This is a genomic window from Sphingobacterium sp. UBA6317 (assembly GCF_002440385.1).
In the GTDB taxonomy this organism is placed as follows: Bacteria; Bacteroidota; Bacteroidia; order Sphingobacteriales; family Sphingobacteriaceae; genus Sphingobacterium; species Sphingobacterium multivorum.
In genome coordinates this window covers 1-46,403 of the sequence record NZ_DJTD01000066.1, presented here as the reverse complement: position 1 = coordinate 46,403, position 46,403 = coordinate 1, and the positions used below count along the sequence as shown (strand labels likewise).

Below are 46,403 nucleotides of genomic sequence, written 5' to 3'. Positions count from 1 at the left end.
GTCAAGGGCTTCTTTCGTTTAGCTACTCCCCGTACTTCCCCGTACAATGCTATTGCATATCCTCCGTCCCCCCCCCCCGGACCGGCGCTGTTCCGCAGCAGTGTGACGCATCGTTATAGCCAGCATTTATTGTAAATCAAATATTCGGCGGTCACTACACAAGCTACTTGTAATCACTAGGAGCATGTCCTGTCTCAGCTATTACCCCCATGGTTTACGGAGGTGAGAAAGTCTCGGTTTTTGGATATATCATTCGTATTTCTATTAGATAGGATTGAAAACTTTTTAACACCATAATTTTCGCTGTTGCCGATTTTATGTTGTAAGATTGCTACACCTTTGCCTGTAAAGGATGAATATATCGGCAGGAGCTTTGAGTTTGGTGTTTGAAACTATTGTGGGATATTTTATATGTATGAAGATTGGGATTAAAGGAGCATGTAGAAATTATAATCCGTTCTATTTGAGATATTGAAACGACTCACATGTTGTATAATAGTGAAATATCAATTATTATATATTGGAAAGTGGAAAGTCGGGCACAGTAAAGGAGGTATCTGTATTGCCAACGGTCTATATGGAATACAAATACCTGATGTTCTTGGCTATTACACTATACCCTGGAAGAATAGCTGCATTGCTTTAATCTTCTTCTGTATAAAAGTCGATCAACGAGGAGATATAAGGGTCTTCCCATCCATCCGAGATATTTTCAAAGTCTTCATCCGGTATATTTGTCTGCCTAATTTCCAGGGATGTCCCTTTTTTATGTTCATGCAGCTTTAATGTAACGATCGAAGGGTTGTCTGTTTCACCGAAGTACCATTCTTGCACAATTTTTGTCGAAGGTTCCAGTTCCAAGAATCGGCCAGTTATAGCACCATCCCATAAGGAGAATTCTCCGTTGATAGTAGCGTCTATGTACACTAGGTCTCCTGTCCAAAGACGAGCGGTAATTTCGGTCGTTAATGCAAGATACAGCTCCTCTGGAGTTGCAGGAATAATAGCATATTTCTTGAATTCTTTCATGGTGCAAAGTTACTCTTTCTTGTAATTTACCACTTATTTTGACTTCATTTTTATTTATCTTAATTTTATCGCAAACTATCGGGACAATATGAGTAATTTTCTGCCAAATTCTTTAGTAAAAAAGTTAGGAGTGAATCCATTATTTGATACTGATGCATTTATTAAGATACATGAGGAAGGTATTCGGGCGACAGCAATACGCCTAAACCCTAATAAATTAGAAGATTGTCCGTTTCCTAATGCAGGACAAGTTTCTTGGTGTCATGGGGCTTATTATCTTCAGGATCGTCCAGTATTTACATTAGATCCTTTATTTCATGCTGGAGCATACTATCCACAAGATGCTTCTTCTATGTTCATAGACCATATTATTCGAAGTTTGAAGTTAAATGAAAGGAGTGTTCGGGCATTGGACTTATGCGCCGCTCCAGGAGGAAAGTCTACTTTATTAAATAGTAGTTTGCATCCGGAATCGCTCTTGGTTGCAAATGAAATTATTAAAACTAGGGTTACCATCCTGCAAGATAACTTAATGAAATGGGGAAATGCCAACACAGTAACGACAAATAATGATCCTGCAGCGTTTAATCGCCTTCCAGGATACTTCGATTTGATGCTTGTTGATGCCCCATGTTCTGGATCTGGAATGTTTAGAAAAGATACCGATGCCATCGATGAATGGTCCGAAGCTAATGTTAAGCTTTGTAGCGAAAGACAACAGCGAATTTTGGCTGAAAGCTTGGCGACTTTAAATAAGGGCGGATATTTGTTCTATTCAACATGTTCTTATTCTCCGGAAGAAAATGAAGATATTGTCGATTGGTTACTGGATAGCGGTGATTTCGAATCTATTGAAATAGCTATTGAAGAGCATTGGGGAATTGATCATACAAGTTCTAATAAGCATCGTGCACACGGTTATCGATTTTACCCGCATAAATTAGGTGGAGAGGGCTTTTTTATTGCTGTCCTTAAGAAGATTGGCGAACAGGAAACGTTCAATAGAAAGCGAATTAAACCCGAAAAATCAGAGGTACCTAGAGGAATTCTAGATAATTGGATTTCGGATAGTGCCAGTTTTCATACTTTTCTTCATCATGAGGATGTATATGTTTTTCCAAAAATGTATGAACATGATCTAAAGTATCTCCAAAATGTACTTTATCTTAAGAATGCGGGAACTAATGTTGGGAAACTTAACAGAAAGGAGCTAATACCAAGCCATGCGCTGGCTTTGAGCATTCATTTGACCAAAGACTTCCAATTGGTGGAATTGTCGCTTGAGGATGCCCGCAATTATCTTAGAAAGGAAAATATAGCTGTGGATACGATTGGCGAAAATATTCAAGGATGGGCCATAGCAAGTTTTCAAGGTAAACCTTTGGGCTGGATGAAGGTATTGACCAACCGAATAAACAACTATTATCCAAAGGAATTGAGGATTGCAAATTTATAAGAGCTGGAGACATTATACTCCAAGGGGAGTATATATAAAATTTGCTTAGGATAGGCTCACGATAATTGAGCAGATATCTTTAGCAACTTCTTCTTTCGATTTTAGGCTAAACTCACGGGTATTTCCAGACCGATCGATTATAGTGACTTTATTGGTATCCGTGGCAAAGCCGGCACCTTTATCTTGCATGGAATTGAGCACAATAAAATCCAGGTTTTTTCGAACCAATTTGTCTTTTGCATTTTCGAGTTCATTATTGGTTTCCAATGCAAACCCAACGAGTAACTGGTTTTCTTTCTTTTTGGCACCTAAAGTAGCTAGAATATCGGCGGTTTTCGTCAGCGCGATAGCGAATTCGTTTTCTTTCTTTTTTATTTTTTGGGTAGCGACTTCAACTGGAGTGTAGTCTGCCACAGCAGCGCTCATCACAACAATATCTGCTGCTTCAAAATATTCTTCGCAGGCGCTCAGCATCTCAGCTGCCGAGGTAACTGAAATCGTATAGACGCGCTCGGGTAATTTCAGGGCAGTCGGTCCCGATACTAGCGTGACGTCTGCGCCAAGTTCTTCAAGTTCTTTGGCGATGGCATAGCCCATTTTTCCACTTGAATGATTGCCAATGAAGCGGACTGGGTCTATAGCTTCATAAGTAGGGCCAGCTGATACTAATGCTTTCTTTCCTGCTAAGGGCAGTCCTCGCTCCGAAAATTTAACTAAGAAATCCATTATTTCTTCCGGCTCCGCCAAACGCCCCTCACCCACTAGACCACTTGCCAGTTCCCCTTTTCCCGGAGGAATGAGGATATTGCCATAAGAACTAAGCTTATTAATATTGGACTGTGTTGAAGGGTGTTTCCACATATCTAAATCCATTGCTGGAGCGAATAGTACTGGACATTTTGCTGATAGATACACGGCTGTTAAGAGGTTATCGCAAAACCCATTGGCCATTTTGGCCAAGGTATTTGCCGTTGCTGGTGCGACTAAAATATAATCTGCATTTAAAGCAATTTCGACATGATTGTTCCATTCCCCGGTATTCGGCTGATAATAATCTATTAAAACGGGGGTTTTGGAGAGTGTGGAAAGCGTAAGCGGGGTAATAAAGGCTGTCGCTTCTTTTGACATGACTACGTTAACTTTGGCTTCCGCTTTTACCAAAAGGCGGATAAGGGATGCAATCTTGTATGCGGCAATACTGCCGCATACAGCAATTACAATATTTTTCCCAGCTAAAGCCATTGTTTAAGTATTAGTCCTGCTCTTTTGAAGGATTTCTGTAGTATACTTTATCGTGTAAAAATTCATCAATAGCAACCAAAGTAGGCTTTGGCATACGCTCGTAATGTTTTGAAATCTCTATTTGTTCACGGTTTTCGAATACCTCTTCCAAGTTATCGTTGTTGCTCGCGAATTCAGCAAGTTTTCCATTCAATTCTTCTTTAATATCTACTGCAATTTGGTTCGCGCGTTTAGAAATAACTACAATAGATTCATAGAGATTGTCAGTGCCTTTGTCCAATTGTCTCAAGTCACGTGTGACTGTAGAGTTTGGAACTGAATTGTTATTTTTTTGACTCATCTTTTTGGGTATTTTCTTTTTCTTTTTTCGCCTTTTGTTCTTTAATATACACTTCCTGCTCCGCAACGGCCTTATTATAATCCTTCACTTGAGAGAGGGCGGTTTTAATCCCTTTTTCAGAATTCTCACGAAGAGATTCTGCCTCTTTCATATGTTTGCTATTCGGAAAATTACTTGCGAAGCTACGGTAATAATCCAAGGCATCATCAAATCTGCTTTCTTGTTTCAGGAAGAAACTTTTTGACGCATAGATGTATTGTGCTTTTAAGGTTAAAAACTCAATCTCTTCTGCGTATTTTGTATCAGGGTATTCTTTTAATACATTCTGTAATGCGATGACAGCTGCCCTATAATCATCCGTAAGACCCATATCATAATACAGTCTTGCATTAGCAAATGCTTTAAGCTCAAGTTTATCTCTTAATTTCTGAATAAGATCTGCGGCTTCTTTGGACCGTTCCGATTCGGGATAGAGATTGACGAAGAGCTGTAAAGCATCAATTGCCTTTCTTGTATTTGCTTGATCTAACGTCGATCTCGGAGAATCTAAATAATAACAATAGGCATGCATAAAACGACATTCCTCTGCTCTTGCACTATTTGGATAAACATCCGCAAAATCTTTAAAGTGAAATGCTGCAGATGTATAATCTTTCAGACGGTAGTTGGCAAATGCCAAATAATAGTAAATATTTTCTGCTTCAGCTTGTCCACGGAATTTGGTCCGCAAGTCATCAAACAAAACTAACGCCTTTGTATATTTCTTTTTCTCATAAAGTTTTACGGCCTCTTCGTACTTTTGAGCGATGTTATTGCTTGCGCGCAATTTCTCAAATTTACTTTTACAGCCAGTAAATACCAATAGAAACATCATGCCGGCACAGATAGCCGCTATACGCCTATTTAAAAACATTTTACAAAGATAAGTGAATTTGTTATACTAATCAATTAAATTTTACTGCGCAATATAGTTTAATAATTATTTGATCGCAAAAACAACATTTCTTATTAACATTCTTTAACTCGATTGTAGCTTGGAAGAGGGTATATTGTCATATACTTGTTGTTTTTCCAATGGTAGCGAAGCCTAAAAATACACATTTTAAAATATTTGATTATCTTTACATATTACAATCATTGAATAGCATTAAGAGTATGACTTTAAAAGAAAAAGTTGAGCAAGCATTAGATACCTTGAGACCATATTTGGAGACTGATGGCGGAAATGTGAGTGTTGAAGAGATTACAGCGGATAATGTCGTGCGTTTAAAATTATTGGGAGCATGTGCTTCATGTTCAATGAGCATTATGACCTTTAAAGCTGGTTTAGAGCAGGCAATTAAGAAAGCTGTTCCTGAAATTACAGCAGTAGAGGCTATTAATTTAACAGATCCAGATTCCCCAGAAGCAACTTTACCCTCTGTTAATTAGTTTTTCTATTAACACAATTTAACGGCTAGTTCGGCTACTTTTGTTTAAATTTGTTCTATGAAGTTGCTGGTTTCTATATTATTTGCTGTATTTATACTTTTTTGTTCCGCTGCATTACAAGCGCAGGAAAGGAAAATTATTCAATATTCCGGTATCGTAACAACGGTTGGGTCTGGACTTCCTGTAGGTTATGCGACTGTCACTAATTTATCTTTCCGAAATGAAGCATTTGCTGCAAATAACGAGGGCTATTTCTCTTTTGTGGCACATGTAGGCGATACAATTCGTTTTACCTCTGTCGGTTTTGATCCTTTAGTTGTCACTATTCCTGAGGTTTCTGGAGATAAATATACCGCAAATATCATTATGCAAAATCTAGTGACGGAACTTCCGATGGTAACGCCCTATCCTTGGGCAAGTATAGAAGAGTTTAACATTGCATTTATGAATCTAGACGTTTCCGAAGATAACATCGTTAGAGTAAGAAGATCCTTGTCGTATGAGTCCTTGTCTGCAATGGCAGCTGTAATACCACGTGACGGAAATGAAATGCGTTCAATTAATAATGCGCAGAGCTTTAATACCATGAATAATAAAGTCATCAACCAACGTTATGCTAATCCATTGTTAAATCCTTTTGCATGGGGCAGTTTAATCCAACAGATTACAAAAGGAAGTCAAAGCCGAAAAAGTTCAAGTTATTAATCAGTCGATTTCAGTTTATTGAGTTCTCTCACACTTAATTTAGCGGAGAAATAGGAAACTAGACCAGAGATGCCAATGACTGTTATGAATACTAAAATGTAATCACTCCACTTACTTACCATAGGGTAGCTGTCAATAATGGTATTCGCTCCATCTTCTACACGAATGATTCCATAGACTGACTGAATATAGTTGAATATGCCGCCTATCAATAGACCTAATACACAACCGATAATAGCGATCATAAGACCTTCATAAAAGAAGATACGTTGAATTAGATTATCAGCCCCACCCAAACCTTTCAGGATCGTCATATCCTTTTGTTTGTCCAGTACAAGCATGGTTAAGGAACCTACAATATTAAAGATTGCAATCACACTGATTAAGGTCAGGATAAAGAAGACGACCCAGCGTTCAACACGTACATTTTTATATAAGGTGGGGTTTTGTTTTTCCCTATTCTTTACAATATAATCTGGTCCTATTTTCTTTTGTAATGTCTGCCCAAATAAGTTGACATCTATACCATCTTTTAGGTAAAATTCGATCGATGAAACGCGGTCATATTCTCCGAGAACCTCTTTAGCAAATGAAATCGGTGTAATTATCAAATTGTCAAAATCTTGTTGATAGCGCATTACCCCTACAGGAGTTATGGATCGGATGTTGAACTCTTCAGCAGGATTGGAGGAATTTTTTACCCCTTTTCTCGGTGAATACACTTGAATTTGTCCCGAAGAGTTCTGCATAGGAATCGCCAGATTTGCCTGTACGCTAGCCCCTAGAATTGCGAGGTTAGTCGAGTCATGAGTAAGTTTGTATTGGCCATCTACGAGGATACTGTCTCCGGTCTTCTTACTTAGCGATTGAGGTTCGACACCTTTTATATTTGCAATAAATTGTCTATTTGAATATTGTAACAATACCTTCTCTTGTAGAACCTCCGTATAATGAACCACATTAGAATCTTTTCGTAATTCGCTGAAGATAGCCTGTTTGCTATCAAAAAGTTTGCCTTTCTTGGGTTCAATCTTCAGCTCAGGAGCAAACTTACTGTACATGGATAGTATCAGCTGTTCCATTCCATTGAATGATGATAACAAAATGATTAATGCGGCACTACTTACCATTACGCCAATCACACTAATTGAAGAGATGATATTAATGGCATTAACTGATTTCTTAGAAAACAGATATCTTTTTGCAAATAGAAATGGCAGGTTCATGACTTTTATCCTTGGATAAATGGATTAGAATTTTTTTCGAAGCCAATCGTAGTCGATGGGCCATGCCCCGGATAGACGATCGTGTCGTCGGGCAAGGTATAAAGTTTTGTTTTTATGCTATCCAAAAGCTGCTGGTGATTTCCCCCAGGAAGATCAGTACGGCCAATGCTATTGCGAAATAGAACATCTCCTCCGATCAAGAATTTTTGATCAGCTGAATATAAGCAAATATGTGCAGGGGAATGTCCAGGCGCAAGAATGACCGTTAGCTCATCATCATCTAAATGAATGGTATCATCCTCATTTAGAAATGTTTCCCCAATTGGGGAAATGTCATATCGGATGCCCATTTGAGGAGCATAATTCTGAACCGCTACTAAAATTGGTACCTCACCTTCGTGAAACTGCGGAAGCAAGCCAAATTTTTCATGGACAAAACTATTCCCCAATACATGGTCAATATGACAGTGTGTATTTAATAGGAGTGTCGGCTTGAGTTTATTGTTTGCGATGAAAGCTAGGAGTTCTTGCTGATCTTGCTCGCCGTACATCCCAGGATCAATGATAATGGCATTTCCTGACTCGTTATAAAGTAGATAAGTATTCTCCTGATAGGGATTGAAAGTGAATGTTTTGATCGTAAGCATAGTGGTAAAATTACAGTTTTTATTGATTTCTTACTATTGAAAGGTCAACTATTCCAGATTTCCCAGTTTTTTTCTGCTTGTAGAACCAACATTTCATACCCGTTTTTGATTCTGGCACCTTTTTCTTTGCTTTTTCGAAGAAACGTTGTTTCCTCTGGGTTGTATATGAGATCATAACAGAGGTGATTCTCAGTTAAGAATTCGTAAGGAATTTTCGGATATTCTGCTGTATTGGGAAATGTACCAACCGGTGAACAGTTGATAATCAAAGTATGGTCAGCTAGGATAGCACGATCAATTTCATCATAAGTGAGCTGGCCTGCCTGTTTGGTTCTGCTTACTAAAGTATGTGTTATTCCAAGTTGATTCAGGGCATAAATGACAGCTTTTGCAGCGCCCCCATTACCTAAAATCAAAGCCTTCTTATCCGCTTGGGGATTTAATAGCGGCTTTAGCGATGCCTCAAAACCATAGGCATCTGTATTGTAGCCTTTAAGATGTGTTATGCCATCTGATGTATAGCTGATTCGAATACAGTTTACAGCTTGTATTGCATGAGCTTCTTCCGAGAGCTCATCCAAATAATCCATAACCTCTATCTTATAGGGAATGGTCACATTGACACCGTAAAAGTCTTTATTGGAAGCAATTATTGTAAAATCGGCTATTTGAGCAAGTGGATATAAATCATAATCCACATCGGTAATACCCTCTTGATGAAATTTTTCTAGATAATATTTTTTTGAAAAAGAATGCCCTAACGGGTATCCTATTAAGCCTAATTTTTTCATTTGAATTGCGAAAAGTACGTTGTGGGAACAGGAATATATTTTCAATTTTAATATCCGGTCATTGCTATGCAATGACCGGATATGAGCCTCTTACATGTTAATCTTTCGGCTTTGTATATTTTTTTACAATTTCAGTAATAATCTGATTCCCTTGTAGCTGTGGAAGGTAATCAAAAAGAATATGATGCTTATCGGGATCCGTCGCCAGACCAAGCTCTAAAAAGTTCAGCGCTTCATTGTATTGTCCATTGGCAAATAGATAAGCAACCACACGATAGTACAGCTCTGCAGCATTTGGATTTTGTGTGATGGCATCGGATATTACATCAATGGCTTCTTCAATTTTACTTTGTTCAAATAGAATGGAGGAATAATCGAGCCACGCATCTATATCTGTTGGGTTCAAAGCGACTACCTTTTTATAGGCTTCTTCTGCAAGATCTATTTGTTGTAGTTTGTATCGGGCATCGGCAATCGCAAACCAGTAATCGGGGTTTGTATCTTCCAGCTCCAATGCTTTTTTATAGAAATGAAGAGATTCAAAATAACGCTCTTCGAAATCTAAGGTGACCCCAATACCGAACCAGGCATCAGCAAGCTCCGCATCTAATTTGACTGCTTTTTTATAATAATTGCGGGCTTCCTCCATCTGCTCAAGTTTCTCATAACATTCGCCAATCGCACAATAGGTATCAGCACTTGGTTGCTCATATTCAAATGTTTGTTTGTATACGTCCAATGCTTCCTGATAGCGATCTAGATTAACAAGAGCGTTCCCCTTATTGAAATAAGCTGAAGAAAAGTCTTCTTTAATTAATATAGCATAGTCATAAGCATCCAGAGCTTCCTCAAACCGGCTTATTTTATGGTAAGAATTTCCTAGATTATACCAAGCATAATAGGAGTATGGGTCTGAATCAATGTACTTCTTATAAAAGGAGATACTTTCTTCCTGTCTATCCAATATATCATAACAATAGGCCAATTCATAGAGTGCTTCTTGGTAATCCATATTGAGCTCAAGTGCTTTCTTTAGATAAATTATTGCTTTGTCATAATTCATTTGCGCTTGAAAGATCATCGCAATATGGAAGTAGACTTCATCTTTATTATCTAATAGCGGAAGTGCCTTGAAGAGTTGTCCCAAAGCATTATCAAACTGGCCGATACTGCCTAATATGCCACCGCGGATCAAGAAGATGTCTCCTTCTGAAGCTTCCAATAATTCCGCTTTATCAAGCGCTGCAAGTGCATTCTGATATTGTTGAATCGTTGAAAACAGTTGTGCCTGTTTCAATAGGAAGGTAATATCAAAAGGGTGTTGGCTGATCGCATATTCGGTAACCTGTAGGGCCTTAACAGGGTCATTTTTTTCAGCGTAGTAATCAATAATTCCTTCAAAAGCCTTGGAGTCAAAAAAATACTGATCCTCGTTTCGAAGCATTTCCTCATATCTGTCCACCGAGATTTTTCTTTCTTCGGGGTTTTCAAATTCAAAATCCTCTTCCATTCTCAAAAGTTTAAAACCAGTATTCTGTTCTTTAATTCAAAATACTAATTTCTTATCTAATTTGTTCGAACTAATTTTCCACAAATCGGATATCCTCCACAAAGTTAAGGATAAATACGGGTAAAATAAAAAAGCCGGCTTTAAAGCCGGCTTCTAATATAATGGTATAAGTTATATACGATTATTTTTTGATCTCAACACGACGGTTTTGAACACGACCTTCTTCAGTAGCATTAGATGCAACTGGGTTTTTCTCTCCGTAACCGTTAGCAGTGATGCTTGATGAAGAAACACCAGCGTTTACTAAATATTGTTTTACAGAGTTCGCACGGTCTTTAGATAAAGTCACGTTATAAGCTTCAGAACCTTCAGCAGAAGCATAACCATCTAATTGTACAGATGAATTGTTATCACGTAACTCTTTAGCCAATTTGTCTAATGTAGAGTAAGATGAAGTTTTCAATACTGAGCTATCAAATTCGAATTGAATTGGAGCGTAGTAACCGTTAGAAGTAACGTTGTTAGCAACTGGCTCTGGGAATTTGATTGGACATCCTGAACCATCTACTGGAGTACCAGCTGGAGTACCAGGACATTTGTCAAATTTATCAGATACACCGTCACCATCAGCGTCAGCGCTTAATGTGTTAACAGTACCTTCTAAAGTGCTTACACGTTGTTTCAACGCTTCAACTTCGTTTCTCAATGAAGGATCTTTCAACTCATCATACAATGTAGCAACTGGGTTAGCAAAAGTCAAGTTTTGTTTGTCTTTCGAACCTAAAGTGAATTCTAAACCAGCCATCACTGTAGAGAATTTACCTTTGTAATCTGTACGAGCTGGACCATATAATAAGTTGTCATCAGTGAAGTTCATTGTATAACCTAAATTCAAGGCAACAACTTCTGATAATTTGAACTTAGCACCAACACCTACAGGCACGAAAGCAGTTAATTTGTTATCACGATCTCCGGTTTTTTCACGATCGCCAAAAATTTCTTCACCCCATTTTCCTTTATTATTATAAACTTCGGAACCAGTAAAATCATTATTTGCATACTGAATAGGATTATTAGCTAAAACACCCAAACCAACTTTGGCGTAGAAGTTAACTGCATTTTCTCTTCGCAAGAAATCGATTGTACCCAATTGGAATACACCGTTTAAACTAGCAGCCCAATTTACATCAGTCTTAGCAGAAGTAGCTCCCAAAGAGTTTTCTGCTTTAGGTCCAGATAAATCATGATTGTAAGTTTTGATCTTACCACGGTTTGCTTCTAATTCTAAACCAAATAAGTGTGAGAATTGTTTACGAACTGTCAAGCCATAGTACTCGCCTACTTTATTTTGAAAGTAACCAACTTTTTGACCGAAAGCGTTAGATCCACCGATAATTGTGTTCGGTGTAGTTATACCACCTTGAACTCCGATAGACCAAGTTCTGTATTGTGATCTACCACCGAATACTTGTTGAGCTTGTGCTGTACCAGCGAAACCTAAAGCGGCAACTAATGTAGCAGCAACTGCTGTTTTTTTAATTGTAGAATAGTTCATACTCTTGTTTTTAAGGTTATTATTAATTTTAATTGTTTTCAAATTTAATTATCGTATTAACACATGGAACAGTACAATTGCCGTGCCAAAGTCTTAAAGTTATGTTAAAATTTTGTTTTTGCTATATTTTGTACTAAATTAAGTATTTAATGTGAAACAACAAAACAAAAATCCGGTACGAAAGTACCAAATTTTTGTTTTGTTTCAATAGGTTTAAGAAGAAAATTAAGTATTTTTTTTCTAAAGCAAATAATGTACGACCAATAAAGACAACGCACCCAACAAAGCTGAAACCGGAATGGTTAATATCCAAGCCCATAACAAGCTGATTGTTACCCCCCAACGTACTGCTGATACACGTTTGACAACACCAACACCGATGATTGCACCTGTAATGGTATGCGTAGTTGAGGCTGGTATCCCAAAATGTTCTGTGATACCCAAGGTGACAGCTCCTGCAGATTCAGCACAAACACCTTCCAAGGGTGTTACTTTTGTAATCTTGGTTCCCATCGTTTTAACAATTTTCCACCCACCGCTCATTGTTCCGGCAGCGATTGCTGCGTAACAAGTTAATGGAATCCATTCAGGCATGTGTTCAGTCGTTGGGACATAGCCACCAGCAACCATCGCTACAAGGATAATTCCCATGACTTTCTGCGCATCATTACCTCCATGTGCAAAGCTCAAGGCGGCAGAAGAAACAAGTTGCAATATCTTGAACCATTTTTCGGCAACACTTGGACGGGAGTTTTTTGCCAGGTTGATTACAATCAATGTGATGATAACCGATATCGTCATACCTATAATAGGGGCCAGTACGATAAATGCAATAATCTTTAAGGTTGCATCAATATTGATGGCGTGGATAGGATCTGCGCCAAGAATAAAAGCGTATGCCATACCCGATCCTGCAAAACCTCCAATAAGTGTATGGGATGAACTGGATGGTACGCCATAGTACCAGGTAAATAAGTTCCAACCGATTGCTGCAAGTAACCCTGCGAAAATAACTTCTAATGTAATGTATTCTTCCAATACTGTTTTTGCAATGGTATTGGCTACTTTATGATCTGTAAAGTAGAAGTAAGCTGCAAAGTTGAATATCGCAGCCCATAAAACGGCCATTGCTGGCGTTAAAACTTTTGTTGATACAACTGTCGCAATAGAATTGGCTGCATCATGGAATCCATTGATGTAGTCAAAAGCAATCGCAAGGACAATTACAACAACGAGTAATGTTGACATCATAATCTCGTAGAATTTTTGTGCACTTAAATCGAATGATTATGCGTTTTTAACCAGAATGCTTTCTAATACGTTAGCAACATCCTCACATTTATCGGTTGCATCTTCCATTGCAGATAACACTTCCTTGTGTTTAATTAATGAAATTGCATCTTTTTCAAATTCAAAAAGGTCAGCTACAGCTTTATCGAAAATATAATCCGCTTTGTTTTCTACGCTATTGATGCGAACACATGAATCCGTAATATTGCGGATATTTTTCAAATCTCTAAGCTCATGAATAGCTTTTGATACATGTTCTGTAGCTTCGACTAGTAAATCAGCAATTTCAATCATTGGCTCGGTGGCCTTTTCAACCTTGTAAAGGTCCATTCTATTGGCAGCACCGTGTATAAAATCTGCGACATCGTCCAATGAACTTGCCAAAGAGTGTATATCTTCGCGGTCAAAAGGAGTGATAAAGTTCTTTCCCAGCTCCAAATGAATTTGATGCGTGATGTTGTCGCCTCTATGTTCCAAATCTTCCACTTTGCGTGTTAATTCCTTTTTCTTTTCAGGGTTGCTTGAGTTAACAATATCTTTTAACAACTTTGACATCTCGATCAAGTTGTTGCCGGCTTGTTCAAACAAAGGGAAGAATTTTTTATCCTTTGGAACGAAGTATTGAAAAATGCTATTTAAAGACATATCTTAAATTTATTTTTGCAAAAATAATACCTTAATGTTAAGTTAATGTTAACATTGATTTTGTTTAAACACAAAAGTGTCATCAATTGTTTAATTACCGGACTGAACTTTTTGTAAAGTAAAGCCAAATGTTGTTCCAATCCCTTCTGTACTACGCACATTTACGTTTTGCTGATGTGCTTCGACAATGTGCTTTACGATAGCCAATCCCAATCCTGATCCTCCAATATCGCGTGATCGGCTCTTATCAGTTCGAAAAAAGCGCTCGAATACACGGCTTAGATTTTTTTCTTCGATGCCATAACCGTCGTCTGTAATTTCGATAAGAACCTGTTCAAACAGTGGGAAAATCTTAATTTTAGTTGTCCCGCCCTCTTTTCCATACTTAAGGGAATTGTCTATCAGGTTGTATAATACCTGATGAATTTTATTGCGGTCAGCTTTAACCCAATGGGGTGTACCCACTTTGGGTTTGAATTCTATTTTGATATTGTGTTGTTTAGCTTTGTCTTCAAGAGAGTAGGTGGTGTCTTTAATGAGGTCGACGATATCGAATTTTTCTATATTCAGGACCATTTTTCCGGATTCCAGTTTGGATATTTCATCAAGATCCTGAATCAGGTAATTTAGCCGGTCTAGATTCCGGGCAGCCTTATCTAAGAAATTCTTGGCCATTTCCATGTCTTCTTCCATCAGGCCATCTTGCAGGGTCTCAATGTAACCTTGGGTGGCAAATAAAGGCGTCTTGAATTCATGAGAAATGTTGGATAAAAACTCTCTTCGGAATTTCTCCTGTGATTTTAACTGCTCTATCTCATTTTTTTTATCTTTTGCCCATGCTTTGACTTCGTTCTCAGCATCTGTGATAGGATCCTCACTGACATGTTCTCCGATAGCATCTTTAAGATCCTTACCGAGTTTAAGGTTATGAATTAATTTATACATCGTATTGAGTCTACGATATATATATTTTTCAAATAGATAGTTAAATAGAAGGAAACTCGTTACCACAGCAACAAAGAAAATGATCAGCGCTGTCTGTAGGTCATGTTTATAATAAAAGCTGATCGTAGATATTGCAATGCCGACAGCTGCGGAGTTTGCCAGTAGTAATTGTTTAAAGTTCATTTGCAGAATAAAAAAGGCCCCTGATTTGGAGCCTAAGTTACTTATAATGATATTAATAAATTGTTAAAATTTTCCGATAATCGTTTTTGCTCCAGTAACCTTGTCACCAATGTTAACATTGATTTCAGTGCCTAAAGGAAGAAATAAATCTACGCGGGAACCGAATTTGATAAAACCAAACTCATTGCCTTGCACGACTTCGTCTTTTTCTTTTACATACCATACAATGCGGCGCGCTAAGGCTCCTGCTATTTGGCGGAAAAGAACCTCCCGACCAGCCTTATCTTTGACAACGACTGTTGTTCTTTCGTTATCTGTAGATGATTTGGGGTGCCAAGCCACCAGAAACTTGCCGGGATGGTATTTAAAGAACGTGACTAAACCACTGATTGGGTTTCTGTTGACATGCACATTGACAGGAGACATAAATATAGATACCTGTATACGCTTATCATGGAAATACTCATTTTCCTCAGTTTCTTCGATAACAACAACTTTTCCATCCGCTGGACAAAGAATCACGTCATCCTGCGGGTTGACCACTTTTTTGGGACTTCTGAAAAACTGGACAACTGTAATGAATAGGAATGCTGATAGCGCATAAATAAACCATTTGGCATATTGCGGAGCGTCATAATAATCCGCAACGGCATTGATAATGAAGATAAAAAGTACAGCGATCGCTAATGTGGTGTATCCTTCTTTATGAAATTTCATATCTATTTATTTCTGCAAAGATAATTATTTACTCGAATTGTCTATTTGTCTTTCGATTTTAATTGAATGGGTATAGATTTTTCCATCGTTACCCTGTGTGATCCCACCAGACACTCTGATGAGGTCGTCTTGAGGCTGGTTGTCTTTATACGTAGGGAAATAGAAGTCAATACTTCTCGCAATACGGCTCAAAATGCCATCGAAAGATTCGTTTCCGGAATCTGATGTTAACTTGAGACTTTTTAGATTAGCCATTCCGGTTTTCTTTACTTCCACGAGGTAAGAAAAATTAACCTGCTTGGTGATATCTAGTCCGGTTTTATTGAGATTGTCATTAAAACGTTTAGTTAAGAAAGCATAAAAATTGGAATAATCATCAAAGCTGCAAGACTTACCGTTAAATAGTTCCGCTCGTATAAAATAGTCATAAGGGAGGATGCTTAGCGACATGAAATCCTCATTATTTAGGTCGCCATTGTCGTCATATGTCATTGTGAGCACACCATTTGCAAAGCGTTGTGTCATAGCATAAACGGGTTGCTGACCCACATTGTAGAAATATGTATTCCAGTTTCCCTGTGGCCTGCCGCTTTTTACCTTTCCTTTGCGTAGATAGAAATCAAACCCAAATTCAGTAAATCCTTCAAACGGAATAGAAAATTCATAATTGCCTTCGCCATTTATTACTTCCTGTTTGCCCCTGTTGTCCCAGTAATCTTTTATAAAGTAGCCTTGTTCACTATAAGTTATGGTCAATAGTGGTTTTCCGTCCGGATAGTAATATTTCCAATCACCGATCGGATGGTTATTCTGGAAATTTACTTCCCATTTCAGCACTCCATTTGGATGGAAAGCTTGAAATACGCCTTCTTTTTTGCCATCTTTATAGGAGCCAATGAGTATTCTCGCTCCATTTGGCGCAAAATCGCGAAACTCTCCGTCAAAGACTTGCTTTGCAAAATCAAATTTGCTCACACGTTCAATCGTTTTAAACTCGCACTCTTTTGAAACCAAATAATAATATTTGTCAAAATAAAAACGAATCAATCCCTGGTCTAATTTTTCATAGAATACAGGTTTTTCATCCTGTGCATACAGGTTTGTAAAGCTGCACAAAGACAATAATAATAAGATATGGATGAATTTTTTTATCATAACTTTAGTGTGCTTCTAGCCAATTTTTGCCTTCTCCAATTTCTACGATCAAAGGAACACTTGTTTTTATAGCATTGGACATCTTGTCCAAAATAATTTTTTTGAATACCTCGATCTCGTCTTTAGGTACGTCAAAAACCAATTCATCGTGCACCTGCATGATCATTTTGCCTGTTAAACCTCGCTGCTCAATTTCCTTCTGAATGGCGATCATGGCAAGTTTGATCAAATCTGCCGCCGATCCTTGGATCGGAGCATTAATTGCGTTTCTTTCAGCGAATCCGCGAACGGTGATGTTTGCAGAATTGATATCTCTCAAATAACGTCTTCGTTTTAAAATTGTTTCAACGTAACCCTTCTCTTTTGCAGACTCGACGGCATCACTCATGTATTTTTTTATACCTGTATATTGGTTAAAATATTCATTGATGATATCGGATGCTTCTTTACGAGATATGCCAAGGTTTTGGGAAAGGCCAAACGCCGACTGGCCATAGATAATGCCGAAGTTAACTGCTTTCGCATTGCGACGTTGTTCAGAAGTAACGGCATCAAAATCCACATTATAGACTTTCGCGGCTGTTGCCCGGTGGATATCGTGACCTTGACTAAATGCTTCCATCATATTCTGATCTTTACTGAGTTCGGCAATCAGGCGGAGTTCAATCTGTGAATAATCGGCTGAGAGGATCACGTTGTTTTCAGATCTTGGGATAAAGGCTTTTCTGACTTCTCTCCCCCGTTCGGTACGGATCGGGATATTTTGCAAGTTCGGATTAGTTGAGCTCAGACGGCCTGTTGCGGCAACCGCTTGATTGTATGACGTATGAATGAGCCCTGTTTCGGGGTTTATCAATTCAGGTAGCGCATCAACATAGGTAGATTTGAGTTTTTGCATCTGCCTAAAGTTCAAGATATCTTGGACGATATCTGATTTATGGGCCAATGCCAATAACACATCTTCACCTGTTTTATATTGTCCCGTTTTTGTTTTTTTAGCTTTAGGATCCAGTTGCAGTTTATCGAATAAGACTTCTCCCAATTGCTTAGGGGAGGCGATATTGAAATTTACGCCCGCTTTCTCAAAGATGGATTCCTCGAGATTTTTAATGTCCTGCTCCAGTGTTTTTGAAAACTCTTCAAGTGCCGGAACATCTATTTTTACACCGTTTCGTTCAATTTCAGCGAGTATATAGACTAATGGGAATTCGACATCCTGAGCGAGCTGCATGGTGTTGGTCTCGACAAGAAGCGGGTGAAACACATTTTTTAGCTGCAGGGTAATGTCTGCATCTTCAGCAGCATATTCTTTTATTTTTTCGACTTCAACGTCGCGCATATTCCCTTGCTTCTTTCCCTTTTCACCGATAAGTTCGGTGATTGATACCGGGCTGTAATTCAGGTAATTTTCTGCAAGTACATCCATCCCGTGGCGGGTATCTGGATCAATTAGATAATGTGCAAGCATGGTGTCAAAAAGCGAACCTTGTACCTTTACACCATAGCGTGCTAATAACAAAATATCGTATTTGATGTTTTGTCCTATTTTCTCGATGTTTGGGTTTTCTAGAACTGGCTTGAAAATATCGACTATAGCTTGAGCACCCTCACGATCGGCAGGTGTTGGGACATAATACGCTTTAGCGTTTTCAAAAGAAAATGATAAGCCCACAATATCGGCAAGGTTTGCATCCAATCCTGTTGTTTCTGTGTCGAAACAAAAACTATCTAAAGACGCAAGCTGTTCGGCTAGCGCTACTTGTTTTTCCGCTGTGTCGGCCAAAACATACTCATGTGCTGTATTATGTATATTATTTATTGCGACATTTTCGACACTGATTTCAGTGACAATTTCGGTCGTGGTAATTGTCGTCGTTGTTGTCGAAAATAAATCCATTTGCCCATTTGTAGGAATGCTCTTGTCAAGTACGGAGAATTCATCGCCGAAAACTCGTTTTCCAAGTGTTCGGAATTCCAATTCTGCAAATAGTGGTTCAAGGATTTCTTTGTTTGGATCTTCCAGTTCTAGGGATTTTTCATCAAGTTCAATGGGTACATCCAATAAAATAGTGGCTAATTTTTTGGAGATAAGCCCTTGTTCTGCAAAATTCTCCACATTCTCGCGCATTTTTCCTTTAAGCTGATCCGCGTTAGCGATAATGCCTTCGACAGATCCGTATTCCTGAACAAGTTTTTTCGCTGTTTTTTCTCCAATTCCAGGTATACCAGGGATATTGTCCACGGCATCGCCCCAAAGACCAAGGATATCGATGACCTGGCAAACGTCAGAAATTTCCCATTTTTCAAGAATCTCTTTGACACCTTGTACTTCTGCTCCATTACCCATGCGTGCAGGTTTATAGATAAAGATATTTTCAGACACAAGTTGCCCGAAATCTTTATCCGGTGTCATGCAATAGACCTGAAAATTTTGCTTTTCAGCCTTTTTTGCCAGCGTACCGATAATATCGTCGGCCTCGTAACCATCCATGGTGATGATCGGAATATTGAAGCCCTCAATTAAGCGATTGATATAGGGGATAGAGGCCGCAAGGTCTTCTGGCATAGATTCGCGATGTGCTTTATAAGCTTCAAATTCAATATGTCGTGCGGTAGGTGCCGCCGTGTCGAACACTACTGCTATGTGGGAAGGTTGCTGATTTTTCAATACATCCAATAGGGTATTGGTAAATCCCATGATTGCTCCTGTATTTAACCCTGTTGAGGTAATTCGGGGAGTTTTGCTCAATGCAAAATAAGCTCTATATATAAGAGCCATTCCATCTAGAAGAAATAGTTTTTTCACAAAATTGAATTTTAGTCTCCTTACAAAGGTAAGAAATTCATCAAAGGGTAAGTTTAATAAATTTTTCCGATTTTTGTACTATGACACATTTAATGCAACAGGATTTATGAGAGGACTGGTAACTAAATCGACAGGTAGTTGGTATCAAGTTTTGGGCGAAGATGATAAAAGATACGATTGTCGTATTAAAGGAAAGTTTCGTACTAAAGGAATAAAAACGACTAATCCTGTTGCTGTGGGGGATTGGGTACATTTTGATGTGGAACCTGATCAGGAAAGTGCGGTCATTCACGAACTGGAACCTCGTCGAAATTATATCATTCGAAAATCCGTCAATCTGTCTAAGCAAACTCAAATTATCGGAGCAAATCTGGATCAAGCTTTTTTAGTGGTGACACTTGCCTCGCCGCCAACATCTTTAGGTTTTATCGATCGCTTTCTAGTAACAACGGAGGCCTACGGAATTCCTGCCGTAATTATTTTCAATAAATTGGATCTTTTTAGTGATGAAGGGTTGGAGATATTGGCAGACTATAAAGCTATTTATGAACATATTGGCTATCCCTGTTTCGAGGTTTCTGCGTTAACCGGTACCAATATCGACGTTGTCAAGCAACTGCTTAAAGATAAAATAACCTTGGTATCAGGTCATTCTGGGGTTGGCAAATCAACGTTGATCAATGCAATCGTTCCTGAATACGGGTTGAAAACTGGTGAAATCTCCGATTGGTCTGACAAAGGAAAGCATACAACTACTTTTGCTGAAATGTTTGATCTTCCTTTTGGAGGGAAGTTAATTGATACGCCTGGTATTCGTGAGTTGGGAATTGTCGATATAGAAAAACAGGAGCTATCCCATTTTTTTCCAGAGATGCGCGCGTTGATGAATCAATGTCGATTTCATAATTGCAGGCATATCAATGAACCCGGTTGTGTCATTATGGAGGCTGTGGAAGAAGGCTATATTGAGAGTTCCCGCTATGATAGCTACCTCAGTATATATCATAATGAAGATAGTAGATCTTAATCTTTATAAAAATATAGCGCCTTCCTACATCAGAAAGGCGCTATATTTTTATAAAGCAAGGTAGGCGGCAGCCCTTATTGTATCGCTTGTGTCAAGTTTAAAAAGTCGCGAAGATAGGTACACTCTTTTGACGCGATGGTAAAGAATGGGGTATCTTTATATTGTGTGCTCAATTCTTTGAAGTACCTATTTTGCATTGAAAAGCGGTAAAAAGGATTTTTCAAAGGTGAATCATAATACTGCCAACGCGATTCATTGGTATAAACAAAATCCTTTTGTTCGCTTTTGGCCAGCATAAAAGTGCATTTAGCCTTGAATTCTTTATTGGAACTGAGCGCGCGCGCTTTGCTATACCATTCCTTTGCCGATTTAGTCTGTAGGTAGTTTCGTTGCCAATGGAGTGTTGAGGGAGCATGGTTATCTGTCGATGACCAATCGTAGGATACGATGGACCATGCATTGCCGTAGGTACTTGTCTGATAGATACCTGTAGCCATTTGAAAGTAATATTCCGCTTTTTTCTGATTGTCTTTTTCCGTTTTTATCGCATTTTCCAACCGCGCCATCCGTTCAGCATATTTTAGTTTGGTTGTATTTTCCTTTCCGTATTTTTTGGGATAGTCATTTATCGTCACAATAAAGGGGTTGGGTTTGATGTCATCTTCATCCGTGCTATACCAGTTTTTAATTTCCTTTATTTTATGGTCTTTAGGAAGTGCTGCTAATGTTTTTGCTGCTTTTTGGAAATCCAGTTCGCGCAAATAAGTTGTACCCAGTAATTCGGTGAGATAATCCCTATTAAAATGTTTGATATCTTTCAATAAGAATTTAGACAGGGTGTTCTGTTGGGAATTGTCCGACAATAAATTCCTTATTTTTAACAGCGTTTTAGGTGTAAGGCTATTTTCCCAAAAGTGCATTGTTGTCCACTGCATATTATCTTCCAATGAGTCTTTCACAAAGCCATAGTTGTAAAAAGCATCTGCCTTTACAGCAGCTAAACTAGCCATAGCGGTGTCTTGTGTGTTCAAATAGTGTTTTACAACAAGATTTTGTAAAATGTTCCGGCAGATTAAACTATAGTTGCTGTATTCAAAAGCACTATAACCCCAGTTTTGTTTGCGGATATCTTCTTTACCATCTAGTTTTGCTTTTTCTTCTAACCACGATAAGGTTTTGGTCAATTGAACTTCATCCAGCTGCTTACTGCTTTGCCAGTCCGTCAATTGCGTGAGCAATCGGGTAATTTGAAGCTGATCAATCAATTTTGGACTGAGGTCAGTCTCTTTTATTCCAGCAAGGTATTCTTTTGCTAAAGCATTTTCCTTATTCATCCAACTTAGGTAGGCAGCAGTAATAAGGCCCAATTGGGGTTGAACATATTTTTTGTCGCGATAAAGTTTTAGCGCAAAATTGCGGAGCGAATCCAGATGTAGTTTAACCTTTCCTTTATCGTCATTTTTACTGTAGTAATTATAATTATCGCTACTGAGGTAAAAAGACTCGTTCATTTCTGTTTCTATCTTATTGACTTCGCGTCCTAATAGTACCGCATTGACGGTGTTAGCAGGATCGAGCTGATAGCAGTCGCTCAGATATTTCAGGGCATAGTCACTTGTTCCAAAGCCAATGATCGCATTGATGTTGAATTTATCGGCATCATTTTTTGCATATTGAAATATCTCGGCATCGCTGGCTGTAATATAATGGAAATTAGCATATGCGAGGATACGCCTTTCCGGACTGGCGGTGAATAATTTGGAAAAGAGATAAGCTGCCCTTGCAGGATCACCATTTTTGCGGACAGCCCCCGCATAGTTGGATAGTGCCCAATTGAGGATAGCTTCGTCTCCCTTAGCAGATTGCAGGTACTTTTCATAAATCGTCATGCTCTTGGCGTATTCCTGCCCAAATAGATATAAACGGGCAGCTTGATAAGCATAGCGGATATAGAGAAAGCTATTTTTGGGGTACTTGGGGATCTGCTGTTCGGCGAGTTCAGCTAATTGTGTGATTTCTTTGAAATTTCGGGTATCCGGATCCCAATAGTTATGTTGAATATTCGTGATGGGTTCCTGCTTTTTGGTGAACATAAAATAAGCGCGTTCAGCTTCATGTTTTCCGTCAATCAATGTGCTTAAGAACGTATTTCCTTTAATGGAATCTGGCAGGTTGATCCAAGTCGACTTTTGTTGATTGCTCGCTAAATTAGCGGTTGCAGCGTTGCTGTTGTACATCAATTGCTCGACATCCTTAACCTTGACCTGGGAACCGAGGTGCTTCACCCAAGTTTCGGAATTGATTAAACTTTCTTTGACTGGTGCTTCCTCCGTATAAAGAAATTGGTAGGGGATGAATTGAAAGGCAGAAAATCCATTGTCCTCCAGATTGGGGAGATAATATGTCGTTTGATTGTCGTAAGGATCCACTTCAGGACCACAGGCGATATTGGTTGCAATCTCTCCAAAGAAGAAAGCTAATGTAGTGCTAGAAAGCAGCAATAATTTTTTGTAATTCGGCATTGCCATGGTTTGCTAGTGTAGCTTGATCTAAATGATAAAAAATAATCCGGTGTTCTTTTCCTTTCAGCTCTCCCTTCAAAAATTTTGCCGTTTGTAGGAGTTCATCCTGATTGATGGATTCAAAACGTATAACATCTCCCTTTTTAAGGTTTGCTTTTGGGAGATCCTTTGTTAAAATATAGAGGTTCGTATTGGGGTTATGGGTAAATAACGCCGAGTCTTTAATATCCTCTTCGTTGATATGTTTTGAAATACCGATGTAATTATTATTTCTGAAAACGACAAACCACTGAAATAGCGGTAATGCAATATCCATTTCCATGGGATAGTTGCGTAATGTTCCGCTTAGATAGGTCTTGAGGTCCTGTTGATTTAAAATGGAGTTCTGATTGCCAAATTGTCTGAGATTTCCCATGTTGTAACACATCAACATCGCTTTTTTCACAGGCGGAATTCCGCTGGTGACCGTATTTTTGACTTGGTGGAGCCGCAGCGTAGAGCTCACGATAACATCTTTTAATGCCGGTAATTGCTGCAAATAGCTGAGCAGATAGAAAAATTTATCACGGGATGTCTTTGTCCAATCGCAGTCCAGTTGGAGTTCGGTAAATTTTTCTTTCCCAGCTTGTTGTATTTTAGCCGTCACAAACGGAACAATCTTATTTGCCACTCCCCTGATCTGCAGGCTATCCATCTCTGCAAAAACACGTTGGTTGACGAATACTACAGGAATCAATTGCTGTTCTTTAGGGACAGGTTGCGTAAACGTAATGGGGCTAATAGGGACGGCTTGTACACCGGATGGATCGAGATCAATATCCATGATGCGGACATAGATAGATTTCGCGTCAATTTCTTTTAAGGAGCGGCTTTCTGCGGTATCTAACTGAAATACGGTCTTCCAAAAATAGAAGCCCGTTTCATGCTTTGTTTTGGTGCAGGAACCTAAAAAAAGTAGAGATAGTGGTACAAGAAATAAAAATAATTGTGTTTTACGCAGCATATTCACTTTATTTAGTCGTAATTCAAACAAAATGGGCTTAATTTTGTTTGTTATTCAATAAAATAAAGACGAAATTACAAAGAGATTGTGACTTTATGAAGCCTATTTTCAAATGGATTCTTGGTATTGTAGCGTTTATCCTACTGGCGTTGGCTGGTGGTATTTGGTATTTTAGCAGTAAGTGGAAGCCCCTTTTAGATACTAAAATCAAGCAGCTGGTGTCTCAAGCAACGGACAATTTGTATACTATTACATACGACGATATCCACGTCAACCTATTATTAGGTAATATAACAATAGACAATCTGCAGCTCGTCTCAGACAGTTCCGTATATAAAAAGTTGGAGTTGGTCAAAAAAGCGCCAGATAACCGCTTTGAAATTTCCATCAATAGGCTGAAAATAAAAAGCTTTGGTATCCGAAGGGTATTAATGGATAAGGAACTTTTTTTGAATGATATCACCGTCGAAACACCAACGATTCATGTCATCAATGAGGTACACCGTTATAACGATACGGTGAGTAGGGGACCTAAAAAACCATTGTATGAGAAGATAAAGGATAATCTGAAAAAAATTCAGGTTCGGGCTGTCAATTTGAATGATATCGATTTTAAATATACGCAGGTCCAAAAAGGGGTTTATCAAGATTTCGAAGTCAAGAAGGTCAAGGTTCGTATAGATGACGTTTTAATCGATTCGACTTCTGAGCGAGACAAGCAGCGCTTTTATCATACGAAAATGATTGATATTGAGGTTCCTGGTTTTACCTATAAAACTCCGGACGGGTTTTATAAAGTAAACTTTGATCAGTTGAAAATCAATAGTAAAAATCGCAATGTCCTCTTGACTAAAGTTGCTTATCAGCCGACGCTGAATAAGGCTGCTTATTACCGGAAGAAAGGTGAAGGTGGAAGCTATATGGTGCTGAAAATGGATACCCTGCTTTTGACGGGATTCAATTTTGCCGAGCTTTCTCGTGATAAGAAAATATATGCACAAAATGCACGCTTAAAAAATGGTTCTCTTTCGATTTATAGTGATAAACATTATAAAAGCCCACCAACCAGTCAGATTGGAAATGCTCCGCACATGAAATTAATGCAGATGTCGACACGCTTGGGAATTGATTCATTAATTTTAGATAATATAGGAATTACGTATGCTGAAATGAGTGATGAGTATAGTCAAATCGGTACCATTACTTTTGATCACACGTATGGCACGATATTGAATGTGACAAATGATTCGACAAAATTGATTAAGCAGAAGCTCATGCGTGCAAATTTGAGCAGCAATTTTATGAATGCGGGCAAGCTTTCTACCAATTTTGTTTTTGATATGACCTCTAAAGTTGGGGCCTATACCTACAAGGGCACACTTGGGAAAATGGATCTAACGGTCGTTAATAAGATGATCCGGCCATTGTTAAATGTTGAGGTTAAATCGGGCAATCTCAGTCAGATTACATTTGACATATGGGCTAACGATTACCGTAGTAAAGGAACCTTTAAAATGGATTATGATGACCTCAAAGTTAATATCCTGTCGGAGCCAGGTGATGACGGTCGTCGAGAAAAAAAGGGGCTGCTGTCTTTTATGATTAATCAGGTGTTGTTTAATCCGGGCAATCCGGATTTATACGGTAAATATACGGTAGGGCATATCAATAAGCGCAGGGACCACAATCATCCATTTTTTAAAGCGATGTGGCAGACTTTGTTGGTTGGAATTAAGCAATGTGTCGGCCTTGGTCCAGAACGGGAAGCTAAACTGATGAACACAGCTGGAAAAGTTGAAAAAGTCGTTGGGGGAATCAGCAAGGCCAAGAAAATGATTTCAAGTATATTTAAGAAGCACAAAACGCCTGAGGAGTTGCTGAAGGAAGAAAAAGAAGATGAGGCCAAAGAGGCGGCAAAGATTGAAGAGAAGCGGAAGCGTGACCGTGAAAAAGCTGAAAAGGAACTCGAGAAAGAAGGGGCAGGAAATTAAAGATCCGTTTCACGTGAAAAGGTTGCCTTGGTTAAGTCGGCGTGCCAAAAAACACAACGGAGATAGATTTGCATTTATTGACAGATTTATCTTAGTTTGAGACATTATGATAGATTCGATTTTAAGTTTTATCCGATTTGTTTTCAAATATAAAAATGGGCTTGTAGACAAAATCATGTTCTATGTGAGCATGATTTGCGCTGCAATCGTTTTATTTAATGTAGGCTATGTTACTGATCCTGCATTAGGGAAATTGCTGGGTAAAACAATTCATTATCTATTCTTTGTGCTCTTTTTCATGATTGCTCTCCGCGAGTCATCCTCCATTTACGCACTCAAAAAAATTGCTGTGGAGCATTACTCGGGCTTGGTTATTCTCATTTACTTTGTATTTATTCTTATTGCCCGTTTTGCAGGGTTTGGAGCACTCGCTGTTTTTTCAAGAGAACAGTGGGTTTATCTCGGAATCTATCTAATTTTTATCGCGGAGCTGTCGAAGAGCACACTTTTCTTTGATAATTTTTATTTTAATCCGACCATATTATTTGTCATCAGTTTCCTCGCTCTTATCCTGCTTGGCACGGTACTCTTGATGTTGCCGCGGACCACGGTAGAAGCTCCGTTAAGTTTTGTGGACGCCTTATTTATGGCAACAAGCGCTGTTTGTATCACGGGCTTGTCGGTTGCCGATATTTCAACAAATTTTAGCATGTTCGGACAAACTGTGGTCATTGTCTTGATACAGGTTGGAGGATTAGGTATTATGACATTTACAGGTTTTTTTGGTTATTTTTTTTCGGGTGGATTTTCATTTAAGAATCAATTGATGTTTGGTGAAATTTTAGGTGAAAATAAAGTAGCCTCCGTCATTAAAACCCTATTGACCATGATCTTTATTACGCTGCTGTTTGAATTTCTTGGAGCGATACTGATCTTTAGTACCTTGGAAAGTGCTAATTTCCCAAATTTGGGGAGCATGGTTTTCTTTTCGATCTTTCATTCCATTTCGTCATTCTGTAATGCTGGATTTTCGATCTTATCTGGAGGAATTACCCATGAAGCCTATAAATTCAATTATCCGTTCCAATTGGCATTGTCCTCGCTTTTCATTCTGGGCGGTCTGGGGTTTGGAATAGTATTGAATTTCTACACCTATATGAAAGAATCCATATTGCTTTATTATCACCGATGGATCACAAAGAAAAACTATAAGCATAAAGCATGGAGCTTTAGCTTTAATTCTAAATTGGTGCTGGTCTGTAATGCGATTATTATTGTAGGTGCCACTTTGTTTTTCTATTTCTTGGAGCGAGGGAATACACTTTCTCTTGAAAAGGGAATCGATGGGGAATGGGCGACTTCCTTCTTTATGGCCAATGCCGCACGTTCGGCAGGTTACAATAGTGTTGATTTGAGTTTTGTTGGGCCACCAACTGTTTTTTTGATTATGCTGCTGATGTGGGTCGGGGCCTCTCCCGGATCTACTGGTGGGGGAGTAAAGGTAACTACCGTTGCTGTTTCACTGTTGAATATTGTTTCGCTGGCTAAAGGAAAAGAATATATAGAGATTTTTAAAAGGCGAATAGCCGGCGAATCTGTTAACAAGGCTTTTGCGATTATTTTATTGTCGTTTTTTGTGGTTGGATTTAGTTTTTTTGTGCTCATTTTTACTGATCCAGATAAGAGTATGAAAGCACTCCTCTTTGAAGCACTATCAGCCTATACAACATGTGGATTAAGTTTGGGGATTACACCCTCGCTCAGTATGGGGGGGAAATTAATTATTGCGTTGACAATGCTTGTTGGACGTGTTGGGATGTTGACGCTATTGGTGGCTTTTATTAAAAATACAACCCGGAGAAATATTGTATTTCCGGAAGAAAAGATCTTGTTTTAAGCAGACAAGTGACCGTTTTGGCTAAATTTGATGCCTTTATCAGCGGAATATGAGCATATAAATTGAAAGATAGCTTGGAAATAAAGGTAAATTTATTTTAGTTTGAGATATGAAGTATATTGTTTTAGGATTGGGGCATTTTGGACGTTCTTTAGGGGTACATCTTACTGAACTCGGGCATGAGGTGATTGGTGCCGACCGAAATCTCAGTATCGTTGAACAATTAAAGGACAAGATAACGCACACGGTATGCCTAGATACCACCGACCGAGAAGCGGTATCGTCATTACCGCTTAAAGATGCTCATGCTGTCATTGTTGCAATTGGAGAGGATGAGGGAGCTTCGCTCATGACCGTGGCGCTCTTAAAACAGTTGAAAGTTAAACGCATCATTGGTCGAATTGTTTCAGATTTACAAAAAACTGTGTTGGAGGCCATGGAAATCAATGAATATATCATGCCGGAAGAAGAGGCTGCTGAGCGGTTGGCAATGCGTTTAGACAATATTGATATCGTCGATTCGTTTAAAGTCTCGGATAAATACTCTATTGTGGAGACTAAAGTTCCGGCGCGTTACGTGGGGATGACCTTGCGTGAAGCGAACCTGACGAATTTATACAAGGTGATCGTCTTAACCACCGTGAAAATTACAGAAATGAAAAAGGATGGTGTGACTAAAGAACAAAAAGAAGCTTCAGGAATTGCCGCATCGGAAACGATCATGGAAGAGGGTGATATTTTGGTTGTTTTTGGTGAGCTATCCAATATTAATAAGTTAATTCAAAAAGGAGAATAAAATATGTTATTGACAACAACAGGTACTATTGAGGGACACCAAATTGAACGCTATTTGGGAATAGTCTCTTCCGAAGTGGTTCTGGGGGCAAATGCAATCAAGGATATGATGGCGGGTTTTCGCGATTTTTTTGGCGGAAGATCCAACTCTTATGAACGCGCATTCCAGGAAACCCGTGAAGCAGCGCTGCGTGAACTTGAAGACCGTGCACGCGCCTTGGGCGCTGATGCGGTCGTTGGGGTTCGACTGGACTTCCAGACGGTAGGAACAGGAGGAATGATGATGGTGGGCGCAACGGGAACGGCGGTAAAAATGAGATCTTAATTACAAGGGGGCAAAAAATTTTGCTCCCTTTTTTATGTGTCCCTCGCTAAGGCAACCTTTCAGCTATTGAGTGCCCAAAGGCTTGGCCCGGTTTTTCTAGATACCTTCTATTTATGTATTTAAAAGGAAGAGCGATCGATTGCCGAGTCAATACAGCTAACACCTTGCTGTTAACAGGACACTGAGCGATAATTATAATTGTATATAAAAACAAATTTATCTAAGTTTGGCTTTTAAGACTTTTAAACAACCTAAGAAGGTAAATGAAATCATCGAGATTTATCAAACCGCGAATAATGTGTTCATAGATACAACGAAAAGCAAGTTATGAATGAACGATTATTTGGTAAGTTGAATAAATTAGATATATTCATCACCTTAAAATGACAAATTTATACGGATGAAAAATTGGTTTAAGGCGAATTCAGCACATTTGATCGTTATTGCGATATTTATTGCGCTCGTATTTTTTTATTTTACCCCTGTTTGGCAAGGAAAAACACTGGCGCAGTCGGATGTGGTACAGGCGCAGGCGGCGCAGAAGGAATTATTTGATTTTAAGGCAAAGGATGGTAAAGCGCCCTTATGGACTAACTCGATGTTTGGCGGAATGCCGACTTATCAAATTTGGCAAGAAAATGAGAATAACATTGGTACCTATTTCTTAAAAGCGGTTAAGTTCGCCTTTCCGAGCCCAATGGATACGGTGCTATTTTATTTGTTGGGGGCTTATTTCCTTTTTAGTGTCTTACGGATCAAACCCTGGCTTGCCGCAGTCGGCGCAATAGCCATTGCATTTACATCCTATAATTTTATTTATATTGAAGCTGGGCATATAACAAGGGCCAATGCAATCGCATTTATTCCGCCTGTTATTGCTGCGGTTATTATGTGTTACCGGGGAAGTAAATTGTGGGGGCCTGTATTATTGGCGTTGTTTCTTTCGCTGGAAATTCGCGTCAATCACTTACAGACAACCTATTATCTGTTGATTGTCCTCATGGTATACGTGATTTTCACGTTCATCGATGCACTTAAACAAAAGCAATTAAAAGGTTTTTTTATAGCTTCAGGAAGGCAGATTATTGCAGTGGTCATCGCTTTGATGGTAAATGCATCTATTTTATTGCCGACTTGGGAATATAGTAAATTAAGTACGCGTGGGCATGCCAATATCACGAAGGTTGATAACAACAATGCTAAAGAGAAAGGGCTTGATAAAGAATATGCCTATGAGTGGAGCCAAGGGATTGGTGAAACCATTACCTTTTTAATTCCGAATGCCTATGGTGGTTCAACTGGAGGACAATTGGACGAGAAATCACATGTCGCTAAGTTCTTAATGGAACGAGGAGGGGCGTCGGAGATTCAAGCTGGCCAGATGGCGCAAGGCATGCCAACCTATTGGGGCGACAAACGTTTTACTTCGGGACCATGGTATTTTGGGGCAGGAGTTTTCTTCCTATTTGTGTTGGGCCTTGTTATTGTCAAGGATCGCTTCAAGTGGTGGATTTTGGCAACAACCATTTTAGCATTGCTTTTGTCATTTGGAAAAAACTTTACCCTTGTATCGGATCTGTTCTTTGACTATTTCCCCATGTACAATAAGTTTAGGGCTGTTGAATCTATTCTTGTTGTGGTTTCTATTACAGTGCCAATGATGGCGATTATGGCATTAAATGAACTGTTAACACGTGCTAAGGAGATACCAAACTTAGATAAAAAAATCTTATATACTTTTATTGGAGTCGGTGGAGTCTGTCTGTTGATTGCCATAATGCCGGATCTCTTTTTGAATTTTGGAAATGCGGGGCATAGCAATTTGGTAGAAATGTTAGAGCGTCAAATCGGTGATAAGGCCTTTGCGACAGAGTTGGCAAACCAGTTGGTTCTGGATCGCAAAGATATCGCGAGTAAAGATGCCTACCGTTCTTTTTTCATTGTTTTGCTGACCTTTGGATTCGTTTGGGTCTTTTTAAAGAAAAAACTGAGCGAGGGTGTATTATTAGGGGCTTTGCTCGTCTTATTCCTGTTTGATTTATGGAGTGTAGATAAGCGCTTCTTGAATGATAAATCTTTTATGGAGAAGGGGGCTACAGCACAGCAAGTATTCCAACAACGTGAAGTGGATCAATTGATCTTAATGGATAAAGATCCAAGCTACCGCGTGCTTGACTTGACTTCGGATCCGTTTTCGGATGCCCGGCCGTCCTACTTCCATAAATCCTTAGGCGGATACCATGCAGCAAAATTAATGCGTTTCCAGGAAATTTTGGAAAATCAATTTAATGGCGCCCTTAACGAAGATGTATTGGATATGTTCAACGTACGTTATTTGATTACGACAGATCCTCAGAATCAGTCACAACGTATTGTAAGAAGAAGTACAGCTGCAGGAAATGCTTGGTTTGTAGATCGGGTAAGTTTTGTAAAAGGAAATGCCGAAGAAATGCAGGCAATCAGTTCGTTTGACCCACATAAGGAGGCCTTTGTGAATCAACAATATCAAAATGAGATTAAGGCTAAAACTTCGAATGCTTCAACGACAGGAGAGATTAAGTTGACCTCCTACCATCCCGATAAAATGCAATATGAATATACATCTGCCAATGATGCCTTTGCGGTATTTTCTGAAGTATTTTACGATAAAGGGTGGAAAGCTTATGTGGATGGAAAGGAAACGCCTATTATTCGTGCGGATTATATCTTAAGAGCACTGCAGTTACCTGCAGGAACGCATAAGGTAGAATTTGTTTTTGATCCAGAGTCGCACAAATTGGGTAATGTATTGACTTTAATCTCGTCTATTGTTCTAGTATTGGGAATAGGGGCGGCGATATATTTCTCCTTTAAAGGGAATAAAAAAGAAACAGTGGCTTAGCTGCTGTTTCTTTTTATTGTGTGAGCTTTAGAATAATTTGAGTTGTGGATCAGTTATTCTAAAGCTTTTTCTATGATGTGGCGTAGACCCATGCGCCAATACAGCTGTTCTGTGTTTAACTGTTGGGTACCCTTTGTTGTTGAGCCAGTCGTAGTGGGGATAATCCACAGCAATGTTGTCCATATATTCATCCCGATAAGTTTTGGCCAGAATTGAAGCAGCTGCGATCGACACATACTTGCCATCCCCCTTGACGATACATGTATGCGGAATTTGTTGATAGGGAATAAACTTATTTCCGTCAACGATGATATACTCCGCTTTGGTCTTTAAGAGATCAAGCGCCTTGTGCATGGCTAAGTAGCTTGCATTATGGATGTTTATGCGATCTATTTCTTCGGCTGAAACACTGGCAACTGCAAATGCGAGAGCTTCGCGTTCGATAATTGGCCGCAACATCATCCTTTTTTTCTCACTAAGTTGTTTGGAGTCGTTAAGGAGATCGTGGTAATAGTCTGTTGGGAAAATCACTGCTGCAGCGAAAACGGGCCCTGCCAGACAGCCCCTTCCAGCTTCGTCACAACCGGCTTCAATCCACTGTTCCTGATAATATGATAATAGCATATGCGATTCTTAAAATAGCCGAAATTACAAATAAATTTGGAGTTATTTATTGTAACTTCTGTGTGAATATTGGCCATTTACATTAATTAACACTAATAATGTCTTCTTTTGTAAAGATTTAGAGCACTAGACTATTAATATGATGGAATAATTTTCATTAGCAAAATAAGAAGTTGTTCCGGTCTGGGCCATATTGTTTCAATATTAAACTTGGGCAATAGTTTTGGTGTCAAAGATTTAACAATTATAGAAATATAAAAATACATATTATGAGAGGCTTTATGCTTTTGTTGTTTAGTATGCTGATGGGATGGACTGTTTATGGCCAGACGAATAGCGTACAGGGAATCTTGAAAGATGACAAGAATCGAATTGTTGCCGGGGCGACGGTTAAGCTGACGTCAAAGTTGGATTCTATGACTACAGGATCCAATATGGCGGGGATTTTTATCTTTGATAAGATCAAATCCGATACCTTTAAAATTACCGTTTCAAACTTAGGCTTCGAGCGCTTTGAAAAGGAATTTAGTATTCCTAAAGGCGAGTCAAAATATATAATTCCAAGTTTAACTTTACAACAGAATTCACAGATGCTGCAGGAAGTTGTGGTTGATGGTGTCCCTACTGTCGTTGTTAAAAGTGATACCCTGGAATACACCATGAAAGATCTAAAGCTCCGCGATGGCGCCGTTGCGGAAGACGCGTTGAAAAAGTTACAGGGAGTCGAAGTGGATAAAGATGGTAACGTTACAGCACAAGGTGAATCCGTAAAGCGGGTTCGTATTAATGGTAAGGACTTTTTTGGTGGAGATGTAAAGACAGCTACCCAAAATTTACCTGCAAATATTATCCAAAAGATGCAGGTCATCGATGATTATGGTGATATGGCCAATGTCACTGGCAATAAAAACGGTGATTCGGAAAAGGTGTTGAATATTCAGATAGATCCCAAATACAATACTGGGCATATGACTACCCTACGGGCTGGCGTGGGAACAGAAGATCGCTATCAGGCTACCGGTATGTGGATGGGGATGCGTGAAGGTGAACAAATTTCGGTGCTGGGGAATTTGAACAATACCAATGCCCCCTTATTCGATTTTAGTACTGTAGGTGGTGGCGCCCGCCGTGGCCAGGGTGGTGGCGGCCGCCGAGGTGGTGGTATGTTTGGTGGCTCGGACGGTTTGACAAAAATTGGTTCCATAGGACTGAATTACCGCAAAGACTTTAATGATAAACTGACTGTTTACGGTAGCTATAGTTTTAGCCATAGCAACAATACAACACTATCCCAACGTTTTCAGGAAAATACACTGCCTAATATCATGCAGACGGACAGTGTGACATCCAATTCGAACACGGTTGGTGATAGCCATCGTTTCGAAGCAAATGTCGAATGGAAGCCTACAACGAAAGATTATATCAAAATATCGCCTCAGTTTGGCTACGACAAGAGCGATGCAACGACAGGTACGAATTCGCTCACGTATCGTAGTAGTGTATTTAATAATTCTCAGGCGCAAGATATTGTTGCCAATTCCACTGCACCGAGATTTGGGATTAGCGGTTTATACAATCATAAATTTAATGATAAAGGAAGGAATGTTTTTGTAAACATGAACTTCAATAATGCAAAAACAACGAAAGATCAGAATGCCATTCTGGATAGGTTGTTGGCCGATCCCAACAATGCAAATGCTCCCTTAGATTCGATCTATGAGAAGACGATTCTGGAAGCTAATAATAAAAGTTGGAATGGAGGAGCCTCGGTGAATTATACTGAACCTGTTTCCGAGAAAGGAAAAGTAGAGTTTACCTATGATTTCAACAAAAATAAGTATGATAATTCGAACAAACAGCAAGGATTTGACCGCGATGGAAACCTTATAGCAGAAGACCCGAAGTTGAATTTTGATTATAATTACGATTATTCCTTCACAACACATAAAATAGGGGCAAACTATTTGTATAGTGGCGATAAAATAACCTATTCCATTGGAGCAGCAGCTCAACCTTCCCAATTAAGAGGAGATGCGATCAGTTCAGGCTTAGTCGTTCCAATTCATCGCAACAATATGAACTGGATGCCTATTGCACGTTTTGAGTATAAATTTTCGAGACAGTCCAATATCTCTGTCAATTATTCGGGAACACCGAATGAGCCTTCAGTAACGCAGATCTTGCCCTTTGATATGAGTACAAATCGGACCAGTATCGTAATCGGTAACGCCAATCTGAATCCGGAATTTAGCCATCAATTGAATGTACGGTTCCGTAAAAATGATTTTCAAAAAGGAAATAACTTCTTTGCGTTCGTTAATGCCGGTTTGACTAACAACAAGATTGTGAGCTTGAGCAAAAGCTATTTTGATGATTTAATGGACTATCAAACTGGACAAACAAATTCTACGTTAGTATCCGAAACTGGCTACTTGAATGAAACAAGCGATAAACCATTTAATGTGAGTTCTTTTTATCATTACGGAAAGTCATTGAAAGAAAAAACATATAATATTATGTTAATGGGCGGGGTGTCCTACAACAAAAATATTGGATATGTTTCTACGGAGAAAGATGATAACATCGGTCAAAAGAATGTTGCCCGGAATATTGTATTAAATCAAGGTTTGATGTTTAGATACAACCCTTCGGAGAATTTGGAAATCAATCCGGGAGTACGCTACCAATTTAATCATACGGAGAATTCATTGACAAATCGTACGACGAATGTTTCTTCTTGGACACCCACATTGATTGGCTCTGTTAACATCACAAAAACTACAATTTTCGGAGCGGATCTATCGAAGCAATTCAATAGTGGTTATGGAGCCGGTATCAATGCAAACCCGTTTGTCATCAATACGTACCTTGAGCAGAAGTTCTTGAGTCAACAACGTGGTACAGTACGTTTACAAGCATTTGACTTATTGAATCAGCAAACGAATGTTTCCCGGACAGTGAGCGAATCTATGATTACAGATAGCCGTACCAACCGTTTGGGACGATATTTTATGATTTTGTTTACCTACAAGTTCCAAAAATTCGCTATGGGGAACCCTGAAGGCGAGAACAGATTCCCAGGCGGAATGAGACCACCGCGTATGTAATTTGAATAATCTTATTGCTATAGGATATAAAAACGGTCATAGTGATTTCGCTATGACCGTTTTGCGTTTAAAAATGCCTAGTTTTGTGATCACTTCATGTGCCCTATGATTTGAAGATTGAGCAAAGTGGCGAAAGAATGTACGATTGTATATTTTTTTGGAGGAGATAGTCAAGGCTAACGGGCACACAAAATAGATAGACTAAAGAAGTTACAGCAAGTTTATACTGCATGGAATACGAAATTATTAGACTTTCAAACGGAATACGCGTAGTATTTCAATATCAGAATTTACCGGTTACACATGTCTGCATGGTCATCAATGCGGGGTCTCGGGATGAGTCTGCTGGAAAATATGGTGTAGCCCATTTTATTGAGCATCTTTTATTCAAACGAACAGAAAGACGCTCTACACAACAGATTATAAATCATTTGGAATCCGTTGGCGGAGATTTGAATGCTTATACAACGAAGGAATATACCTGTGTACATGCCTCTATTCTTCAGCCTTATTTAAGTCGTGCCTTAGATCTTTTTGAAGATATCTTTTTTCATTCCACTTTTCCCGATATAGAATTGGATAAAGAAAAATCTGTCATTGTAGATGAAATGGCGTCTTACCTGGATAGCCCAGAAGAGTCTATTGTAGACGATTTTGAGGATCTGGTTTTTCAGGGGTCGGGTTTAGGACACAATATTTTGGGACTGGAAGATCAGCTTCTCGCACTACAAAAGGGCGATATCGTAGACTTTATGCAGGCAAACTATGATACAAATGAAATGGTTATTGGTATCACAGGTAATTATACGCTAAAAGAAGTTGAGCGATTGTTGCACAAGATCTTTGGTGGTGTTCCAGCAAATACAATTATGCGGATGAGAAACGATGTCAATCCAATTATTGAACAGCATCTTGCAGTTGCAAAACCAATTAATCAGGTTCATTACATGCTTGGATCTTTGGCTTACGGTTATCGTGATGAGCGTAAGACAGGGCTGTTGCTTTTGAACAATATGCTTGGCGGCATGGGAATGGGTTCTATTCTGAATCTTTCTATTCGGGAGAAATATGGAATAGCCTATACCATTGAATCTAATTATACTATTTTTTCGGATACAGGGTTATTTAGTATTTACCTCGGTACCGATGAAGAAAAAGTTGAAAAAGCTAAAAAACTCGTCTTTAAAGAACTAGCGAAGCTAACCGAGCAACCGCTATCCGAAACTGCAGTAAAAAAGGCGAAGCAGAAATTTATTGGTCAGATTGCTTTGACCGAAGAGAACCGTATGAGTATGATTATCTCTGCCGCGAAAAACGTGATGGACTATGATCGTGTCATCTTATTGGACGAAGTAATTGAAAAAATTCAGGACTTGACTAATACAGGGCTGCTGGAAATAGCGCAAGATGTATTTGACCCCAAGAAGATGTTATCGCTAAGTTTTGTTCCCGAAGACTGAATTTAAGGATCGATAGATCCTTCTGAGGAGATGAACAATATGAGATCGAACGGCCGAAGATGGGAATATAGCTGGCTGAAATGAATTTATATTGCATATAAAAAGCAATTTATCTAAGTTTGCGCTTACGGGAATTCGTTCTCATCAACCATTGACTGCAGAAAGCAGATTCAATACCTATTGTAGCAGACAAATAAACGAATAAAAAATATAAGGGATGAAAACAGCATATGTATTTCCTGGTCAAGGGGCCCAATTTGTTGGAATGGGGCAAGACCTGTATAATTTAAATGATGAAACGAAAGCTTTGTTCGAACAGGCTAACGATATTTTAGGATTTCGCATCACGGATGTCATGTTTTCCGGTACAGACGAGGAGTTGAAACAAACCAACGTAACCCAACCGGCTATTTTCTTGCATTCGGTCATTTTGGCAAAAGCATTGGGAGAGTCTTTTCAACCGGACATGGTTGCAGGTCACTCATTGGGTGAGTTTTCGGCTTTGGTAGCAGCGGGCGCACTGAGCTTTGAAGATGGCTTGAAATTGGTTGCACAACGCGCCAACGCGATGCAAAAAGCATGTGAGCTTCAGCCTTCAACGATGGCTGCGATATTAGGTCTGGAAGATGCTATAGTGGAAGAGATCTGTGCTAAAGTTGATGACGTTGTGGTGGCAGCGAATTATAACTGTCCCGGACAATTGGTGATTTCGGGATCTATTGAAGGTGTGGATAAAGCTTGTGCTTTGCTGACCGAGGCCGGTGCTAAGCGCGCATTAAAGCTAAATGTTGGTGGAGCATTTCACTCACCATTGATGGAATCTGCCAAAGTCGAATTGCAGGCGGCTATCGAAGCTGTAGACATTTTGTCGCCTAGCTGTCCGATTTATCAAAATATAGATGCCAAACCACAGACAGATCCAGCGGTTATCAAGGAAAATCTTATTGCGCAATTAACTGGCGCTGTACGGTGGACGCAGACAGTACAAAATATGTTGGCCGATGGTGCAACAGCTTTTGTAGAAGTCGGTCCAGGAAATGTATTGCAGGGATTGGTTAAGAAGGTTGACCGTCAGGTGCAGACTTCTGCGGCTTCAGTGACCGCGTAACAAAATATTCAGTATAAAAAAAGGAATTATTTTGCTGTGCCCTCAAAAAGTGTCCAACTTTTTGAGGGCATTTTTTATGAACGAAAAATCGGAATCACATCAAGAATTACCTGTCCATCCCTGAAAAATGTTTACAAAAGGTCTAATACGGTTCTTACTTTACCTCAAGAATTAACCTGTAAAAATGGATAAGACATAGCGATCAGTTTCGGAGATTACTCGGTGCTTATTCGGTACTTGTTCGGAGCTCGTTCGGTACTTCTTCGGTTGCAAGCGAAGAAACACCGAACGAGCTCCGATTGATATCCGTTTTTTAACCGAGAGAATGCAGAATCAACTATGAGCGTAAAAACTATTTATCCTTAAACATGCTGTAATGATCTTTCATGACCTGCAGCACGAAGTCGTTGGGAGTCATTTTTTCAGGATGTTTGACTTCCATAACCGCCTCAAGACGCTGGACCAAAGCTGTTAAAATGCCCACATCTCTTCTATCAAAAGCTGTTTGGTAGATCTCTTTGACCGAATTAGCATCCTTGTCGCTCAATTTGATAACCTGTGGAAATAGAATTGGATGATTGTCGAAAGTCTCTTCGTAAATTGTGTCGCTCAATTTTAATGTAGGTTTGAGGCTGATAACGGAAGTTTCTGCGGCAATATCTCCAATGCGTTGCCCATTTTTGGATAAAACGATCGAGGTAATGGCGACACCACCCATCGTCATCCAAATATCTACAATAGATAGACTCCATCTGGACAAGTATTGATAAAAGTTGGCTCGCGAACCGTCAAGTTTAACGACCTTTATTTTCATGATTTTCTTACCTACTGTCTGACCACCAAAGGCGGTTTCGGTAATCAATGTGTAAAAAAACGCGGGTAGGGTCAATGCCATCATAACGCCATAAAAAAGATAGGGATCTCCTGCGTTCATGTTTATGCTGTCCAAGAGAAAGAAGCAAAAGAAATAATAACAGACTATAATAAAATAATCTATTGCAAAAGCGATCATTCTTGAACCAAGACTGGCAAGATTATATTCGATTTTTACATTTTGTGCTGTATTTATCTCAAGCTTATTCATATGTAAATTATTTGAGTTTAATAGCAATATAGAATTTCTAGGTCATTTTAGCTCCAATTTGTGCTTTTCAATCATGGATATTTCCTATATTTGGTTCAGCCAGTTAAAAAAATTAATGAGAGAAGCATCCTTTGTAGAACGAAATAAAGAAAAATGGACGTTAATTGAAAATAATTTATCAATTAATATGCAGGTTGATCCAGATGAACTGGCCTCAAATTACATTGAGCTCACTAATGATCTGGCGTATGCACAAACTTTTTATCCTGAAAGTAAGGTAAAGGCTTACCTGAATGAACTGGCAGTGACCGTGCATCAGAAAATCTATAAAGATCAGAAAGCTTCCAATAATAAGTTTAAATCTTTTATCAATGAAGAGATACCGCAGGCGATCTGGTCAATCCGTAGACCTTTGTTGTACTCCTTCTTAATTTTTGTTTTGGCTTCAGTCATTGGTTTTGTATCGTCTGTATACGATATGGATTTTATTCGGCTTATTTTAGGTGACTACTATGTCGATTCGACGATAGAAAGTATAAAAGCAGGAGATCCTGCTGCAGTATATGGGAAGGGGAGCAACTTTGGATCAGCGATTTGGATTACGATTAATAATGTGCGGGTTGCTTTTATGGCCTTTGCTGCCGGACTATTTTTCAGTGTAGGGACAGGTTATGTGCTGTTTAGCAATGGTATTATGCTTGGTGCATTTCACCATATGTTTTTCCAGTATGGCGTTATGGGGAAAGCCATGTCGGCGATTTGGATTCATGGCACTATTGAGATTTCGGTAATTATTGTGGCAGGAGGATGCGGATTGGCCATCGGTAATAGCATTCTATTTCCCAAATCGTTTACACGTTTGACATCGTTTGTCCGTACAGCAAAGATTGCAATGAAAGTTCTCGTCAGCACGATTCCTTTTTTTATTATAGCCGGAACATTGGAAGGTTTTGTAACACGGTATTATAATATGTCAATTTGGTTATGTTTAATAATTATCGTTTTATCCGTACTGGCTATCCTTTATTTTTATGTTATTAATCCTTATCGACTAGCAAAACGATTTCAATGGAAATAGATTTTGAGTTTCAAAAAGAACGGAAGGTGGGGGACTTTATCCAAAGTTTCATAGATCTTTTTAAATTGATCTATAAGCACTTTGTTTCTACTATTTTTGGTTTATCTGCGGTTCCCCTAGCAGCGATTGCTTTAGTTTACTATTTTCTTTCTACAAAAATCACTTTTTCGGCTAATAGCGATTCTTTTGAGGATATCGATGCTTTTACTTGGGCTGGATTACTCATTTTGGCATTGATCGCTTTGGGATTGTACGTTTATGGTATTTCCATTGAATATTTTATGCTACTCAAAGAACGTAAAAGCACAGCATTTTCAGGATCGGAAGTATTCAGAAATTTCAGATCTAACCTCGGTAAATACTTTATGTTTTTGATTGCCATGATATTGGCTTTAATCGTTGTCTTTATCCCACTGGCAATCGTAGCTGTGATTTGTGCATTTATCCCTTTTATTGGAAGTTTTGCCATTGGTATATTGGGCTCGATGGTTGGGATATGGTTGTTTTGCTCTTTTCTATTTTATCGGGAAGGTTATTCGGATCTGGGAAGCTGTTTTACAGATGCCTATGTCATGCTGAGCAAAAAATTGATTCAATACGGTATCGCAACCTACATTGTGAACTTTATTTTTCAAATGGCTGTCATGATGATTTCCATTGTACCATTGATTATCATGGGGCTTTTGTCATTTAACTTCCTTGGAATAGATGCCGCTTTCTTTGACTCATCCTGGGGAAAACTCCTGATGACATTTGGGGGCTTATTTATCACACTATTTACGCTCTTTCTTTATATGTCCGGCGTTTTGGCCAATGGTATTATTTATGAAACAGCCAAGGATCTCAAATTTGGAGAACGTATTTATGGCATGATCGAAAAGATAGGAGGAAAAGATGAATAAACTCTTGTCTTTTTTCTGCATTGCCTGTTTATCGATTATGTACGCCTGTGATCCCAAGCCAAGGGACACGGACTCCAACAGCGATAGGATTGATTCACTTAATGTGCAAATAGATTCAACCTTGGTGGGAGCAGATTCTGTCCGCATTGATTCTGCAGTAAAGGCTCCTAATGGCCAACAGGGAAAAGACGAAATTGACCTGTGGGATCCAACATTATTTGATTCGGTTCCAAAATATACCGAAGAACGTTCGTTTAAAATGGATCCTTATCAGGATATCATCAAACGTTACGAGACAGACGATTTTGTTTATTCTGAAAATATTAAAGATCGGGTGGGCGTATTGCAACGCATCCTTGCCCGGCTCGCCGATTGGATCGGGAGTATCATGCCGGATAATCCTTATAAATTTCGGGAAGAGTTTGGCTATGTATTTGCCTTCTTAGCTGTCATCGCATTAGCGTTTATTCTTTATAAAGTGCTCTACAACAGAAAACAATATTTTATTAAGCATAGTGAAGAGGAAAGTGAACTGGACGTTTTAGCGTATGTGGAGCGAAACCTGATGAATAGCAACCTGGAGCCTTATATTCAGGAGGCTATCGCTCAAAGGAATTATGCATTGGGTATCCGGTACTTACAGCTATTGAATATTCAGAAACTAGCGCAATCCGATCATATCAAATGGAAGCTGAGCAAAACGAACGCTGAATTTACACAAGAGATTCAAAACGAGGAGCTCCGTCGTGGATTTGCGGAATGTACAAGAATATTTGATTATGTCTGGTTTGGTCAATTTGAATTAACAGAGGACAATTTTAATCAATATCAGCAATTGTTTCACCAGTATCAAAAACAAATTAAATGAAGGGATCGGTAAAATTTGGATTGATATTATTGACTGTTGTGTTAGTGTTAATAGCCCTTATCGATGCAACAAGTAAGAAACCTATTATCTGGGATCGGACTTTTGATGCAAAAGATAAAAATCCTTTTGGCGCTTATGTGCTACGTCAAGAACTAAAGCATATCATTGATCAAAAGAACACAACGATTGAGCGACCATTGTATGAATATTTGGACAGTACAAAGAAAACCGACGCTAACTTATTTTTTTACACCTCCTATTTTTCAATGGGTGAAGCAGCGGAAGATAAATTACTGGATTATGTAAACCGGGGTGGGAAAGCAATGATTGTAGCCGAGGATATTGATCCTTATCTGTTGGATTCCCTCGGTTTGAAAACAGATAACTTCTATGGTTTTAAAAAAGGTGTGAATATAAAAAGCCAACTGCGTGTGCGGTTGATGAACGATAACAATAAAATTCATTATAGTAAATCAGATCTTGGCGAAGTATTCGAAAAACTTCCTAAACATGCGACCATTTTGGGCGCGATTACCTATAAGGAATTTATGTTACCGAACTTCATAGCCGTTCAATTTGGTAAAGGGACATTCTATCTGCACCTGACCCCTGATTTATTTGGAAACTATTACTTGCTGAATTCCGCTTCGCAATATGCCTATGTTGCTAAGTCGTTATCTTATCTAAATGATAAGCCGATCGCTTGGTATGATTTTAAAGCGAATTTGGAGCAATATCGGACACCTTTGCGTGTATTGCTTATGAATGATGGTCTTAGGCAAGCTTGGTATGTTTTGTTGGCGGGGCTAGTTCTTTTGCTTGTATTTCGAAGTAGACGAGAGCAGCGAGCCGTGGCGGTCGTGAGCCCAGAACCGAATCTCTCGAAGGACTTTTGTGGAACCATTGCTACTTTATATTATGAAAATGGCGCACCAGGTAATATGGTCGCAAAAAAAATAGATTACTTCCTGCACGATCTTCGGATGCGGTTTCATTTGGACACGCTGATGTTGCGGGAAGAGGAGTTCAGTGAGGAGCTGGCTGAGCGGACTGGAGTTCCGCTCCTAGAGACGCAGTCTTTAATCAGGCTGATTGTTCATATGCAAGATGCCAAACAACATGATGTGGCTGATCTTAAGATGATTAATGATACAATAGAAGAGTTTAAACATAAAGCAAAAATGATATGAGTGACTTCGATAAATATATATCTTTTGAAAACCGAATAGATGTCTCGGTTTTATTCGATAAAATGGCGCAGGTAAAGTCGGAGGTGAAAAAAGTCATCGTTGGGCAGGATCAATTGATTGACATGCTCTTAATCTCGATCTTGGCCTCAGGGCATTCTTTGATCGAGGGCTTACCCGGGATGGCGAAAACATTATCCGCAAAATTGATCGCCAAAACGATTCACAGTGAATTTAAGCGGATTCAATTTACACCGGATTTAATGCCCTCGGATGTAACCGGTTCGTCGATACTCGATTTGAAAAGTAATGAGTTTGAATTTCGTAGGGGCCCCATTTTTGCAAATATTGTTTTAATCGATGAAATCAATCGTGCTCCCGCAAAGACCCAGGCAGCACTTTTTGAAAGCATGGCGGAGCAACAGGTGTCGGTAGATGGAACAACCTATCAATTGCCAGGGCCGTTTGTTGTTTTTGCGACGCAAAATCCCATCGAACACGAAGGTACTTATCGATTGCCGGAAGCTCAGCTCGACCGTTTCTTGTTTAAGATCAATGTGAACTATCCTGAACTTGAACAGGAATTGGAAATATTGAAGGAGCATCATGCTCAAAAAGCACAGAATAAAGAGGATCAGGTTCAGGCTGTCGTTTCGGCCACAGAAATTTTAGAATTCCAGAAATTGATCAAGTCTATTTTTGTGCACGAGGAGTTGCTAACTTACATTGCTCAAGTCATTATAAAAACACGAACTAATCCAAGTTTGACACTAGGTGCCTCACCGCGGGCTTCTATTGCTTTGTTGGAATCAGCAAAGGCTTCAGCTGCGTTAACAGGCCGCGACTTTGTTACTCCTGAGGATATTCGGAGGGTAGCATCTGCCGTACTGGGCCACCGTGTCATGTTGACTCCAGAAAGGGAAATGGAAGGATTTACCACCGCTTATGTCATCGATCAAATCATAAATTCTGTAGAAATTCCAAGATAATGAAGAAACTAAAACAGCTTTTTCTAACAAATCAATTCTTCTACTCCCTATTGGGGGTAGCGACACTCTTTACATTTTCTTTTTTCGTTAAAGGATTGTTGATTGTGGCCTGGATTGTCTTTTGGATCTGGTTGGCTGTTTTGGCTTTTGATTTTATTGTCTTATTTTCAGGGAAGGGCAGAATTGAGATCACAAGGATATATCCTGAAAAATTATCCAATGGAGATGAAAACCCGATGAAGCTTATGGTGAGCTCTTTTTATCCATTTGCAACAAAAGTAGATGTTTTAGAGGAGTTTCCGGTGCAGCTCCAAATTCGGGACAAGGATTTTGCAGCCAGTTTACCCGCTTTTCAACGCTCTGAAATTTCATTTTCCTTGCGGCCTACACAAAGGGGAATTTATCAGTTTGGTCGTTGTATGGCTTTGGTTAGACGTTTTGGATTTTTCAAAAGAAGGTTTGTTACCAATCAAGAACAGGAAATCCCCTGTTATCCATCCTATATTCAACTACGAAAATATCAGCTTTTGGCAACAAGTAACCGATTGAATGAACTGGGGATAAAGCGTATTCGACGCATTGGTTCAGCCATGGAATTTGACCATGTTAGAGAGTATGTGCAGGGGGACGATTATAGGCACATGAACTGGAAGGCATCTGCAAAAGTAAAGGAGCTGATGATCAATCAGTATGAAGAGGAGAAGTCTCAGCCGATCTATTCATTTATTGACTTAGGTCGGGCAATGCGTATGCCATTCAACGGTCTTACCTTATTGGACTACTCGATTAATGCTGCACTTATTCTTTCCAATGCGACCATCTTAAAGCAGGACCGAGCTGGATTATTAACCTTTTCAAAAGATATCAATGCATTTATAGCTGCAGAGAAGAGGAATAATCAAATGCATAAGATTTCAGAAGCACTATACCAGGTGTCGACCAAATTTGAGGAGTCTGAATTTGGAAGATTATATAGTTATGCCAATGCGCATATTAACAAGAGGTCGCTTATTTTTGTATATACCAATTTTGAGACCTTAGATTCCTTAAGACGTCAGATAAATTATCTGTCGATGTTGAATAGGAGCCACATTATCGTTGTTGTCGTCTTTAAAAACGTAGAAATAGAGGATTTAGCGAAAAGTACGCCTAAAAAGACAATCGAAATTTACAATCAGGTCATTGCTGAAAAGTTTATCTATGAAAAACAGCTTATCGTACAAGAACTGATTCGCAACGGCTTTCAGACAATCTATACAGCGCCCGAAAACCTGACCATCAACTCCATCAATAAATATTTGGAAATTAAGGCCCGGGGCCTTATTTAATGATGGAGGTATCTTTGACCATTACTTTTGTCCAAAGATGCTGATATTTTTCGATCGCTTTTAAATGGATTGGATGTTTCTCGTAGCTGGTAATATCTTTAAGGTTTTTGAAAGTGACGATCAAGGTATAGTCGAAGCTGTTGTCTACGACAGGTCGCGGGTTTGTTTGAGCCGGGACGCCGTAATTAAGTGTTTTGATGACGTCGATCTTGCGCAATTCCTCAAAAAATCCAACAAAATTCTTTTTTTCTTTTTCACTGAGCTCTTTTTTTAGCCAAAAATTCACAACGTGGACAATAGTGGTAGGTTGGATATCTTCATCCGATTGAACATTATTTGCCCATGTTGGGGCAGTTACTAGCACCATCGGTGCAAGAAGAAAATTGCGTCTTTTCATGATTGAAACGGTTTAGAACGTTTAAGATACAAAACCTGCGCGATTTCACCAATAGTCTGGGTATAAAAGTCGGTTCAAACTGTTTAAGAATAGAATGCTGAGAAGGCGCTGTGAAGGGATGGGTATAAAGTTGAATAAAAAAGAAGCTGTCTCAAAT

The 46,403-nt window shown here is 39.1% G+C and carries 38 protein-coding genes; 18 read left to right on the top strand and 20 right to left on the bottom strand.

The window, feature by feature from the left end; all coding sequences use genetic code 11:
• Positions 1-642: 642 nt before the first annotated feature.
• Entirely contained in the window at positions 643-1,029 is a 387-nt protein-coding gene (locus B3E92_RS21630) for an SRPBCC domain-containing protein (RefSeq protein ID WP_286779105.1), read from the bottom strand.
• Positions 1,030-1,159: 130 nt separating this feature from the next.
• Here B3E92_RS21630 and B3E92_RS21625 point away from each other — a divergent pair, with 130 nt between their 5' ends.
• Positions 1,160-2,485, top strand: coding sequence for a methyltransferase RsmF C-terminal domain-like protein (locus tag B3E92_RS21625; RefSeq protein WP_286898265.1), 1,326 nt, complete (start codon positions 1,160-1,162; stop codon positions 2,483-2,485).
• A 45-nt stretch (positions 2,486-2,530) separates the two neighbouring features.
• Here B3E92_RS21625 and coaBC read toward each other — a convergent pair whose 3' ends face one another.
• Genes coaBC through B3E92_RS21610 form a run of 3 tightly spaced genes read right to left on the bottom strand, consistent with a single transcriptional unit; the run spans position 2,531 to position 4,980 of the window.
• Positions 2,531-3,727, bottom strand: coding sequence for a bifunctional phosphopantothenoylcysteine decarboxylase/phosphopantothenate--cysteine ligase CoaBC (coaBC, locus tag B3E92_RS21620; protein ID WP_070560911.1), 1,197 nt, complete (start codon positions 3,725-3,727; stop codon positions 2,531-2,533).
• 10 nt (positions 3,728-3,737) lie between these two features.
• Entirely contained in the window at positions 3,738-4,067 is a 330-nt protein-coding gene (locus tag B3E92_RS21615) for a DNA-directed RNA polymerase subunit omega (RefSeq protein WP_046671627.1), read from the bottom strand.
• Positions 4,051-4,980: an outer membrane protein assembly factor BamD gene (locus B3E92_RS21610; protein ID WP_112375121.1), complete on the bottom strand. Its 930-nt coding sequence runs from the start codon at positions 4,978-4,980 to the stop codon at positions 4,051-4,053. The genes B3E92_RS21615 and B3E92_RS21610 overlap by 17 nt, the downstream gene beginning before the upstream one ends.
• A gap of 242 nt (positions 4,981-5,222) precedes the next feature.
• On the opposite strand from B3E92_RS21610, the gene B3E92_RS21605 reads away from it, so the two are divergent.
• Together B3E92_RS21605 and B3E92_RS21600 are read left to right on the top strand one after the other, a co-directional pair.
• Entirely contained in the window at positions 5,223-5,498 is a 276-nt protein-coding gene (locus tag B3E92_RS21605; protein WP_046671629.1) for a NifU family protein, read from the top strand.
• Between the two features lie 57 nt (positions 5,499-5,555).
• Positions 5,556-6,203 carry a carboxypeptidase regulatory-like domain-containing protein gene (locus tag B3E92_RS21600; protein ID WP_070560915.1) on the top strand — a complete coding sequence of 216 codons (648 nt, stop codon included), beginning with the start codon at positions 5,556-5,558 and terminating at the stop codon, positions 6,201-6,203.
• Here B3E92_RS21600 and B3E92_RS21595 read toward each other — a convergent pair.
• The 11 genes from B3E92_RS21595 to polA form a co-directional block, all read right to left on the bottom strand.
• Entirely contained in the window at positions 6,200-7,429 is a 1,230-nt protein-coding gene (locus B3E92_RS21595; RefSeq protein ID WP_070560917.1) for an FtsX-like permease family protein, read from the bottom strand. The genes B3E92_RS21600 and B3E92_RS21595 overlap by 4 nt on opposite strands.
• Before the next feature lie 5 nt (positions 7,430-7,434).
• Entirely contained in the window at positions 7,435-8,076 is a 642-nt protein-coding gene (locus tag B3E92_RS21590) for an MBL fold metallo-hydrolase (RefSeq protein WP_070560919.1), read from the bottom strand.
• A gap of 44 nt (positions 8,077-8,120) precedes the next feature.
• Positions 8,121-8,867 (bottom strand): shikimate dehydrogenase family protein, encoded by a 747-nt coding sequence (locus tag B3E92_RS21585; RefSeq protein WP_286898264.1) that lies wholly within the window; start codon positions 8,865-8,867, stop codon positions 8,121-8,123.
• A gap of 97 nt (positions 8,868-8,964) precedes the next feature.
• On the bottom strand, positions 8,965-10,377 hold the full coding sequence (locus tag B3E92_RS21580; RefSeq protein WP_070560920.1) for a tetratricopeptide repeat protein: 1,413 nt from the start codon (positions 10,375-10,377) through the stop codon (positions 8,965-8,967).
• Between the two features lie 181 nt (positions 10,378-10,558).
• Positions 10,559-11,932 (bottom strand): OmpA family protein, encoded by a 1,374-nt coding sequence (locus B3E92_RS21575; protein ID WP_159333548.1) that lies wholly within the window; start codon positions 11,930-11,932, stop codon positions 10,559-10,561.
• 240 nt (positions 11,933-12,172) lie between these two features.
• Complete coding sequence (locus B3E92_RS21570) at positions 12,173-13,183, bottom strand: inorganic phosphate transporter (RefSeq protein WP_046671636.1); 1,011 nt, start codon at positions 13,181-13,183, stop codon at positions 12,173-12,175.
• Between the two features lie 36 nt (positions 13,184-13,219).
• Complete coding sequence (locus tag B3E92_RS21565; protein ID WP_046671637.1) at positions 13,220-13,867, bottom strand: DUF47 domain-containing protein; 648 nt, start codon at positions 13,865-13,867, stop codon at positions 13,220-13,222.
• A gap of 90 nt (positions 13,868-13,957) precedes the next feature.
• Positions 13,958-14,995, bottom strand: coding sequence for a sensor histidine kinase (locus B3E92_RS21560; RefSeq protein ID WP_070560922.1), 1,038 nt, complete (start codon positions 14,993-14,995; stop codon positions 13,958-13,960).
• 63 nt (positions 14,996-15,058) lie between these two features.
• A complete protein-coding gene (locus B3E92_RS21555; protein ID WP_070560924.1) occupies positions 15,059-15,712 on the bottom strand; it encodes a phosphatidylserine decarboxylase family protein in 654 nt (217 codons plus the stop codon).
• A gap of 24 nt (positions 15,713-15,736) precedes the next feature.
• Positions 15,737-16,867, bottom strand: a complete 1,131-nt coding sequence (locus B3E92_RS21550; protein WP_286898263.1) for a toxin-antitoxin system YwqK family antitoxin — start codon at positions 16,865-16,867, stop codon at positions 15,737-15,739.
• Positions 16,868-16,871: 4 nt separating this feature from the next.
• Positions 16,872-19,673, bottom strand: coding sequence for a DNA polymerase I (gene polA / locus B3E92_RS21545; RefSeq protein WP_286898261.1), 2,802 nt, complete (start codon positions 19,671-19,673; stop codon positions 16,872-16,874).
• A 106-nt stretch (positions 19,674-19,779) separates the two neighbouring features.
• On the opposite strand from polA, the gene rsgA reads away from it, so the two are divergent.
• On the top strand, positions 19,780-20,700 hold the full coding sequence (rsgA, locus tag B3E92_RS21540) for a ribosome small subunit-dependent GTPase A (protein WP_286898260.1): 921 nt from the start codon (positions 19,780-19,782) through the stop codon (positions 20,698-20,700).
• A gap of 74 nt (positions 20,701-20,774) precedes the next feature.
• On the opposite strand, the gene B3E92_RS21535 is transcribed toward rsgA, so the two are convergent.
• The gene (locus B3E92_RS21535) at positions 20,775-23,228 is read right to left on the bottom strand and encodes a hypothetical protein (protein ID WP_286709824.1); all 2,454 of its coding nucleotides are present in this window, start codon (positions 23,226-23,228) and stop codon (positions 20,775-20,777) included.
• Positions 23,188-24,225 carry a hypothetical protein gene (locus tag B3E92_RS21530; RefSeq protein WP_286709825.1) on the bottom strand — a complete coding sequence of 346 codons (1,038 nt, stop codon included), beginning with the start codon at positions 24,223-24,225 and terminating at the stop codon, positions 23,188-23,190. Before B3E92_RS21530 ends, B3E92_RS21535 begins: the two co-directional genes overlap by 41 nt.
• A gap of 95 nt (positions 24,226-24,320) precedes the next feature.
• Here B3E92_RS21530 and B3E92_RS21525 point away from each other — a divergent pair, with 95 nt between their 5' ends.
• The 5 genes from B3E92_RS21525 (at position 24,321) to B3E92_RS21505 (ending at position 32,114) form a co-directional block, all read left to right on the top strand.
• Positions 24,321-26,216, top strand: coding sequence for a hypothetical protein (locus B3E92_RS21525; RefSeq protein ID WP_286898259.1), 1,896 nt, complete (start codon positions 24,321-24,323; stop codon positions 26,214-26,216).
• Positions 26,217-26,322: 106 nt separating this feature from the next.
• The gene (locus B3E92_RS21520) at positions 26,323-28,113 is read left to right on the top strand and encodes a TrkH family potassium uptake protein (protein ID WP_286898258.1); all 1,791 of its coding nucleotides are present in this window, start codon (positions 26,323-26,325) and stop codon (positions 28,111-28,113) included.
• A gap of 109 nt (positions 28,114-28,222) precedes the next feature.
• Positions 28,223-28,909 carry a potassium channel family protein gene (locus tag B3E92_RS21515; protein ID WP_046673051.1) on the top strand — a complete coding sequence of 229 codons (687 nt, stop codon included), beginning with the start codon at positions 28,223-28,225 and terminating at the stop codon, positions 28,907-28,909.
• 3 nt (positions 28,910-28,912) lie between these two features.
• Positions 28,913-29,233: a YbjQ family protein gene (locus B3E92_RS21510; protein ID WP_046673052.1), complete on the top strand. Its 321-nt coding sequence runs from the start codon at positions 28,913-28,915 to the stop codon at positions 29,231-29,233.
• 400 nt (positions 29,234-29,633) lie between these two features.
• Positions 29,634-32,114 carry a YfhO family protein gene (locus B3E92_RS21505; protein ID WP_070560936.1) on the top strand — a complete coding sequence of 827 codons (2,481 nt, stop codon included), beginning with the start codon at positions 29,634-29,636 and terminating at the stop codon, positions 32,112-32,114.
• Positions 32,115-32,141: 27 nt separating this feature from the next.
• Here the strand turns inward: B3E92_RS21505 and B3E92_RS21500 are convergent, their stop codons facing one another.
• The gene (locus B3E92_RS21500; RefSeq protein ID WP_286898256.1) at positions 32,142-32,738 is read right to left on the bottom strand and encodes a ribonuclease HII; all 597 of its coding nucleotides are present in this window, start codon (positions 32,736-32,738) and stop codon (positions 32,142-32,144) included.
• Positions 32,739-33,007: 269 nt separating this feature from the next.
• On the opposite strand from B3E92_RS21500, the gene B3E92_RS21495 reads away from it, so the two are divergent.
• The 3 genes from B3E92_RS21495 (at position 33,008) to fabD (ending at position 38,413) form a co-directional block, all read left to right on the top strand.
• Positions 33,008-35,845 (top strand): outer membrane beta-barrel protein, encoded by a 2,838-nt coding sequence (locus B3E92_RS21495; RefSeq protein WP_286709829.1) that lies wholly within the window; start codon positions 33,008-33,010, stop codon positions 35,843-35,845.
• 230 nt (positions 35,846-36,075) lie between these two features.
• Positions 36,076-37,305, top strand: a complete 1,230-nt coding sequence (locus B3E92_RS21490; RefSeq protein WP_070560942.1) for a M16 family metallopeptidase — start codon at positions 36,076-36,078, stop codon at positions 37,303-37,305.
• A gap of 217 nt (positions 37,306-37,522) precedes the next feature.
• Positions 37,523-38,413 carry an ACP S-malonyltransferase gene (fabD, locus tag B3E92_RS21485; protein ID WP_070560944.1) on the top strand — a complete coding sequence of 297 codons (891 nt, stop codon included), beginning with the start codon at positions 37,523-37,525 and terminating at the stop codon, positions 38,411-38,413.
• A 352-nt stretch (positions 38,414-38,765) separates the two neighbouring features.
• Here the strand turns inward: fabD and B3E92_RS21480 are convergent, their stop codons facing one another.
• Positions 38,766-39,497 (bottom strand): RDD family protein, encoded by a 732-nt coding sequence (locus tag B3E92_RS21480; RefSeq protein ID WP_115046318.1) that lies wholly within the window; start codon positions 39,495-39,497, stop codon positions 38,766-38,768.
• A gap of 115 nt (positions 39,498-39,612) precedes the next feature.
• Here B3E92_RS21480 and B3E92_RS21475 point away from each other — a divergent pair, with 115 nt between their 5' ends.
• The 6 genes from B3E92_RS21475 to B3E92_RS21450 are packed head-to-tail and all read left to right on the top strand — an operon-like array spanning position 39,613 to position 45,849.
• Positions 39,613-40,575 (top strand): stage II sporulation protein M, encoded by a 963-nt coding sequence (locus tag B3E92_RS21475; RefSeq protein ID WP_115049359.1) that lies wholly within the window; start codon positions 39,613-39,615, stop codon positions 40,573-40,575.
• The gene (locus B3E92_RS21470; protein WP_286752832.1) at positions 40,566-41,477 is read left to right on the top strand and encodes an ABC transporter permease; all 912 of its coding nucleotides are present in this window, start codon (positions 40,566-40,568) and stop codon (positions 41,475-41,477) included. The genes B3E92_RS21475 and B3E92_RS21470 overlap by 10 nt, the downstream gene beginning before the upstream one ends.
• Complete coding sequence (locus tag B3E92_RS21465; protein ID WP_286767452.1) at positions 41,470-42,345, top strand: DUF4129 domain-containing protein; 876 nt, start codon at positions 41,470-41,472, stop codon at positions 42,343-42,345. The genes B3E92_RS21470 and B3E92_RS21465 overlap by 8 nt, the downstream gene beginning before the upstream one ends.
• The gene (locus tag B3E92_RS21460) at positions 42,342-43,535 is read left to right on the top strand and encodes a DUF4350 domain-containing protein (RefSeq protein WP_286767453.1); all 1,194 of its coding nucleotides are present in this window, start codon (positions 42,342-42,344) and stop codon (positions 43,533-43,535) included. Before B3E92_RS21465 ends, B3E92_RS21460 begins: the two co-directional genes overlap by 4 nt.
• Positions 43,532-44,521: an AAA family ATPase gene (locus B3E92_RS21455; protein ID WP_286898254.1), complete on the top strand. Its 990-nt coding sequence runs from the start codon at positions 43,532-43,534 to the stop codon at positions 44,519-44,521. The genes B3E92_RS21460 and B3E92_RS21455 overlap by 4 nt, the downstream gene beginning before the upstream one ends.
• Positions 44,521-45,849 carry a DUF58 domain-containing protein gene (locus tag B3E92_RS21450; protein ID WP_286898252.1) on the top strand — a complete coding sequence of 443 codons (1,329 nt, stop codon included), beginning with the start codon at positions 44,521-44,523 and terminating at the stop codon, positions 45,847-45,849. The genes B3E92_RS21455 and B3E92_RS21450 overlap by 1 nt, the downstream gene beginning before the upstream one ends.
• On the opposite strand, the gene B3E92_RS21445 is transcribed toward B3E92_RS21450, so the two are convergent.
• Positions 45,842-46,246: a Dabb family protein gene (locus B3E92_RS21445; protein WP_286767455.1), complete on the bottom strand. Its 405-nt coding sequence runs from the start codon at positions 46,244-46,246 to the stop codon at positions 45,842-45,844. The two genes, B3E92_RS21450 and B3E92_RS21445, sit on opposite strands and share 8 nt — an antisense overlap.
• Positions 46,247-46,403 lie beyond the last annotated feature (157 nt).

Bases quoted from the DNA above. Each gene is read 5' to 3' on its own strand.
- B3E92_RS21630 (WP_286779105.1), bottom strand. From the start codon at position 1,029: ATGAAAGAATTCAAGAAATATGCTATTATTCCTGCAACTCCAGAGGAG.
- coaBC (WP_070560911.1), bottom strand. From the start codon at position 3,727: ATGGCTTTAGCTGGGAAAAATATTGTAATTGCTGTATGCGGCAGTATT.
- B3E92_RS21615 (WP_046671627.1), bottom strand. From the start codon at position 4,067: ATGAGTCAAAAAAATAACAATTCAGTTCCAAACTCTACAGTCACACGT.
- B3E92_RS21610 (WP_112375121.1), bottom strand. From the start codon at position 4,980: ATGTTTTTAAATAGGCGTATAGCGGCTATCTGTGCCGGCATGATGTTT.
- B3E92_RS21605 (WP_046671629.1), top strand. From the start codon at position 5,223: ATGACTTTAAAAGAAAAAGTTGAGCAAGCATTAGATACCTTGAGACCA.
- B3E92_RS21600 (WP_070560915.1), top strand. From the start codon at position 5,556: ATGAAGTTGCTGGTTTCTATATTATTTGCTGTATTTATACTTTTTTGT.
- B3E92_RS21595 (WP_070560917.1), bottom strand. From the start codon at position 7,429: ATGAACCTGCCATTTCTATTTGCAAAAAGATATCTGTTTTCTAAGAAA.
- B3E92_RS21590 (WP_070560919.1), bottom strand. From the start codon at position 8,076: ATGCTTACGATCAAAACATTCACTTTCAATCCCTATCAGGAGAATACT.
- B3E92_RS21585 (WP_286898264.1), bottom strand. From the start codon at position 8,867: ATGAAAAAATTAGGCTTAATAGGATACCCGTTAGGGCATTCTTTTTCA.
- B3E92_RS21580 (WP_070560920.1), bottom strand. From the start codon at position 10,377: ATGGAAGAGGATTTTGAATTTGAAAACCCCGAAGAAAGAAAAATCTCG.
- B3E92_RS21575 (WP_159333548.1), bottom strand. From the start codon at position 11,932: ATGAACTATTCTACAATTAAAAAAACAGCAGTTGCTGCTACATTAGTT.
- B3E92_RS21570 (WP_046671636.1), bottom strand. From the start codon at position 13,183: ATGATGTCAACATTACTCGTTGTTGTAATTGTCCTTGCGATTGCTTTT.
- B3E92_RS21565 (WP_046671637.1), bottom strand. From the start codon at position 13,867: ATGTCTTTAAATAGCATTTTTCAATACTTCGTTCCAAAGGATAAAAAA.
- B3E92_RS21560 (WP_070560922.1), bottom strand. From the start codon at position 14,995: ATGAACTTTAAACAATTACTACTGGCAAACTCCGCAGCTGTCGGCATT.
- B3E92_RS21555 (WP_070560924.1), bottom strand. From the start codon at position 15,712: ATGAAATTTCATAAAGAAGGATACACCACATTAGCGATCGCTGTACTT.
- B3E92_RS21550 (WP_286898263.1), bottom strand. From the start codon at position 16,867: ATGATAAAAAAATTCATCCATATCTTATTATTATTGTCTTTGTGCAGC.
- rsgA (WP_286898260.1), top strand. From the start codon at position 19,780: ATGAGAGGACTGGTAACTAAATCGACAGGTAGTTGGTATCAAGTTTTG.
- B3E92_RS21535 (WP_286709824.1), bottom strand. From the start codon at position 23,228: ATGGCAATGCCGAATTACAAAAAATTATTGCTGCTTTCTAGCACTACA.
- B3E92_RS21530 (WP_286709825.1), bottom strand. From the start codon at position 24,225: ATGCTGCGTAAAACACAATTATTTTTATTTCTTGTACCACTATCTCTA.
- B3E92_RS21525 (WP_286898259.1), top strand. From the start codon at position 24,321: ATGAAGCCTATTTTCAAATGGATTCTTGGTATTGTAGCGTTTATCCTA.
- B3E92_RS21520 (WP_286898258.1), top strand. From the start codon at position 26,323: ATGATAGATTCGATTTTAAGTTTTATCCGATTTGTTTTCAAATATAAA.
- B3E92_RS21515 (WP_046673051.1), top strand. From the start codon at position 28,223: ATGAAGTATATTGTTTTAGGATTGGGGCATTTTGGACGTTCTTTAGGG.
- B3E92_RS21510 (WP_046673052.1), top strand. From the start codon at position 28,913: ATGTTATTGACAACAACAGGTACTATTGAGGGACACCAAATTGAACGC.
- B3E92_RS21505 (WP_070560936.1), top strand. From the start codon at position 29,634: ATGAAAAATTGGTTTAAGGCGAATTCAGCACATTTGATCGTTATTGCG.
- B3E92_RS21500 (WP_286898256.1), bottom strand. From the start codon at position 32,738: ATGCTATTATCATATTATCAGGAACAGTGGATTGAAGCCGGTTGTGAC.
- B3E92_RS21495 (WP_286709829.1), top strand. From the start codon at position 33,008: ATGAGAGGCTTTATGCTTTTGTTGTTTAGTATGCTGATGGGATGGACT.
- B3E92_RS21490 (WP_070560942.1), top strand. From the start codon at position 36,076: ATGGAATACGAAATTATTAGACTTTCAAACGGAATACGCGTAGTATTT.
- fabD (WP_070560944.1), top strand. From the start codon at position 37,523: ATGAAAACAGCATATGTATTTCCTGGTCAAGGGGCCCAATTTGTTGGA.
- B3E92_RS21480 (WP_115046318.1), bottom strand. From the start codon at position 39,497: ATGAATAAGCTTGAGATAAATACAGCACAAAATGTAAAAATCGAATAT.
- B3E92_RS21475 (WP_115049359.1), top strand. From the start codon at position 39,613: ATGAGAGAAGCATCCTTTGTAGAACGAAATAAAGAAAAATGGACGTTA.
- B3E92_RS21470 (WP_286752832.1), top strand. From the start codon at position 40,566: ATGGAAATAGATTTTGAGTTTCAAAAAGAACGGAAGGTGGGGGACTTT.
- B3E92_RS21465 (WP_286767452.1), top strand. From the start codon at position 41,470: ATGAATAAACTCTTGTCTTTTTTCTGCATTGCCTGTTTATCGATTATG.
- B3E92_RS21460 (WP_286767453.1), top strand. From the start codon at position 42,342: ATGAAGGGATCGGTAAAATTTGGATTGATATTATTGACTGTTGTGTTA.
- B3E92_RS21455 (WP_286898254.1), top strand. From the start codon at position 43,532: ATGAGTGACTTCGATAAATATATATCTTTTGAAAACCGAATAGATGTC.
- B3E92_RS21450 (WP_286898252.1), top strand. From the start codon at position 44,521: ATGAAGAAACTAAAACAGCTTTTTCTAACAAATCAATTCTTCTACTCC.
- B3E92_RS21445 (WP_286767455.1), bottom strand. From the start codon at position 46,246: ATGAAAAGACGCAATTTTCTTCTTGCACCGATGGTGCTAGTAACTGCC.